We start from the raw sequence: 57,671 nt of genomic DNA, 5'->3' as shown, positions 1-57,671 counted from the left end.
CAATACCGCCACCGCCCGGATCGGATCGCCCGTGAACCACCAGGCGGCGGTTGCCAGCGCGACCGTGACGCCGAGGAACAGCAGCGAGTAGCGGTCAGCCAGCCGCGCCATCGGCGCCTTGGATTTCTGCGCCGCCTCGACCAGCCGGACGATCCCGGCATAGGTGCTGTCCGCCGCCGCCCGCGTGACCCGCAGATCGAAGGCCTCGCCCGCGTTGGTCGCGCCGCTCATCACCTCGTGGCCCTGCACCAGCCGGACAGGCATCGACTCGCCGGTCAGCGCGGAAAGGTCGAGCATCGCGCCCGCGCTCGCGACCGTTCCATCCACGGGGGCCACATCGCCCTGCCGGATCAGCAGCAGGTCGCCCGGCGCGATGGCGTCGAGCGGGACTTCATCCAGAGCGCCATTGCGATGCCGCGTCGCGGTCCGGGGCACGCGAGACAGAAGATCGCTCATCTCGAGCCGGGCGCGACCCTGCGCGAAACTCTCGAGGAAGGTACCACCCGAATACATGAGCGCGTCCACCGCCGCAGCCAGCGTCTCGCCGAACAGAAGTGCTGCCGACATCGACAGCGCCGCCACGATGTCGAGCCCGACTTCGCCCTTCCAAACGCTGCGAACGATTTCGACGCAAAGGGCCGCGAGGACAGGAACGACCCCTGCCGTTCACGCGATCGTGGCAAAATCCGGCTGCCCCACCAGCCAAAATACAAGGCCGGACACCAGACCAAGCAATGCCAGGCCCAAAAGGACGACGTTCAGGCGATCATGAAACAGAGCGGTCATCTGGTGCTTATCCCGGCGTCAACCACGCGCTCGGGGCCTGGACGGGTCTCGAACAGCCGTCCAACTCGCGTTTCGCGAAGCAGAGCGCCCTCACGATCAATGAAGAGAACGCTCAGATTGCTTCTACGCGCCAATTGACCGCCCTCCAAGCTTCCTTTCACCATGCACGCTGTAGCCCAGGCGTCAGCCTCGGCACATGTCCTTGCTACGACCGTGACCGAGGCGGTCGAGGCGAGTATGGGTGCGCCGCGGTTCGGGTCCATGGTGTGCGACAGGCGCCGGCCCTGAACCTCGACCCAGTGGCGATAGTCCCCTGAGGTGGCCACGGCGGCGCCCTGAAGCGCCAAGATGGAATGGGGAGCACGGCGATCCGCGTCCGGGGCCTCGACGGCGATTGTCCATGCTTGCCCATCTGGTCGAAGCCCGAGCGCACGCATTTCGCCGTCAATGCCAACAAGAGCATCGTCGATGCCGTGCGCCACCAGCGTCTCGGCCAGCCTGTCGACGCCATACCCCTTCGCGATGCCGTTCAGGTCCAGTGCAACCGGGGACGTCTTTCGGACAAGGCCGTTGCCCGCGTTGATCTCCAACGCCTCATGCGCGGGCACCCGGTCGGTCCTCATCGCGGTGCGGATGCGGTCGGGTGTCGCCGCAAGCGGCCCGAAACCCCAGGCGGTCACCACATCGCCCATGCCGATATCGAAGGCTCCGTCCGAGGCGCGCCCGATCTCGAGCCCGAGCCGCAGAACCTGTCCGAGCCGATCCGGCACCGCCACCCACGCGCCCACCGGCGCCGCGTTCAGGCGCATGAGATCGCTGTCGGGTTTCCAGGTGGACATCTGCGCGTCCACTTCATCGACGGCGGCCTGCAGCGCTGCGCGGACCGGCTCGGGGTCGAAACCCGCTTGCGCGAAGAACAGCGCGGACCAGCGCGTGCCCATGGTCGGACCGTTCAGCGCATGGCGCATCGGTTCAGTACACATCTTCGACATAGCGTCCCTCGGCTTTCAGTGCTGCGGGCGAGAGCCCGGTGGGAGCAAGGATGTCAGCGAGCGCGTCGGCGACGCCCGCGGCCATGTCGCGCCCGCCGCAGACCAACACCCGCGCACCATCCTTGATCAGCCGGGCCACCTCGGCAGCCTCATTGCGGAGCGCGTCCTGGACGTAATGCGGCCGCGCCCCGCGCGAGACGGCGGTTACAAGCTGGACCAGATGGCCCTCGTCCTGCCAGACGGGCATCTCCTCACCGTAGAGGAAGTCGCTGTCCGGGTGACGCATCCCGAAGAAAAGGTGGATGGGCCGCCGCCTGGAGTTGCCGCGCACGAAACCCGCCAATGGGCCGATGCCGGTTCCGGCGCCGATCAGGATCAGCGGCGCTTTGCCTCGGCCCGGTTGGAACCCCGGATTGCGGCGCAGGAATGCGGTGACGGTTTGCCCGGGTTCCAGCGCGGTCAGTTGGCCGGAACACAGTCCGCCAGGCTGCTTCTTCACCACGATCTCGACGAACCCGTCGCGGCGCGCGGAGGCGAGCGAGTAGAGGCGCGGTACGGGTGATCCCTCGGGCAGGATGCCGATCAGGTCGCCTGCGGTGAAGCGTGCGAAGGCCGCTCCAGTCAGACGCTGCCACAGAGTCGCCTTCGGCAGAGCGAAGCGCAGGATCGCGGTCGGGGCCTGAACCTCGTTTCCGTAGTCGCGGCGCGAGATCAGCGTGAGCGTCTCGGTGGCAGGCAGAACCGGCTGATGGGCGAGTTCAAGGTCGATCCCCAGCACTTTCCCGAGGCCGCGGCCCCAGCGTGCGAAGTCCTGCGGTGACTGGCGGTCGATTGTGTCCAGCGGCAGAAGTTCGGACCAGCCTTTCGCACGGGCAGCCTCGGACACGGCCTTCGCGAAGGCGCAATAGGCCGGGAAGCTTCGATCGCCGAAGCCGAGAACAGCCACGGGGGCCCCGGGGGCGTGGTCGAGGGTCGCAAGGCGGCTCAGGAAACCCTTGGCCGAGGCCGGTGAATCGCCGTCACCATAGGTCGCCGCGAGGACAATGATCCGCCTCGCGCTGGTGTAGCGGTCCGGCGAGAAGGCCGACATGGGTGCTGCGTGCACGCTCTGCCCGGCGCGGCTCAGCGCGGCATGAAGCGTCGCGGCGAAACCCCAGGTGCTGCCGCCCTCGCTGCCGACGAGCAGGATCGTCTCGGCCCGACCGGCGGGCTGATTGCCCCGGATGCGCGGCCGCCCCCCCCGTCCTGCGAGCCAGACGACAACGCCAGTAACGCCCATCGCCGGAACGCCGAGCGCCATCAGCCCCAGAACTAGGCCGAGCGTGGGCGCTCCCTGTCCGGTGTGCAGCATGTAAATGGTCTCTGATACGCGTTCCCAGCCGGTAAGGTCGGTCCAGGCGAGCAGTGCACCGGTGCCCTGATCGAGATACCCAGTCCCCTGGTCGGTCTTCAGCGTGAAGACGTCCGTCGCATCGGCGGGATAGGGAAAGCTCAACTCCCGCAGTTCGTCGACGGGCGTCTCCACTAGAAGGGGCATCTGACCAGGTGCGAACGCCGCCTCACCGCTCACCTCAACCGGCATGGCTGGCACGCCGCCACCGGGAAGCAGATCGAATGTGGACGCCGTCATCCACAGGGCGGTGGTAGACGACAGGACAAGGCCGACCACCGCGATGCGGGCGATCTCGATATGCAGTCGGCCAGCAAGGGGTCCGCGCAGCCGCGTGAACCAGTTCCGCCAACCGCCCACACGCCGGGTGACCAGCAGGACACCGGAGAACGACAGACCCAACATCGCCGCGGCACCCACGGCCATGGCGATGCGCCCGCCATCGCCGAGGAACAGCGAGCGGTGCAGATTGGTAAGCCAGCGTTGCGTCTGGTTAGGGTCGGCGGAGGCCGCACCCTGACCAGTGGCGGGGTCGATCACTGCGGCGCCGGGCGTGCCCTGATCGAACCAGTAGGCCGTGATCCGGCCCGAGGGCGCACGGCGGATTTGATCGACGCCCGGATAGGCGCCCTGAATGCGATCCGCGAGGGTGGCCACCGTCATGCCCGCCTCGGCCTGCGGCGCGGCAATGCGCTCGGCCGCAGGGAAGACCGACAGCGCCGCGCCGCTCAGGGATAGGACGGTGACGAGAGCCAGAGCCAGAAGACCCGGCCAGCGATGGAGTGCACGGATCATGGCCATCACCCCTCACATGTCGTAGGCGAAGCTGGCGATGTAGCGCCTGCCGGTCACCGGCGTGCCGGCGCCAGCGGTCGTCAGCGGGACGGCCACCTCGTTCGGGCTGTCGCGCATGTCCTCGACGGCGGCATCGATGTGCAGCGTGTAGCCGGCATCGAACAGCGCATCGGCGAGATCGAGCGTTATCTCGAGCGTCCGCCCCGCGCCCACGCTGGCGCCGGTGATGCCGTTCACCTGCGCGGTGTCGCCGCCGGTCGCGCGGTACCAGTCGGTCAGGTGCTCGTAGTATTTCGACTTGGTCCCGGCCATCCAGAGGCTGCCCATGTAGGCGCCGGAGGCATCGGTGACGTAGAGCGCGAGATAGGCTCCATCGCCACCGTAGCTGTTGAGAGTCGTGGTCAGCGTCACCGGGCGCGCCATGGCGAGGCCGGGAAGGGTCAGCGCCGTGGTCAGCGCGAGTGTCGCAAGAAGCGATTTCATCGGGTTGGTCCTTGTGTACGAGGTGCGGGGTTCGCGTGCGTCGGGGAGGCTCAGTTCACCTGGACCTGCGGTGGGGCGCCGTTCCCGAAAAGCCCGTTCTGCGGTGGGGCGACGGTGCCGGCGGGCGCGGGATTGGGAGCGCCGCTGCCGCAGTCGTCGTCATCGTCATCGTCATCGTCGTCGCAGTCTTCGTCGTCATCATCGTCGTCGTGATCACGCCGCGAGCCGTGGCTTTCATCATCGTCGTCATCGTCGTCACTGGCGAGGATGAGGGGCAAGGACTGCGTCGCGTCCTGCCAGATCGCCGCGAAGGGCCGAGGGCTCCCATCGGGGGCGGCGTTCATCGCACTCCAGGCCGTGGTGCCGATCACGGCGGTCAGCGCGGTGGAGGCAACAAGAAGGGTGAGGATCTTTCGCATCGGAGGGTCTCCTTTTCGTTTGATGAGACCGATATGCAGACCCGACCTGAGGCCTTCCTGACGGCGCTGCGATTCTCGCTTCAGCTTGCCGTCAGGAAGAAAAATGCCCCGCCGGTCTGGCGGGGCGGGAAGCTGGGGCGCGAGCGGAGCCTGGTAAGTGTGCCAAACCGATGTTCAGCTCGTCAGGCGAACTCGAAATGCTCGAAGCGGACGCGTCGCGGCGTCTGGTCCAGCGCCTTCAGACCCTTCAGGATCCCGTCTTTCAGGCCCGTCGGGCCACAAAACCACAGATCGGCATCCCGGACGGCTCTGTTGCATAAATCACGTGAGGGATTCATCTCGTGAATCCAAAGTGGTAGCTGGGCTGCATGAGCAGACCCGCACTCCCAACCTACAAGACCAGGAACTGGCCGGCCTACAATGAAGCGCTCAAGCGCCGTGGCTCGCTGCCGACCGCGGCGCCCATGCTGTCATCCCGCCACGAAAGAACGCAAAGCCATGGAAGGCTGTCACCGCCGGCGCCGCCGCGCGAAATGAAATTCTGCGGGCCTCCAAATACCTCGGCCGAGCCTTGTGGCGACGATGGAGCGGATACCACCGCCGGAGCCGCGTTGAGACGAAGATGCATTGTTTGAAACTGCTGGGGCAGCGCCTGATGGCACGGGACTTCGACCGCCAGGTCGCCGAGCTTCAGGTCCGTATCGCCGTCCTAAACGGCTACACCGCGCTCGGCATACCCGTCACAGAGCCCGTGGGATAAGTCCGTCCGGGTAAAGGGGAACCTCGGCCATCACCCGATTTGTGCAACAGAGCCACGCCGAAGAACCACCTGCACTTCTGCCGCGGATCCGTCTCGCACGGGTCTATTGGCCGCGAACCGTTCTCTGTCTTGATGCAAGCGCACCGGCCACAGAGGTCCAAGAAGCATATCGCAGCACTGAAATGGACGGTCGAGAAAGGCAGCTTCGGGAAAATGCCCTGCGGGAGGCTGGCTTCAGATCCACGAACATCAACTGGGCTGACTTCATCGACAACGCGACCGGGCGAGCCCGCCCCGGTGCTTCGTGGCGTGTGTTCTGGCAAGCCCGGTCCATCGACCTTCAGCTCACGGCGCAGGAGGAACCGGAGGCGCTGGCACTGGGAATATCGGCGCTCGAGCCGCACTGGACACATGCTCCCAAGGATCTTCTGAGACCGCAGGACGATACCGTGAACGGCGCTCAGATCGATAATTGCACCCTCTCCGACGAGGAAGGCGATCTGTTCGCGTGGTTTCCTGACGGCGACAGAATGCTGGTCTGCCGTGGCTTCACTGAAGAACGGCCTGTGCCGGGAACAGCAGAAGACCCATCCGGACCATCCTACCAGACGGTCCGATACGAACCGGACGAGTGTGAAATATCCGAAGGGCTCATGGAGATGCATTTCGGGCCGCTCGATGCAGGTCCAGCCTGGGAGTTGATGACGCTGCCGATGCAGGATTGGCAGAGCGTCTTCATGGCCAATCGGCCGTGGAGCACCCCGCCAGAGCTTCAGCCTGCATTCCGGCCCCTGTTCACAGCACCGACCGGGTGGACGCCGGCTCCCGACGACACTTTGGCATCAGCGATCCTTCGTAGTCTTGCCTACGGAGAGGGCGCGGAACGGCTTGACGAGAAGCTCATGGCTGCCGTGAACCGACGTGTGCGGTGCCTCGACGAAATGAGGAGCAAGCTCGAGCGCCACTACGAGGATGCCCTCGCGAATAACGGATACAACTCGAGAGAGCAGTCATGAAAAACGGCTTCCGCCCGACATGCAAGCGGCGCGTGACCAGAAGGAACGCGGCCGGAGAGACTCCGCAGGAGGAACGCCGGCGCAAGCGGGCGTTCGACGAGTGGCTCAGGAAGCAGTCTCTGCCGTCCAGCCGGTATTTCGCAATGGCGGACTACGGTTCGATGAGCCGTCCGCTGACCTGGTGAAGGATAGGCCGCTGCAAGACGAGAAAGCGGAAGTCCAGGCCACTCTCGACGTAAGTGGTCGCACAGTGCGGCGCGTGCCGTCCGCGATTATCGACGCGGACGCCACGGCAAACTACCGCCACCGCTACGCGCCATTCGGCCATCGCACCCAACGGCTGCGCCTCTCGCTTGTTGCGGCTCTGGTCGCCTTGAAGGCGATGGAAACAAGGGCCAAAGTTTTGGCGGCGTTGAAACTCAGGCCATTGGAAAGCCGACGAAAAATCCGACCGAACCGAATTTGGCGAGGTTCGCCCGAACAGAGACGGAGCGCCGTTCAGAGCCCGGAACGGGCTTGGCGCGCGGTCTCAGAGGTTCGGATGGGGGAGGCAAAGCCCTTTGAAAACACGACTATTTCCGTGCCGTTTGGGGCGCCTGTCCGTGTTCGCAACAGGGATAGTGGCGGAGGGGATGGGCCTGGAATCCAACGTTCTCTACCCTCTAACCTATTGTTATTATTTAATCTCACGATGTTTTTGGCGGTCTCCCGATACTATCACGACTGGCAGCGAAACGGGTGAGCCGCTGGCGCGATAGCTTCTTCAGGATCAGCAAGATCCCGTCAGCCAACGTGGACGTGGTCTCACACGTTCGCCACAAATAGCACGGCATGTGCTCGGCCCATCTCGGAAACTGGGCAGGACAATCCCTTTTGCAGCGACCGCCGTGCACGCAATTCCCGCAGACAAAGAAAACAGATCCGAACCATTGGCCGAAATCAGACCAGTTCGTCCGCCGACGCTGTCACCTCGTTCACCCACGCCATCAGCGCTGCGGGTTCGGGCTGCAGCTGGATTGCCAGCCTCTCCGCGAAGTTCTCGAAGGCAGGTCGGTTGAGCGCATTGAGTCCGACCAGAACGGGGATCTCCATCGCAACCGCCTCAGCGATCACGTCGCGGAACCCCCGCCCCTCCGCCTCGTGCTTTCCGAACTTGTTGACGATCAGCAGGTCCGCGCCGGATGAAAGGCTCACCTTGACCAGCCCGACCGCCGTTTCCAGCGCGGCCGGGTCGAGGCGGCACCCCCGCGCCTGCGGGCCAAGGTCCTGGCTGATGCGCAGAACGGGACCATCGGGCAGCACCCGCACATCCATGTCGCAGGGGCCGGCATCGGCGCGCTCGCTGTTGATCTGGACGGTTCCGCAGCATCTGAGGCCCCGGGCTGCGAGGTTCGCTGCCAGCCGTTCAAGCACCAGATCCGTATCGCCGCGTCCTGGCGCCATCGTGTAAGCAAGTTTCATGTCCGGGGCTCCTTCAGGATTGGCAAAAAGGTTGAAATTCGACCAGCGCACCGGCTGGCAGGGATTCGACGTCGGCGGGCAGAAACATCAGCCCGTCCGCTGGAGAGAGCAGCCCGACACGGGCCGAATGTGTGGCATCCTCGAAGGAGACGATCTCGCGACCATGGCCATCGAAACCGGCCAGCGTGGCGGGTCGGAGTTCGCAGCGCCCGGGCTTGCGGCGGATTGGGCCTGCGGTCACGACATGCCGTCGGGTCGGGGCGGGTCCCGCGCCGCTCAGGGCACGGATCAGCGCCAGTCCGAAGACCTGCCATGTGACGAAGGCCGATACCGGGTTGCCGGGCAATCCAAGCCAGTGCGCCTTGCCGATGCGCCCGACCGACACCGGCTTGCCCGGTTTGATCGCGACGCCGCTGAACAGGGTTTCGCCGCCCAATGCCATGACGGCCGGCTTCACATGATCTTCTTCGCCCACCGAGATACCGCCCGTGGTGATGACAAGATCGGCTTGCGCCGCCATGTCGCCCAATTCACGGACAAGACCGGCAAGGTTGTCGGCACCATGAGCCGAGGCAACGACGTCCACATCCGCAGCTGCAAGGCCTGCCGTCAGCATCGGTGTGTTCACGTCCCAGATCTGGGCTTCCTCGCGCGCGCCCCCGGCGCGGCGTACCTCGTCGCCGGTGACAAGCAGTGCCACGCGCAGCCTGCGCCGAACACGCAGGATGCCCGCGCCGGCGGCGGCACAGGCGGCGATCTCCCTTGGTCCGAGCCTGCGGCCCTTGTCCAGAACGGTCGCACCCTTGGCCATGTCACTACCCGCGCGGCGGACGTTCAAACCCGGTTCAGGTCTGTGCGACAGATGAATAGCGTCCCCGTCACGCAGGACGTCCTCCTGCATGACGACCGAGTCCGCGCCCAACGGGACTGGCGCGCCAGTAAAGATTCGGGCCGCCACGGCCCCTGCGACCGGTGTCGTCACCGCCTGCCCGGCAGGCACGCGCGCAACGACTGGCAGCACCCAGGGTCCGGCGCCAGTGAGGGCCGATGTCGCGATCGCATAGCCATCCATCGCCGCATTATCGAAAGCCGGTGCCATGGCTCGGGACCGGACCGGCTGAGCGAGAATGCGGCCAAAGGCGTGGTCGAGCGACAGGGCCTCGGTCCGGCCGACCGGTGCTATATGCCCTGCAATCCGGGCCAGTGCCTCGTCGATGCTGATCAGCGAGTGAAGCATGTCCTGACTGTCACAGCCGCAGCCCGGTGACGCGATGGCTTGATGGATGGTCATTGTGCTGCCTCCTCGGCGGAATTGGTAGGCTGGAAATGCCCGGGCCCGATGCTGCAATCGAGGTCGCGCAGGCGCCCGTCCTTGAGCCCGTAAATCAGGCCGTGCACGCGGACATCGGCTCCACGGCGCCATGCCCTCTGAAGGATCGGCGTCTCGCAGACGCGCCGCACGCCCTCGACCACATTGAGTTCGGCCAGCCGGTCGCGTTGTGCTTCGAGGTCGGTTTCGCGCCCCAGATCGACCGCATATGCGCGGGCCAGGCGCCGGATCGGCTCGAGCCAGTGATCGGCCAGACCGTGTGGCAGATCCTCGGTCGCGGCCTTGACCCCCCCGCAGCCATAGTGGCCGCAAACGATGATCTCGCGCACATGCAACGCATCGACCGCGAATTCCAGCGCCGAGAGCAAGTTCATGTCCGAGGAATGAACGATGTTGGCAACGTTGCGATGGACGAACACCTCGCCCGGATCGAGCCCCGCCACCACGTTGGCCGGTACCCGGCTGTCCGAACAGCCGATCCAGAAGAACTCGGGCGCCTGAAGGGCGGCAAGGCGGGTGAAATAGTCAGGCTCCTCGTCGTGGCGTTGTTTCGACCACGCCACGTTACGCTCCAGAAGGTCATTCAGCATCGGTCGTCTCCGGGAAATCTGGCAGCCCGCGTCTGGATCGCATGTGTTTCGACAGGATCCGCAGATCGGCCCGAGTCAGCCGGGCGCGGGCAATCGGCAAGAGGATCGCGTTTTCGGCAACGAGGTGGCGCCGCACGTGCCCCGCAAACCTGGACAACACCCCGCGCTCCTTTGCGGACAGATCGGCCCCCCTATCAAGGCAACCGGCGAGCATCGCACGCACTTCGGGCAGCAGACGCATCGCCTCATCCTGATCGGCCCTGATCCGGTCGATCGCACCCTCAATCGCATCCTCTTCTGTGCAGCGCCGGGCAAGAAGCGGGAACAGGTCCTCAGCCTCGTCGCGCAGGTGGACGTTCAGTTCCTCGTTCACAAAGCGCAGTACCGTTGTCGCTTTTTGGCGATTGAAAGCGTCCGCCGTTGCCAGCGCGTCGATAACTGCGCAAATCTGTCGTTCACGCAGGTGGTCTTCGCTGATGAAGTCCAGAGGATTTGCGAGAAGGCTCGGACTCGTCGGTTTGTCGCCACTTCCGCGCGTCACTGTCTCTGACGGTTTCATCACACGTCCTTTCACGTGGTTCAGATCGGCGTCAGGCTTGCGCCGGAGATCTGCGCCCCTTGACCGAGGCTCTCCACGAAGGCGCGCGAGGCGCGCGCCCAGGCTGCCTTTTCCAACGCCTGCGCGATCTTCGGCCGAACGGTGCCGTAGGGCAGCACCTGCCCCGGCGCCGTGGCATTCAGTCGGATGATATGCCAGCCGTGGCGCGACAACACGGGCGCCGGGGTCACGGCCCCTTCGGTCAGGGAGCGCAGGGCTGCCTCGAACTCCGGCACGGTGTCGCCGGGGCCAAGCTGACCCAGATGGCCGCCAGAAGCCTTCGAACCGCAATCGCTTTCGCGCGCGGCAGCGGCAAATCCCTTGGCATCACCGTCGAGTCGCGCCAGCAGGGCAACGGCCCGTGCCTTGGCCGCGGCGCACTCGGCTTCGTCGCGCGGATCGCAGGCGCACAGGATGTGCGAGACATCCCAGAGCGGTGCCGAACGATATCGGGCGGGGTCTTTCTCCCATTCCGCGCGCACGGCCCCTTCGCTGACGGGCGCGATCACCAGCGCCTCGTCCAGCAGGGCGCGGATCAGGGCTTCGTCGTCCGTCTCGAACCGCCCCGGCGCCAACTCGAGTGGGTCGGGCGTCAACCCGCGCCGCTTCGCCTCCTGCAAGAGCAGTGCACGGATCGCCAGCGCCTGCGCCGCCTTGCGCCAGGCGATCCCCGGCTTGTCCTTGGGGGCGCTGTGGTTCTGGGCCTCGGCGGCGATTGCCGCCGAGGGGATGGTTTCGCCGTTCACGACGACATCGGGAAACAGGGCCACGTTCATCTGGCTCACTCCGCGGGCGTCGTGGCGGTAGGACCGCGCTTGGCTTGCACCTTGTCATAGGCGCGGCGGCGTTCTTCCAGAGGACGGTGCCGGCGCGACCGCACGATCTGGTAGCCGGGCCGCGTCAGCAGGTAGCGGAACGGCGCGGCGAAACCGGACCAGATGTGGACGAGCCGCGTGAACGGAAACAGCGCCGTGATGATCAGCCCGAGGAAGATGTGCAGCTTGTAGAGCCAGTGCACGTCGACGACGGTGACCCAGGCGTTGATGTTCCAGCTGACCACGCTCTGCGACCAGGTCATGAAGCGGACCATTTCCGACCCGTCCATGTGCTGCAGCGTCTGGGTGATCGTCAGCAGGCCGATGGCCAGCTGCAGCCAGATCAGGACCATGATCAGGATGTCGGGGAAGGTCGATGTCACGCGGATGCGTGGATCGACCAGGCGGCGATGGATCAGCATGGTCGATCCGATCAGGGCGGCGATGCCAGCCGGGCCGCCGATCAGAACTGCCATCCATTGCTTGAGCGCATAGGGAATACCGATGGCATCCAGCACCCAGACCGGCGTGAAGAGGCCGACGAGGTGACCGAAGAACACGGTCAGGATGCCGACATGGAACAGGATCGACCCCCAGATCAGCTGCTTTCGGCGCAGAAGTTGGCTCGAGGAACTCTTCCAGGTGAAGGGGTCCCGCTCGTAACGCACGATCGATCCCACGAGGAAGATCGTCAGCGCGACATAGGGCATGACCCCGAAGATGACGAAGTTGATGTCGAAGTCGCCAAACATGTCATGCGCTCCTGTTCAATGGTTGCGGGGCGGGGGTAGGATTGAACCCAGGTTTGTCCATCGCCGCGAGCATGTCGCGGACTTGCGGGCAACCTGCGTTCGGATCGGGGCCGAACGTAACCTCGGTTTCCTCCCAAACGGCATCGAGCGCCGCGAGGTCGGTCGGGTCATCATCGGGCTGAGACAGCATGTCGGCCACGGCTTCGGCGTCGGCCTGCATGTCGGCGAGCTGGGAAAGAGCGGCGAACGCGGCAGCATACCCGCTGTCGCGCCGGACAAGCCGGGCCGCGAGAGCATCAAGGATATGCGCCGCGTCCGCCAGAGTTTCCTGCACTTCTGCGAAGGGACGCGTCGACAGGAATTCCAGCAACACCGGCAGGTGGTCCGGCAGTTCCGAGGTGGCGGGTTCGAACCCGCCCGCCCGATAGGTCTCGATCAGGCTGACCATGGCGCCGCCCCTGTCACGGCTTTCGCCGTGAACATGCTCGAAGAGATTGAGCGACAGCGTCCGCGACCGGTCGAAGAGCATCACATAGCTTTCCTGCAGGTCGTATAGGTCGGCCTTTGCGAAGCCGTCGGCCAACCTGCGCAGCGCAGCTCGTGTGTCGGCGGCGATGCGGGGTTCGGCTGCGATGACGCCCCCGATTTCGGGCATGGCCTCCTGAAGCTCCCGCGAGGGATAGCTCAGGATCAGCGACAGGGCCTTGAGTGTGCGGTCCATCATCAGAAGGTCTCCTGCGGAAGGGCGAATTTCTTTTTCTTGCCGCCGAACAAAGTGGTCTTGCCGGCCTCACCGGTGGAACAGCCGTTGCCGTCGGTAAAGCCGCAGCCGCCCCGTATGTCGGCTCCATGTTCGTTCTGTTCGCGGTGCGCCGTGGGGATCGCGAAACGATCCTCGTAGTCGGCGATGGCCATGATCTTGTACATGTCCTCGATCACCCGGCCGGACATGCCGACCCGGGCGGCGATCGCCTCGTCCCGCACGCCGTCCACGCTGAGCGCCCGCATGTAGAGCCTCATCGCGGACATGCGTTCGAGGGCGTGAACGATGGGTTCCTCGTCACCCGCCGTCAGCATGTTGGCGAGGTACTTCACGGGGATCCGCAGCGACCGCACGTCGGGCATCTGGTCGCTCATCGCGATCTGTCCCGCCTGAGCGGCGTTCTGGATCGGGCTGAGCGGCGGGATGTACCACACCATCGGCAGCGTCCGGTATTCCGGGTGCAGCGGGAAGGCGACCTTCCAATCCATCGCCATCTTCCAGACCGGGCTGACCTTGGCGGCCTCGATCCAGTCCTCGGGCACACCGTCACGGCGAGCCGCGGCGATCACCTCGGGGTCGTTGGGGTCGAGGAACACGTCGAGCTGCGCGCCATAGAGGTCGGTTTCGCGCTCGGCGCTCGCCGCCGCCTCGATCTTGTCAGCGTCATAAAGTATCACGCCAAGATAGCGGATGCGCCCGACGCAGGTTTCTGAACAGACCGTCGGCTGGCCGGATTCGATACGCGGATAGCAGAAGGTGCACTTCTCGGATTTGCCGGTATCCCAGTTGTAGTAGACCTTCTTGTAGGGACAGCCCGAGATGCACATCCGCCAGCCGCGGCACTTCTCCTGGTCGATCAGGACGATGCCGTCCTCCTCGCGCTTGTAGATCGCGCCCGAGGGGCACGAGGCCGAGCATGTTGGGTTGAGGCAATGCTCGCACAGTCGCGGCAGATACATCATGAAGGTATTTTCGTACTCTCCATAGATCTCCTTCTGCACGTCCTCGAAGTTGTAGTCGGCGGAGCGCTTCGAGAATTCGCCGCCCAGGATCTCCTCCCAGTTCGGACCTTTCTCGATCTTCTCCATACGCTCTCCGGTGATTTTCGACCGGGGGCGCGCGGTGGGGAACGCCGTCATGTCGGGTGCCGATTTCAGGTGGTCGTAGTCGAAATCGAACGGCTCGTAGTAATCGTCGATCTCGGGCATCGAGGGGTTAGCGAAGATGTTCGCCAGGATCCGCCATTTGCTGCCCTGCTTGGGGTGCAGCTTGCCCGACGCGGATCGCGTCCAGCCGCCGTTCCAGCGCTTCTGGTTTTCCCAGTCGGTCGGATAGCCAGTGCCGGGCTTGGTCTCGACGTTGTTGAACCACGCGTATTCGACGCCTTCGCGGGTAGTCCACACGTTCTTGCAGGTGACCGAGCAGGTATGACACCCGATGCACTTATCGAGGTTCAGGACCTTGCCAATTTGCGCACGAACTCTCATTCCGCTGCCTCCACGTTCTGGGTTGCGGACCGGCTTGCGGGTTTGTCGAGCCAGTCGATCTTCTTCATTTTCCGCACGATAACGAATTCGTCGCGGTTGCTGCCCACTGTGCCGTAGTAGTTGAAGCCGTAGGACAGCTGCGCGTAGCCGCCGATCATGTGCGTGGGTTTCAGCGTCGCGCGGGTGACCGAGTTGTGGATGCCGCCGCGGTTGCCGGTCTTCTCGGACCCAGGCGTATTCACGATCTTTTCCTGCGCATGATACATGAACAGCGTGCCCTGCTTGATGCGTTGGGACACCACAACCCGAGCCGTTAGCGCGCCGTTGATGTTGTAAGCCTCGACCCAGTCGTTATCGACAAGGCCCGCCTTTGCCGCGTCCACCTCGGACATCCAGACCACCGGTCCTCCCCTGTTCAGCGTCAGCATCAGCAGGTTGTCGGTATAAGTGGAGTGGATGCCCCATTTCTGGTGGGGCGTGATGAAGTTCAGCACCACGTGCGGGCTACCCTCGGCCGCGTCGTTGTTGACGGCGGCCGTGATGGTCTTGAGGTCCACCGGCGGGCGATAGCTGACAAAGCCTTCGCCAAAGGCACGCATCCATTCGTGATCCTGGTAGAGCTGCTGGCGGCCCGTCAGGGTGCGCCACGGGATCAGCTCGTGCACGTTGGTGTAGCCCGCGTTGTAGCAGACCTCCTCGCTTTCGATGCCCGACCATGTGGGGCTGGAGATGATCTTGCGCGGTTGCGCGGCGATGTCGCGGAAGCGGATCTTGGTGTGATGCGCGCCTTCCGCGAGGTGGGCGTGATGCCGGCCGGTGGGCTTCTCCAGTTCTTCCCAGGCCTTCACGGCCACCTCGCCGTTGGTTTCGGGGGCCAGCATCAGGATCATCTCGGCCGCGTCGATGGCGGTTTCGAGCTTCGCCTGGCCTTTCGAGACGCCCTCATCCTGGACCACGCCATTCAGATCGCGCAGGTGCTTGACCTCGGTCCTGGTGTCCCAGGTGATCCCCTTGCCACCGTTGCCAAGCTTTTCAAGGAGCGGACCGACCGAGGTGAACTTCTTGTAGAGGTTCGGATAGTCCCGCTCGACGGCGATGTAGTTCGGCGCTGTCTTACCGGGGATCAGGTCGCATTCGCCCTTCTTCCAGTCCTTCACATGCGCCTGCGCCAGTTCGGCGGCGGTATCGTGCAGGAGAGGAAGCTGGACGATGTCGGTCTCGACACCCAGAACCTCGGGCGCGACTTCGGAGAATTTCCGGGCGATGGACTTGAAGATCTCCCAGTCGGACTTGCTCTCGTAGGCCGGGTCCACCGCCGCCTGCAGCGGATGGATGAAGGGGTGCATGTCCGAGGTGTTGAGGTCGTCCTTCTCGTACCAGCTGGCCGTGGGCAGGACGATGTCGGAATAGACCGCCGTCGTAGACATGCGGAAGTCGATGCACACCAGCAGGTCGAGCTTGCCCTTCGGCGCTTCGTCGTGCCAGCGGGCCTCCTTCGGCATCACGCCGCCTTCCTCGCCCAGGTCCTTGCCCATCACCCCATGGTCGGTGCCCAGGAGGTGCTTGAGGAAGTACTCGTGTCCCTTGCCAGACGACCCCAGCAGGTTCGAACGCCAGACGAACAGATTGCGCGGCCAGTTCTCGGGGGCGTCCGGGTCTTGACAGGACATCTCCAGATCACCGGCTTTCAGCTGTTCGGCGACGTAGTCCTTGATCTCCTTCCCGGCCTTCTTTGCGGCTTTCGAGACTTCCAGCGGATTGGTCTTGAGCTGCGGGGCGGACGGCAGCCAGCCCATGCGCTCGGCCCGGATGTTATAGTCGATCAGGCTGATGTCCCAATCGCCCTCGGGTGCGGTTGGCGACAGGATCTCGCCCGCGCGCAGTGTCTCGTAGCGCCACTGGTCGGTATGGGCGTACCAGCAAGACGTCGAGTTCATGTGTCGCGGCGGGCGGTTCCAGTCGAGCGCGAAGGCCAAAGGCTGCCAGCCCGTCTGCGGGCGCAGCTTCTCCTGACCCACGTAATGCGACCAGCCGCCGCCTTCCTGCCCGATGCAGCCGCACATCACCAGCATGTTGATGATGCCGCGGTAGTTCATGTCCATGTGGTACCAGTGGTTCAGACCAGCGCCGAGGATGACCATGGACTTGCCATGGGTCTTTTCGGCGTTGCCTGCGAATTCCCTCGCCACGGCGATGATCTTCTCGCGCTCGACGCCGGTGATCTTTTCGGCCCAGGCGGGGGTGTAGGGGTTGTCGTCGTTGAAATCCTTGGACACCCAGTCACCGCCAAGACCCCGGTCGAGACCGTAGTTGGCGCAGAAGAGGTCGAAAACGGTGGCAACCAGCGCCTCGGACCCGTCGGCAAGTTTCACACGGCGCGCTGGAATGTTCCGGGTCAACACTTCGGGGTGATCGCATTTCACGAAGTCGCCCGTGGCAGCACCGCCGAAATAAGGGAAGTCGACGCCTACGACCTCATCGTGATCACCATCCATGATCTGGCTGAGGCGCAGCTTGCTTTCAGCGCCCTTCGCTTTCTCTTCGAGGTTCCATCTTCCCTCTTCGCCCCAGCGGAACCCGATGGACCCGTTGGGCGCCACGATCTGACCCGACGCCTCGTCATAAGCGACGGTCTTCCAGTCGGGGTTGTTGGCCTCGCCAAGCTTGCCGTCGAAGTCGTCGGCGCGCAGCATCCGGCCAGGGACATGATGCCCGTCCTTTTCATCGAGCCGAACGAGCATCGGCATGTCCGTGTACTTGCGGGCATACTCCTCGAAATACTCGGCCTGCCGGTCGAGGTGGAATTCGCGCAGGATCACGTGACCCATCGCCATTGCCAGCGCCGCGTCGGTGCCCGCCTGCGGGTTCAGCCAGATGTCGCCGAACTTGGCGGCTTCCGAATAGTCCGGGCTGACCACGGCCGACTTGGTGCCGCGATAGCGGACCTCGGTGTAGAAATGCGCGTCCGGCGTGCGCGTCTGCGGCACGTTCGAGCCCCAGAGCATCAGGAAGCCCGCGTTGTACCAGTCGGCCGATTCCGGCACGTCGGTCTGTTCGCCCCAGGTCTGGGGGGAAGCTGGCGGCAAGTCGCAGTACCAGTCGTAGAACGACATGCAGGTGCCGCCGAGAAGCGACAGGTAGCGCGAGCCGGCGGCATAGCTCACCATCGACATCGCCGGGATGGGCGAGAAGCCGAACACCCGGTCGGGCCCGTAGGTTTTCGCGGTATAGGCGTTGGCAGCGGCGACGATCTCGGTCGCCTCGTCCCAGCTTGCCCGCACGAACCCGCCCTTGCCACGGGTCTTGGTATAGGAGGCACGCAGGATCGGATCGTTCTGGATCGCGGCCCAGGCGGCCACTGGCGTCATGGTCTCGCGCATCTTCCGCCAGGCACGCATCAGGCTGCCGCGGATGAGGGGGTTCTTCACCCGGTTCGCGGAATAGAGATACCAGCTGTAGGAGGCACCCCGCGCACATCCGCGCGGTTCATGGTTGGGCAGTCCCGCGCGGGTGCGCGGATAGTCTGTCTGCTGCGTCTCCCAGGTGACGATGCCGGATTTGACGTAGATCTTCCACGAACACGATCCGGTGCAGTTCACCCCGTGGGTCGAGCGCACGACCTTGTCGTGCCGCCAGCGGTTTCTGTAGGTGTCTTCCCAGCTGCGATCCTCGCGGGTGGTCTGGCCCCAACCGTCCGAGAATTGCTCCAACTCCTTGCTCTGGAAGAAGTTCAGTCTGTCGAGCAGATGGCTCATTGTGCTGTCCTTTCGGGTGTCTTGATCCGGGCGGCGACACGCGCCGCCCGCGAAGTCGGTTGGGTCATTGTGCAGGCTGCGCGGCGGCGTCGCCGGCGATGCGGCCATGTTCGATGTCGTGCAGCAGGCCGCCGGGGCGCGTGTAGACGAGCCAGGTGATCGCCACACAGATCACGTAGAAGAACAGGAAGCCCCAGAGCGCGCCAACGGCCGATCCCGTCATCGCGATCGAGGTGCCGTACGCCTTGGGGATGAAGAAGGCGCCGTAGGCCGCGATGGCCGAGGTGAAGGCCACGATGGCGCCAGACTCCATGGCGATCTGGCGCTTGCGTTCCTCGACCCCGAGGTGCGGCATCAGGCGCGGCACTTCGCGGCCCATGATCACCGGGATCATCTGGAAGGTCGACGCATTGCCGACACCGGTCAGGAAGAACAGCGCCATGAAGCAGGCGAAGAAGCCGATGAAGGACCCCAGCCCAAGGAAGGAGATCACGCCGAAGGTGGCCGCGATCATCGCCGCGAAGGTCCAGAAGGTCACGCGCCCCCCGCCGAAGCGGTCACTGATCCAGCCAGTTCCGGCCCGGCTGAGCGCGCCTACCAGCGGCCCGAGGAACACGTAGTTGAGTGCGTTCACCTCCGGAAAGGCCAGGCGCGTCAGCAGGGGGAAGCCAGCCGAATAGCCGATGAAGCTGCCGAATGTGCCGGTATAGAGGATGCACATCAGCCAGTTGTGCTTGCGACTGAAGATCACCGCCTGATCGGCGAAGCTGGCGCGGGCATCGGCAATGTCGTTCATGCCGAGCCACGCCGCGACGGTGGCTGCGAGGATGAAGGGCACCCAGACAAAGCCTGCGTTCTGCATCCAGAGCTGGCCGCCGTCGGACATGGTTTGCGGTTGCCCGCCGAGCGCCCCGAACACGCCCGCCGTGATGACGATGGGCACGAGGAACTGCATGACGGACACGCCGAGATTGCCGAGGCCTGCGTTCAGCGCCAGCGCGTTGCCCTTTTCGGCCTTCGGGAAGAAGTAGCCGATATTGGCCATGGAAGAGGCGAAGTTGCCGCCGCCGAAGCCGCACAGCAGCGCCAGCACGAGGAAGATCAGGTACGGCGTGTCGGGGTTCTGGACTGCGTAGCCGATACCCATCGCAGGCAGCAGAAGCGAGGCGGTCGACAGCGTGGTCCATAGCCGCCCACCGAAGATCGGCACCATGAAGCTATAGAAGATCCGCAGCGTCGCGCCCGACAGGCCCGGCAGGGCCGCCAGCCAGAACAGCTGGCCCGGGGTGAAGTCGAACCCGATGGCGGGCAGACGGGCGACGACGACCGACCAGACCATCCAGACCGAGAAGGCCAGAAGCAGCGCCGGGATCGAGATCCAGAGGTTGCGACGCGCAACGGCCCGACCCTTGTCCGCCCAGAACGTGGCGTCTTCAGGATGCCAGTCCGCGAGGACGCGCGGCATGACCGTCTTCCCCGGCACGTGGATTTCCTGCATCTCCGGCAGGCTTGGCAGCTCGTCGAGCGCCGGGCCATGTGCCGCGCGCTCCATGGCCCGGATCGACAGATGCATCCAAGTCAGCGCGATGCCGACAAGACCGAAGAGCAGTGCGAAGCATGAGGTGTAGATGCCGGTGAGGTCCAGGAGTGCGCCGAAGGCTATGGGCAGGACGAAGCCGCCAAGGCCGCCGATCATGCCCACCAGACCACCGACCGCGCCGACATGCTTGGGGTAGTAGACCGGGATGTGCTTGAAGACCGCCGCCTTGCCGAGGCTCATGAAGAAGCCGAGCGTGAACAGGACGGCGATGAAGGGCCAGAACCCCATCGAGGTCGAGAAGGCGATCGGCCCGTCCTTGCCCTGGATGACGTAATCCGTCGGCGGGTAGGACAGCATGAACAGAAGGACCAGCGCGAAACCGAAGGTCCAGTACATGACCTGGCGCGCGCCAAACTTGTCGCTCAGGTGACCACCATAGGCGCGAAACAGCGAGGCAGACAGGCTGAATGACGCCGCCGCCATGCCAGCGGTTTTCACGTCAACGCCGTAAACGTCGATCAGGTAGTGGGGCATCCAGAGCGCAAGTGCCACGAAGGCGCCGAACACGAAGAAGTAGTAGAGCGAGAAGCGCCAGACCTGCAGATTCTTCAGCGGTGCGAATTGCTGCGCCAGCGACGGTGCCTTCGCCCCTGTCTTGCGCCGCTCGACCAGCTCGGGGTCGTCCTTTGCCAGCAGGAAGAACAGTACGCCGATGATGGCGAGCCCCGCGGCCCAGACATAGGCCACACCGTGCCAGCCATAGGCGACCATGACGAAGGGAGCGACGAACTTGGTGACCGCGGCGCCGACGTTGCCCGCACCGAAGATACCCAGCGCGGTCCCCTGGTGGCCAGCGTCATACCAGCGGCTGACATAGGCCACGCCGATGATGAACGATCCGCCAGCGAGGCCGATGCCGAGCGCCGCAATCAAGTACATGATGTAGCTGTCCGCCAGCGTCAGCGCCCATGTGGCCAGCGCCGTCAGGATCATCTGGCTCGAGAACACCAGCCGCCCGCCGTATTTCTCGGTCCAAACGCCGAGAAACAGGCGGGTGACCGATCCGGTCAGGATCGGGGTGGCGACCAGCAGGCCGAACTGGGTGTCATTCAGGCCAAGCTCGGCCTTGATGGCGACACCGATGATGGAAAAGATCGTCCAGACCGCGAAACAGGCGGTAAAGGCGATCGTGCTCAGGCTCAGGGCGCGTGTCTGATCGGCGCGTGAGGCTGTGGCTACGGTCTGCATGGCGGGTCTCCGGCAAAATATGTCTTTCACCCCTGTGAGGGGATCAGTGCCAGACCTGACGCTGCTGAGCCGCCGGTGACTTGATCTAGATCACAAAACCCGGAAAAGGATAACGAAATAAATGGCTTACAGAAATTTGTCATCCGGTGCGCGGTCGCAGATCAAGGCTGCGGTCGCGAAGGTCAACCGACGGGTTGACATATATCAATTGATTTGGTGACAATTGTTAAGTGCGCAAAGTCGAAGGGGGACCGACATGCCCGATTCCGAATACCGAGATATTCGAAAACTCGATCTCTTTGCGCAGATGGCGGATGATAACTTCACATCCTTGATGCGTGGCGCCTATGTGCAGAATTTCCCTGCACAGATCGAATTGATCACTGAAGGAGAACCGAGCGATTTTCTTCACATCGTCATTTCGGGTTCTGTGGATCTGTTTTCGACCTGGAATGGCCGAGAGACCAGCATGGCGACGGTCCGCCCCATCTCGACCTTCATTCTCGCCGCGACGATCAAGGATGCGCCCTATCTGATGTCGGCGCGCACGCTGGAAAAAAGCCGGATCGCGCTGATCCCCAGTCAGGATGTGCGCGCGATCTTCGACGCTGACAGCAACTTTGCCCGCGCCATCGTCACGGAACTGGCGCAGTGCTATCGCTCGGTCATCAAGGCGCAGAAGGACCTGAAACTCAGAACGTCGCTCGAGCGGCTCGCGAATTACCTGCTCAGGCAACAAAGGCACGCCGGCGGTGGGGCTGCGTTCGAGTTGGACTTCGAGAAGCGGCGCCTGGCCTCTGTGCTGGGCATGACCCCTGAAAATCTCAGCCGCGCCTTCAAGGGCCTGCAGCCCTATGGCGTTTCCGTGACCGGCACGCGCATCACCATCGACAGTCAGGCGGATCTTGAGCGCTTTGCGAGACCAAATCCACTGATTGATGACTTTTCAACTTGAGGGACTGACAGATGACCAAATCCATGCCCGGCGCCGCCGGAGATCTCGCCGAGGAACACCCCGATGTCTGGAAGGCCTATGCTGCCTTGGGCAAGGCTACAGCCGAATGCGGCCCGCTGAAGGACCGCGAGAAGCGCCTCGTCAAGCTCGCCCTCGCGATTGGCGCGGGCTCCGAAGGCGCGGTCCATTCCCACACCCGGCGCGCCAGATCGGAGGGGATTGAGGCTGAGGCGATCATGCAGGTTGCGATGCTGGCCATCGGCCCGCTTGGCCTCCCCCGTGCCGTCGCCGCAAAGACCTGGATCGAAGACATCAAGGATTGACGTTCAGGGAAGAGGACTGACCCCAAAAAGAAATGGATGAGCCCAGAGCAGCGCCCCGTACAGCGCAATGCCTGCCGCAACCCGCAGGAGAGTGCCTCCCGACTGGGACGCCGAGAGGAGCGGTGCGTCCGCCACGCGATCACGCCTCCGTTGCCACTCTGGCCCCATTTCGCGGCGCTTGCGCCGGTCGATCAGTCGGCCTCCCAGAAGCGCGAAGGCAGCGAAGGTGCCGAACAGGATCACATGTGCCAGATCTCCGTTTGGCACGACATGGGCCGCCGCCCAAAGCGCCAACGCCAGAAGCAGCGGATGACGCGACAAGCGAATGATGCCGGGCAGTGCAGGGTCGAACTGGTCGTTGCGTGCACCCCCGAACGAGAAAGGGTTGGGCCGGCCGATGGAGAGCGCAAGTATCAGGCAGACAGGCCCCATGACCGTCAGTGGGACATGGACCTGCCATGGCGCCCAGTCCCAGACGGCCAAATGCGGCGCGCGGCCTGCCGCACCGATCAACCAAGCCAGAACGACGAGCGACAGAGCGGAATAGGCCAATGTGAATCCGGACGACCCAAGCCGTGCCTCAAGCCAGGGCCGAACAGAGGGGCGCACCGGAAGGGAATGCGACGCGAAAAACACGGCATAGGCGGCGACGAACTCCAGCCATCCCATGAGCGCGCGCCTCAGGCCCGTCTGGCCGCGGGCAGGCGCAGCAAGAGCGTGCCGTAGACGATGGCAAAACCGCCGTAGGCCACGATCCACAACAGACCTGCCGCCGTGGTCAGCGGGCCGGAGACTTCGGGCCAGACGCCGCCAGCGACCCGCGCGAAGACGGACAGGATCAGGGCTAGGTAGATTATAACCGTCCCCGCGCCGGCGGTGAGGTTCTGCCCTGTATGACCCAGCGTGGCGCGTGTCATCACGGCAAGCGTCATCAGCCCGATTGCGCCAGCCATCCAGAAATGTTGCGCGCCTGCCATTCCGAACGACCCCGGAGCAAGAATTTCCACAGCCAATGCCAGAGCCCCCAGTGGGACGAAGGCGTAGCCGGCATGCAGCACCGTCACCAGCGGTTCAGCAAAGGTCCGGTGTCCGGCCCAGCGGGCCAGGCGCAGGGCATGCAACACGCCTGCCAGCACAAGGGCCAGCCCGGTCGGCGTCCCGAGAGGCAGCACGACCCACAGCCCAAGCGCCACCAGAAGAGCCGCCAGCGCCACCTTGTCGAAGGGCTGCATCGGCGGGACGGGCAAGGCTGTGCTGCGCCGTTTGACAAGCCAGTTGCGGGTGAAGGAGGGCACGATCCGCCCGCCGATCACGGCGATCATCATGATGCCCGCGCCAAGACCCAGCCGCAGGCCGTAGCCCTGGGCCGCGTAGTCGCCCTTTGCCGCCTCCCAGTGGAACAGCGCGTTGCCGAGGATGAAGACCCCCAGCATCGCCAGCACGATCAGGTTGCGCCAGTTCTTGCCCGCCGCGATCTCGCGCGCGATCAGAAGCGCAAAGACAGCCTGAAAGGCAAGGTCTGCCAAGGCAACCAGCACGGCAGGGACGCTTCCCGAGATCGCGACCGCCACGCGGCCCATCAGCCACAAGCCCGCGAGCATCCCGAGCCGCCAGCCGACGATCGGCAAGCGCCCGGTCCAGTTGGGGACCGCGGTCAGCAGAAACCCCGCGATTACAGCACCGAGATACCCGAAGAGAAACTCATGGGCGTGCCAGGACACGGGATCGAAAGCGGTGGGCACCATCAGGTGCCCCGACAGCATCGGCACCCAGAGTGCCATCGCCAGCGCGGCCCAGACCGTCGCGGTGAAGAAGAACGGGCGGAACCCGAAGGTGAGGATCGCGGGTCCGGTCCAGGCGCGCATCTGTTCGGTTGTTGTGGTCATCATTGTGTCCTTGAGTCCCGCCTTCTTGCCGCGACGCCGTCCTCGGTTAGGATCAGGTCGAGCGGAATGTCATGGGGCTGCGGATAAATCGTCGGCAGTCGGGCGGCACTCAGCGCGATACCGATGGTGATGGGGCGTGGCGTCAGCGCAGCCAGCGTCCGGTCGAAATAGCCGCCACCCCAGCCCAGCCGATAGCAATCGTCGGTCCAACCGAGGCAGGGGGCAAGCGCGATATCGGGCAGTAGCAAATCGGCCTCGGGCGGGGGAACGGGGATACTCCAATCACCCCGCGCCAGTTTCGTCTCTGACGTCCAGCGGCGAAAGATCAGTGGTGCTGCAGGCGTTTCAACCACCGGAAGCGCGATGGTCACGCCCGCGCGGTGCAAGTCAGCCAAGACCGGGCGCAGGTCGGGTTCCCCCTTGATCGGCCAGTAGCCGGACAGGACGCATCCGCGCCCCACGCCGCCTTCGGTCAGCACCCTCCCCAGATGCCCCGCGACCCTGTCCGAGACCTGCGCCCGCCCGGCCTGGCCCAGGCCCTCCCTAAGCCCGGCCAGCCGTGCCCGTTCGGCCCTGCGCCAGCGTGCAACATCGTGCGCCTGCTCGGGATCAACGCCAAGCGGGTCGAAATACGCGGGATCAACCTCTGCCGCCATGCAGGGCGGCGAAGCATATGTCCCGTCCTTGGTCATCTTGCGGGCTCGAAGCGGGGGAAAAGTACGTCATTCTCCAGCGCGATGTGAGCAGCCAGTTCCTCAAGCAGCGTCGCCGTGCCGCCATAAAGCGACCGCCAAGACCCGCAGGCATGCTCTGGCGGCGTCAGATCGGCTGTCAGCTTGCGGATCAGCAAGATGGATTCGGCGTGATCGTCATGGTCTGCGCGCATGACCGCAATAGGGTGTTCGGTGCCCGCCCCGCCGCCTGCGCGCATCGCCGGAAACAGGATCATTTCTTCCTTGGTCATGTGATCCTCCATCTCACGCGCCAGCGTGGTCAGAGCATGGGCAAGACCCTTGGGGGCGTCAGGATCATCGGCGTGAACCTGTTCGACAAGGCTCGCGAGAGGGATCAGCGATGCGAGGTCGGCCCTGTGCATTTCGTGATAGTTGGTCAGGATGTGATCGATGAGGGCGCCGGTTTCCTGCGGCACTGCGGTGGTGGCATCGCCATGCATGGCACGTCCATTCTGTGGTGAGTCGTCGGAACTGGACGAATTGGTATTTGATTTGCCGATTACACTTCTGTAATGCGTATTGCAAATACCAAATCAGGAGCGCGACCTTGCGTCTCACATCCTTCACCGATTTCGGGCTGCGCGTGCTAATGCGCATGGCGGGCGATCCCGGCCAGGCATTCACCGCCGCCGATCTCGCTTCGGAGTTCGGCGTGTCGCGCAATCATCTGGCCAAGGTGATCTCAGCCCTGTCCGCCGCGGGCCTGCTGGAAACCAGGCGCGGCGGTGGCGGCGGCGCGATGCTAGCGCAGCCTCCCGAGGATATCAGGCTGGGCGACGTTGTGGCGCTGCTCGAGGCCGGCCAGTCGTTGGTTGAATGCTTCGCAGACACCGGCAATACCTGCACGCTCACGCCGCGATGCCGGTTGAAGGCACGTCTGGGCCACGCCGAGGCCGCCTTCGTCGCGGACCTCAACCGCAGCACACTGGCCGATTGCGTCTACCGTCCCGAAAGCGTCTGACGCGCCACCAGCGCGATGTCACCCAAGATCGCGCCTCGCAACGCCATGGCTAACACCGCCCGCATCTCGATCCCGCCGCCCTGCGCCACGTGAAAGCCTAGCCGCGCGAAAACGAGCAGCGTGGCCGGGCGGAAGTTCGGTCAGCACCATGCGTCCTCGGTTGCATCGCGCGCGAGGATCGCCTCGAACTCGTGCTCGGGGATGCGAATGAATCCGTCCTCTGGGCGTTGTGGCGCCATGGCGCGCCTCCCTCAGCCGATCTTGCAACCCCAGAAGGACGTGTGGTCGGCGGCGAAGTAACCGTCCGCGACCCGGAAATATCCCTGCAGCTCCACGGTATCGCCCGCGGTGAGCGGCACCATGGTCTGCAGCCAGATCGCGGTGGCCTCGGAGACATGCGAACTGGTAACTTCGCCGCGTGAGCCGCGGATCTCCGTCGTGCCATTGAAAAGGAGCCGCCCGCTCATGCGCGCGGATGTGCTGGTATTCACCTTGAAGAGCAGTGTGGCGCCGAAGAGGTAGGTGCCGTCTGCTGCTGCCACGAAGCGGTTGTTCGCGGCGTCGAACGCGCCCTGATCGTTGTAGTCGGTGTTGTTGAGGCCGATCTTCGTCCAGGTCCCGACGCCGACATAGTTGTCGAATTTCGTATAGGCTTTGAACCGCGGCAGCCGGGGTGGGTCGACGATGCCGGTGGCGTTGTCGACGATCAGCCCGTCGAAGAGCGTGCTGCCGTCGATTGCGTCAGGATATGAACTCCTCGATCCCGTCGAAGCCGGAAGCTTGCGACGTGTCCACGATGAGCCTTGTTCTTGCCGACGGTGTCATGCCGAACTCGGCAGCGTAGCGGACCATGTCAGCCATCGCTTTGTTCGCGGTTCCGACCAAAGGGTTCTGAATCAGGCTGCCGCCTTTCGTCCGAACAACAAGCCCATTCGTAGTGGCGTCCCGAGACGCCATGCGCGACAAGGCGTCCTCTGCGGCGCGCCAGCGGCCATAAGCCTGACAATAGGCGGCGAGCGCCCCGCGGTCGAGGCGGCTCAGAATTCCTAGAGCGGCGAGTTCGGCGGCGACACGGTCCCACTCGATGCGAGCGGCCTCGGTGAGGTGATCAGGAGCATCCGGGATCGCGACGTCCGGATGCGGCTCACCGGGGTTCATGCGATGCGGTCGCGCAGTTCCTGTCACGAGCTTCATATTGGTAGGGAGAGTTCTGGGGCCGCGCGGTGGCATCTATGGCGTTCTCCGTTACCCCCGGTCCGAATATTGGCTGCGTGGAAGACTGGCTGCCTCCGCCGGTTCCCGGGGCCAACCCTCCAGAGATTGGACCCGCCCCCGCCCGGTGCAAGGGCGTGCAAAGGATACCAAAGCCAGCAAGTCATTGCCATCCTGACAATTTCCGACATTGCATGACGACAACCGTCAAGCTGCTTGCCTGATGGACCGGTTTAGACCGCGGGAGCACTCAGTGATGTCCTCGATCGATCCGGCTCAGAAGATTGCCGACACTGGAAACATGCCACCGCCCGCCGCGACGTGTCCGGATGCCACGGGTGTTAAGTTCATCGGCCATGGCTCGGAGGGTAGTATGCCCCTCGACACGGATGGCATCGATGATCGGTGCGAGTTCACATGCAAAGTCATCCGCGTTCTGACTGACGGTCTTGCGCAGCGCGATGCCGCCCTTGCCCGCGCGCCTGAGCGCCTCTGCGCCATTCGGATTGCCCAGCTTCACACCGCGGGCCTTGGCCGCCGCCAGCGCCTCCCTGGTGCGGCGGGAGATGGCCTCGCGTTCGGCCTGGGCGACGAGGGCCATGATGCCGACGGTCAGATCGTTGGCCTCGGGCATGTCACAGGCGAGGAAGCGGACGCCGCTGGATTGCAGGGTGAGAAGAAAGGCCGCGTTTCGGGAGAGCCGGTCGAGCTTGGCGATGACCAGAGTGGCGCCGGTGAGGCGGGCGAGGCTCAGGGCCTTGTCCAGTTCCGGGCGGTCGTTCCGGCGCCCGCTTTCCACCTCGGTGAACCGGGCGAGAACCTCGGCGGACCGGGATGCGGCGAAGCTGTCGATGGCGGAGCGTTGCGCCTCCAGCCCCAGGCCGGATCGACCCTGCCGGGCGGTCGAGACGCGCTCGTAGGCGACGAGTTTCCGAAGCGGGTCCGCGTTGCTGACCATGTACAAACCTGCGCAACCTTCGTTTGGCAGGTCTGTACATCGCTCGACGGGCCGGCTTAGTGAAGTTCTGTCGGGTCAGAGGTTCTCGTTCAGGGTGATCGTGACCGGTTCTTCGTGTGCCTTTTCGAGCCTCGGTGGAGGCCCCCCGCCCATGGGCCGTTCGAACCGGTTTCCGTCCTCGTCGACGCCAACGATGACGATCTCGATCTTGTCGACCGGCTCGTGCTGCGCACCGACCGGCATGTCGATGCGTGTCCGCGCAACCGGGGTCAGCCCCAGTTCGGTCATGTAGCGGCCCATCAGTTCCAGCTGCTTGTTCGCAACGGTAAGCCAGGGCGATTGTTGGACGTAGCCGCTTGGGGTCTTCAGCAGGGCCGGTGTTTCGGCCAGCTTCTCCTCGGCCTCGACCCAGCGGGCCCAAGCCTGGCAATAGGCGGCCAGCGCCGCGCGATCCGCGACGGTCAGCAACCCCGCCCGGTGCAGCGGGGTCGCGAGGCGGCGCCATTCCTTCTTCGCCACGGCGGACAGGTGATCGGGACAGCGCGGCGCGGCATCGAGCGGGGTCTGCGCGAGGGTGCCGGTCTTCGGGCTCGGTTTGCGGCCGCGTGGCATCAGCCCGGCTCCTCGCCTGCCTGGGTCACCTCCAATGCCACCGCATCGGTGAAACGGGGATCGACGCCGATCCGGGCCGTTCGTTCCGCGATCTGGTCGAGGACGCGCATCAGCGCATCCCGGCCGCCGGTCGTCTCGACCCTGCCGCTGTGATCCATGCCGACCGTCTCGCGCCAGCCGGCCTGCGTCTTGAGGTAGAAGATGGCGGAGGTCGTGTCGCCCGCCCGGGCCTTTTGCAGCAACCCGTTGGCGACGTGGGCAATGGCCTTCGCCTTGCCCCTTTTATAGCGCGCCGCAATCTCCTCGTCCCGGTCGCAGATCGCCTGGAAGGTGCGTCGCCCGATCCCGAAGTAATCCGCGATCTGCTGCTGGTTCAGAAGAGCGGCCAGGGTCTCGACCTCGCGGACCTGGTCCTCGGTCAGGGTGGTGGTCGGCCGGGCCATCACGCCAGTCTCTCGAAGGCACGTCGCAGGGCAAAGCTGCGCAGGAAGGACAGGATCGTGAAGCCGGCACTGATGACGAGGTGCTGCCGGAGGTCGGCCTGGAGACCGACGGCCGGGAAGATCACCAGCTGCAGCGCAAAGGCCGTGAACCAGCCCACGACGACATTGGCCGTGGCCTCGATCGCGGACATGGCGCGGGTCTGGCTCATGCGGCCTTCTCCTGCCGCTCGGCGGATATCTCGGCAAAGCTGCGCCCGCTGACGTCCAGGACAGCCTGTTTCCCGGTGAAGGCCTGCCAGCGCAGGACGCAGACATCGACATAGGCCGGGTCGAGTTCCATCGCGAGGCAGGCGCGTTTCGTGGTCTCGGCCGCGATGATCGTGGTGCCGGAGCCCGCGAAGGGTTCGTAGATCGCCTGCCCGGGCGAGGAGTTGTTCAGGATCGGGCGGCGCATGCACTCGACGGGTTTCTGCGTGCCATGCACCGTGGTCGCGTCCTGGTCGCGGTTCGGGATGGTCCAGAGCGTCGACTGCTTGCGGTCTCCCGACCAGTGACCCTTGCCGCGGACGGCATACCAGGCCGGTTCATGCTGCCAGTGATAATGCCCGCGGCTCAGCACCAACCGCTCCTTGGCCCAGATGATCTGGCTGCGGATGTCGAACCCGCAAGCGACCAGGCTTTCAGCCACCGTCGTCGCGTTCAGCGCGCCGTGCCAGACATAGGCCACGTCGCCGGGGAACAGCGCCCAGGCCTCCCGCCAGTCGGCCCGGTGATCGTTCATCACCTTGCCGGTGCGCTTCGTCTTCGCGGCACCGGCCTCGTTACGCCAGGCGGGATCGTAGTCCACGCCGTAGGGCGGATCGGTCACCAAGAGATGCGGGGTGACACCGTTCAGCAGACGGGTCACGGCCGCCTTGTCCGTGGCATCGCCGCAGAGCAGACGGTGCGGACCAAGCATCCAGAGATCACCCGGCTGCGAGACCGGAATGGCGGGCGGTTCCGGCGTCTCTTCCTCGCGAGGATCGTTGTCGCCATGGGACAGCAGCGCATCGAGTTCCGCCCCGTCGAAGCCGAGGCTGCCAAGGTCGACGTCGAGGTCGGCCAGGTCCCCCAGTTCGAGGGCCAGCAGCTCCCGGTCCCACCCGGCCTGTTCGGCCAGCCGGTTGTCGGCGAGGATGTAGGCCCGCTTCTTCGCCTCGGTCAGGTGCGTGAGTTCGATCACCGGCACGGTTGCGAGCCCCAGCTCTTGCGCCGCCAGCACCCTGCCATGCCCCGCGATGATGCCGTTTTCCCCGTCCACCAGCACCGGGTTGTTGAACCCGAACGCCCGGATCGACCCCGCGATCAGCGCCACCTGGGCCTCGCTATGCGTCCGGGCATTGCGGGCGTAGGGGACCAGGTCCGAGACCGGCCGCTGCATGATCGACCGGGCGCCGAAATGCTGCTCCAGCGTGTCGAATTCCTCTGCCGCCCGCTTCGCCATGACCCCCGCCTCGTATTTGGATGCGCCGATGGAGGCAGGATAACATTCTCCTAGTGAATTGTAATTATGACATTAATTCCGATATCATGACAACTGGCGACATCGAACGACATTTACTCGGAACCACATTTGCTCCGCCCGGGCCTGTTACCGCGACGACGCGACAGATTAGGACGGATTGGACGGATGAAAGTCATACTCGCTTCACGCGCGCGCGTACCAAGATATGGAATTCTAGTGTCCCATCTGTCCCACCCCTCCTGCCAATTGACAGATCGATCCGAGGCCGGGTCAAATCAATGGCAGTAAGAGGGAGCCTAAGCGTCAATGGGGCATGTTCATCTCGGGGTCATTCCCCGGTCCAAACCTTGGCGTCGGGTCGTGGAACTGCTTGAGAGTCCGCAGGCATCAGACGAAACCATCGTTTCGGCAAGTGCTGCTGCTGCCGAGAAGTCGCTGGCCGAGGCGGCCCGCGATCCGGTTTACGTCGAGGCGGTGCGGCTGCTGCTGGTCATTCCCTACTGTGCGCGTTCCCACGATTTCCCGGCAGCCTTGCGTGATAACGGCGTGGCGGTCAGACAGAGTCCTGAACTCATCGAATTGCTCGCCGCGGCCACGTCGCGACTGGACGAGATAGCACGGCAAACGAGGAATCGCACCGATATAGGTGAACTTGCCGCACATGCATTGACCGGAACCCTGTCCCTTCTGGTCGGGGAAAACTTGCCGGGCCTGTTCGATGCCACCCCGGAAGACGTACAGTCCGTAGTTCGGAAGCTTTCCTGGAGCAACGGGATCTCCCAACTTGCCCGTCTCTTCTATGCTCGCCTCGTCTCGGATTGCCTGTCCTATTGGCTTGATCGCACACTGGCGGAGCAAATCGGCCCAGATCGCCGCTTTGCCAATCTCACCGACCGCACAGCCTTCGACGCCGCCGTGTTTCATTATTCACAGGAGGCGACCCGGATTATTCAGGAGTTTTCCGGCGGCTGGTACGGCAAGACCATTCACGTCAACGGCGGGATCAACAGTCACGATGCCAACATCTTCGGCTCCGTGGCGCTGAAGAAGATCGTGGCGGAACTCAGGGAGAGGCGCGAGCGCGATGCCTGAGAACCTCGTCCGCATCGCAGGTCGCGCCGATCCGCTTCCGATCCGGATAAACGGAACTCGACCAACATTTCACCTTGGCAGCGCAAGGCTGGAAGCGCAGTGCCTTCAACCCCTCGATCCCAGATCGAAAGACTTCATGGAGATCGCAGCGACGGTTTTCGCGGCCGACGGCACGGTCAGGCGCGGCGGGGACTCGCGCAGCGGGATGGGTGAGGCATGGCGTCGAGGGTTCGAGTTCGACATTGCCGTCCGCGACGTCGAATTCTGGAACGATACCTCCGTTAAGGACCTGCTTGCTCAGATATGCAACTTCCTAACGGACGATGACTTTAGCTTCCGGTTTCGTCACTGTCAGGACGAGGGTCTCCAAGAACCCTTCCTCGAGCTCGATCCGTCTGGCACGACGTTCAGGGCTGACAACGTGATCCTTTTCTCAGGCGGGCTCGACTCCTTCGCGGGGGCGCTTGAGACGCTGGCCAGCAAAGACGGGAACGTCCTCCTGGTCTCTCATAGATCCGCCCAGAAGGTCATTCCGCGGCAGGAAACTCTAGGGGCCTATCTCGCCGAGCGCTTCCGGGGACGGGTCAGGCATCTGCATGTCAAGGCGCATCGCAAGGGCGCAGAGGGCAAGGACACCACGCAGCGGTCCCGCACGCTGCTCTTTGCGGCTATCGGGTCCGCCGTCGCGAGAGCATTTGGTGCGGGCAAGGTCGATTTCTTCGAGAACGGGATCGTCAGCCACAACCTGCCAATTTCGCCGCAGGTCGTCGGCACTATGGCTACAAGGACAACCCATCCTCTGTCGCTCGAACTGCTCGCCCAGCTTCTGGACCGGCTTGCCCCTGGCGAGTTGGCGCTTGCGAACGGGTTCGAATGGCTGACAAAGACCGAGGTGGTTTCCCGCATTCCTGATCATGACGATGCAGAAGGCAAAGCATCACGCCTGATCGGCGTGGCCGTCAGCTGCACCGGCGTGCGAGAACAAAACACGCTGCATACCCATTGCGGCGCTTGTTCCCAATGCCTTGATCGCCGGTTTGCGCTTCTGGCTGCCGGGCTTGGGCACATTGATCCGTCGGAAAGTTACGCGTTCGACGTATTGCGTGGTGCCCGAACCACACAGCGGGCCCAGGTGATGGGCGTGGAGTGGACACGACAGATGCTCCGGATTGGCGATCTCGACGAGCGCAGGCTCTTCGTCCAGCACGGCACCGAGGTCAGCCGTATCCTCTTGGGGCATCCGATGCAGCCGGTGCGAGACGTGATCGGCAAGACTCTCGATATGTATCACCGTCAGTCGCGCGCGGTACGAACAGTGCTGGAACGAGGTGCCGCCGAGCAAATCGGTTCAGACCAGCCTCTTCCGTCGACCTCTCTTATCGCGATGATGCTGAATGTCTCGTCCGACGGAGAAACTATGCGGTTTGAAGATTCCCGGTTGGCAGCCGCGCAGTCGCCGGCGCTTGCGTCAATTGAGGAGATCGACGAGGTGCTTCGGCCCGACGATCCGTTGCAGGTCGCTTTCTTTTGCGATGGGGACGTCAAGATCGTCGCTGCGCGCGGCTTGTGCCGGGTGCGGGGGAAGCCAGCTGTTCCGGCCCATGCCCTCAAGCCTCATTTCGACGAGGACCGCGCAAATGGCAAATGGCCTAGTCAACATCGTTACATCAAACATCGCGCGCTTAGAGGTGAAACGACGATGGAAGCGACGGCCTTGCGTCAGAACATCAGGCGATGCCGCAGGGAGTTCGCGGACGCTTTCAAGGCATTGCACGGCATCGACCCCGAGGCGCCGCTTCTCATTCAGAAAAATCCCGAGGGCGAGGGATACCGCCTCGACCCGGAGATCAAAGTGATCGCGAAGGACATGATCGACAAAGAATGAGTCGCGCCATTGGTGACTTGTCTCGATGGGGGCGCCGAACCGTTGTCACGCCTTTCGGGCGGTCTGTCACGCATCGGACAGATTTTTTCAATGTTTTCAGGGATCCTCCTGCGCGGTTTGTCACGCCAGACTTTCGGCATGTCACGCCCTGATTGGTGCGTAAATAGCTGATTTGCAATACAATTCTGCAAAACCTCACTCAGGCATCGAGGATGAGCAGAATGTCAGCTTGTCACGACCATTTCTCGGCGCGCGATCCTATGGATCTCGTTCTTGAACGCGATCTTGCGAAACGCTGGGACAAGTCACTGCGGACGCTGCAGCGATGGCGCGCGGAAGGCTATGGGCCCCCACACGTCCGCGTGGGGGGAACAATCCACTACCGTGTCAAGGATGTACTGGCGTTCGAGGAGCACCAGACACAGGGCGGGAGCAGCCTGTGATGAACCAGCCCGCTCAGAAACCAGTTCACGATCCCGCTGCCATGAAGACGTTCATCGATATTGTCTTCGGCTACCTTGAAGGCTTTGTGCCAATCCGGATGTTTGCCGAGACCGGGACAGCGGATCAGCAGCCTGTCATTGAGTTCTGCGGTATCGATGAGGCAGCAGCAAGACTCGAACGTCTGGCCCCACTCGCCGCACACCGACAACTTGGTCTGTATGTGATCCCCGGAACAACGACTCAAAGAGCCTCGGCGCAGGCGTCCGACGTCGTCCAGACCGGTGTTCTCGTTGTTGATTTGGACAAGAGTGAAATCAGCGAAAATCGAGATCTTCTGGTCAAGCATATCGGCCCCCCCACGCTCGAAGTCGCATCTGGTGGACGCACAGAGCAGCGAAAGCGAAAGCTCCATCTATATTGGCGCCTGACCGAAGCCGCGACAGGCGAAGACCTGGAACGTGTCCGGTTGATGCGGCAGAAACTCGCGAGACGCGGCGGAGGTGATCCTTCTTTCGGCAGTATGCATCAGCCGATCCGGGTGCCCGGCTCGATCCACGGCAAATATGGCAGGCTCACGCCCGTAGAGATCCTGTCCGTGAACGACCGAGAATACGATCTGGTTGAACTTGAAACTGCCATTGACGAGTTGCCAGAACTGCTACCGGTACAATCGGTCGGTGGCACAGCCACATGCAGTACGCGTCTAACGACCCGGGGCTTGGCGACAACACGTATTCGGGCTGGCGGAGTCGACGGGATAACGCGCTTCGGCGCCCTCTCCAGCTTCATCGGCCACTGGGTCAGGAACGTCCGGATCGGTCATGCGACGCCCGACGAGGCCTGGCATGCTGTTCACGACTACAACGCCGCGCAGATCAGTCCTCCCTGGGAGGAGCAGCGCTTGCGCCGTGAATTCGCAGCGATCATGAAGAAAGATGCGGAGAACCATGGTTCGCTCAGGGCCGGCGTTGGCGCCAAGATCCACACAGTCTCGGCCCCTGACTCGAGCGACGATGCGGTTGCTGCGGCCTTCGTTGCCAATGAGGGCGCTGACTGGCGCTACGTTCCCGCATGGAACAAATGGCTCCGATGGCAAGGCACGCACTGGGCTCTCGACGAAACGAACCAGATCCGGGAGCAAGTTCGTCAAGCCTGTCGCGGTGCCACCCAGCTTCTTCGTGATAAACCCGGCGAAGCACGGCGCATTGCAAGTAACAAGACAATATCGGCCGTTGTCGCAATCACCGGTGCCGATCCGCTCGTGGCGCGGGCGCCGGCAGATTGGGACCAGCACCCGATGCTGCTCAATACACCGGCGGGTACAATCGACCTCGAGACCGGGGAATGCCTCAATAACGATCGACATCACGCAATCACGCAAATAACTGGCGCATCTCTGGGGAGCACGTGTCCGCGATGGCGCGAATTCCTTGTCCAGATAACGGACGGGGATGATGAGTTGCAGAAATATCTTCAGCGATTGGCAGGCTATTGTCTCACTGGAAGGACAGACGAACAGATATTCGCCTTCTTTCACGGGTCAGGCGCAAACGGTAAATCCGTTTTCCTCAACGCGATCGGTAATGCCCTTGGTAGCTATGCGGCAACGGCGGCGCTCGGCACCTTCACCGTCTCCAAATCGGATCGGCACCTGACCGAACTCGCCGGGCTGCGGGCAGCGAGACTTGTTTTGGTCTCTGAAACAGAAGCAGGACGTGCCTGGGACGAGGCACGTATCAAGTCGATTTCCGGTGGCGAGCGCATTCGTGCGAATTTCATGCGTCAGGACCACTTCGAGTTCACTCCGCAGTTCAAGCTACTCGTTGCCGGGAACCATCGGCCCACGCTGCAGGGTGTCGGCGAAGCCATGCGCCGCCGTATGCACGTCGTGCCGTTCGACGTTACGATTCCTCCGGAACATCGCGACAAGCGCCTCCCCGACACCCTTCGCGACGAGGCGGGAGGTATACTGGCCTGGATGGTCGAGGGCTGCGCTAGCTGGCAGGTCGATGGCTTGAAACCGCCCGCACGGGTGCTGGCCGCGTCCGAGCGATATTTCGAGGCCGAAGATGTTGTCGGACAATGGATTGAGGATTGCTGCGCGAAAGCCCCGGCCGCGTCTGCGACTTCCAGGCAATTGTTCGACAATTGGTCGGCGTGGGCGAATGCCTCGGGCCACCCTCCTGGAAGCACGAAGTCTTTCGGGGAAGCTCTTCGCGCCCACGGTTTCGACGACGCGAAGGTCAACGGCGTGCGGGGCTGGAAGGGTATCAAAATAGGCCCCCACGCTCACCGGGTGGGAGATGCAGGATGAATCCCCTCCATCCTCGCCACCTTCGCCCCCTTGAACGCCGCGCCGAACTCTGCCGCCTGCTGGCCCTCGGCCTGATCCGCCTGAGGATGCGCGAGCGCGGTCAAATATCTGACGAACATGGAGACTTTCCGCTACACAATTCGGCCGACCAGAGCGGTCATGCAACCACCGCAAAAAGGAGAACGGCATGACCGACACGATCCCCGCGCGCCTCGCCGCTCTGAAATCCACCCCGACGCCGGAGCTGAAATCCCAATGGCGCGACCTGTTCGACAGCGAGCCGCCGCCCTTCAACCGCCGCTACCTGGAAAGCCGCCTGGCCTACCGCATCCAGGAACTCGCCTATGGCGGGTTGAAGCCCGAGACCGTCCGGCGGCTGGAGCGGCTGGGCGAGGAACTGGATGGCGGCGACCGGAAGAAGAGCCGCATCCGCGCCGACGCCATGCCGATCACCGGCACGCGGCTGATGCGGGAATGGCAGGGTGTCGAGCATGTCGTCACCGTCCTGTCCGACGGCTTCGAATGGCAGGGTCGGCCCTACAAGTCGCTCTCTGCCATCGCTCGCGCGATCACCGGCACGCGTTGGAACGGGCTCGTCTTCTTTGGGCTCAAGCGACAGGGAGGCCGGGCATGACCAAGGTGGCTGACAAATCCAAGGTCGTTCGAAAACTCCGCTGCGCGGTCTACACCCGGAAATCCTCAGAAGAAGGGCTGGAGCAGGAGTTCAACTCGCTGCATGCCCAGCGCGAGGCTTGTGAGGCCTTCATCGCCAGCCAGCGCTCCGAAGGCTGGGTGCTCGTCCGCGATCAGTATGACGACGGCGGGATCTCGGGCGGCACGCTGGAGCGCCCCGGCCTACAGCGGCTGCTGGAAGACATCGACGACGGGCTGGTCGACGTGGTCGTGGTCTACAAGATCGACCGCCTCAGCCGCTCCTTGGCCGACTTCGCCAAGCTGGTCGAGGTGTTCGACCGCAACGGCGTGACCTTCGTCTCGGTCACGCAGTCCTTCAACACGACCACGTCGATGGGGCGGCTGACGCTGAACATCCTGCTCTCCTTCGCCCAGTTCGAGCGCGAGGTCACGGCCGAGCGCATCCGAGACAAGGTTGCGGCCAGCCGCAGGAAAGGCATGTGGATGGGCGGCGTGCCGCCCTATGGTTATCGCGTCGAGAACCGGAAGCTGGTGGTCGACGAAGACATCGCCGCGCGTGTGCGCTGGATCTTCGCCCTCTTCCTCGAGATCGGCTCCTGCACCGAACTGGCGCGTGAGGTCGATACCCGCGGCATCCGCACGCCGCGCGGCAACCGGATCGACAAGAAGTACATCTACCGGATGCTCAGTAACCGCGCGTACATCGGCGAGGCGGTGCACAAGGGCGACAGCTATCCCGGCGAGCACGACGCCATCATCGACCGCGAGGCTTGGAACCGCGTCCACGCCATCCTGCAGGAAAGCCCGCGCAAGCGCGCCGCGCGCACACGCGCCGACACGCCCGCGCTGCTGAAGGGGCTGCTGTTCGGTCCCGATGGCGCCGCCTTCTCGCCGACGCACACCCGCAAGGGCGGGCGGCTGTACCGTTACTACGTCAGCCAGACCGTGCTGAAGCATGGTGCTGGTGCGTGTCCGGTCGGCCGCGTGCCCGCGGGCGCGATCGAGGCCGCAGTCATCGACCAGTTGCGGGCTGTGTTTCGTCAGCCCGAGATCATTGCGGGGACATGGAAAGCGGCCCGCACCCATGCCGCCGACATAACGGAAGCCGACGCGCGTGCCGCCCTGCAGCAACTCGACCCGCTGTGGGACGAACTCTTCCCCGCCGAACAGGCCCGCATCGTGGCGCTGTTGGTCGACCGTGTCGACATAGGCACGGACGGGCTCAACGTCGGGCTCCGCGTCGACGGACTCAGTAGCCTCGCTCGCGAGATGCTGGCCGGGGGCATCGGAGAAGCGGCGTGACCCGCGTGTCGCCGATCCCCGAGATAGTGACGCTCCACGTCCCGTTCCGCGTCGTGAAGCGCGGTGGGCGTAAGGAAATGCACCTGCCCGATGGTTTCCGGCCAGACCGCAAGGCGGACAACACGCTGGTCAAGGCGCTGGCCCGCGCCTTCCGCTGGAAGCGGATGCTCGAGTCGGGTGAGTTCGCCACCATCGCTGAACTGGCCGAGCGCGAGGGGATCGCGACGTCCTATATGACGCGTATCCTGCGCCTGACGCAGCTTGAGCCTAACATCATTGAGGCGGTTCTCGACGGACGGCAGAACGATGCCGTTACGCTTGCGCGACTTATGGACCCGTTCCCGATCAGCTGGATCGAGCAGAAGAACATCTTCTTCGGCACCTGAACACCTCGCTGCACAATCTCACGCCATTGCTTCATTGGGCCAAATTGGCCAAAAGTGGTGAAGGCATAGGCGGGGAGTCGAATGCAGACCCTGAGCGCGAAAGACGCGAAGTACGGCTTCGGACGGTTGATCGATCTCGCCCGAGCCGAGCCGGTGGCGGTGGCCAAGCACGGGCGGACTGTCGTCGTCGTGTTGGCCGTCGAGGAGTATGAACGGCTGAAGGCGGTCGAGGCCGGCGTAGCCCCCAAAGCCCCCGGTGGCGCTCAGAGTGAAGAATGAACGATTCGTTGAACAATGGTCTGCAATTGAAATCTGCGATGTGGGACGCCGCGAATACTCTTCGCGGCTCCGCTGTCGATCGCACCGACTGGAAGGGCTACATCCTTCCCCTGCTTTTCTTCAAGCGCATCTCCGACGTCTGGGACGAAGAGACGGCTGAGGCTCGGGAGATCTATGGCGAAGCGGACCCCTCCCTGTTTCCGGAGGTGCACCGTTTCGTGCTGCCTGAAGGCTGTCACTGGAACGACATCAGAGAAGTTCCGGCCAACGTCGGCGCGGCCCTCCAGAAGGCCATGCAGGAGATAGAGCGAGCCAATCCGGACACGCTGTTCCGCGTATTCGGTTCGGCGGACTGGGGCAACAAGGAGAAGTTCTGCGACGAGTTGCTGAAGGATCTGATCGAGGGGTTCTCCGAGATCGGGCTCGGCAACACCACCGTCAGCACCGACGTGCTGGGCGACGCCTACGAATATCTGGTGGGCAAGTTTGCCGACGTCACCCGCCGCAACAAGGCGGGCGAGTTCTACACGCCACGCAGCGTCGTGCGCATGATGGTCGAAATCCTCGACCCTCAGGAGAGCGAAAGCATCTACGACCCCGCCTGCGGCACGGGCGGTATGCTGCTCGGGGCTATCGAGCATGTGATGCGCAAGGGCGGCGATCCGCGCACCTTCTACGGGAAGATCTACGGCCAGGAGAAAAACCTGACCACCGCCGCGATCGCCCGGATGAACCTTGTCCTGCACGGGATCGAGGACTTCCAGGTGGCCCGTGAGGACACGTTGCGGAACCCGGCCTTCACGGATTCCAGCACCGGCGGCCTTGCCACCTTCGACTGCGTCATCGCGAACCCGCCGTTCTCGCTGAAGGAATGGGGGCGTGACTTGTGGGAGGCCGATCCTTGGGGTCGGGCTCAGTACGGCATCCCACCCGAAAGCTACGGCGACTATGCCTTCGTCCAGCACATGATCGCGTCGATGGCGGCGACGGCGAAAAGCCGCATGGCGGTGGTTCTTCCGCAGGGCGCGCTGTTCCGGAAATCGGCCGAAGGCTCGATCCGGCAGGCCCTGCTGGAAAAGGACATGGTCGAGGCGGTCATCGGCCTTGCGCCTAACCTGTTCTACGGGACGCAGCTGGCTGGGTGTGTCGTCATCCTGCGCCGCAAGAAGCCTGAGGCCCGAAAGAACAAAGTCCTTATCATCGACGCCTCCAGCCTGTTCCGCAAAGGCCGGGCGCAGAACTTCCTCGATCAGGAGCACAGCGACGAGATCGTCGCCTGGTACCGCGCCTTCGAGGATGTCGAGGATCGTGCCAAGGTGGCGACGCTGGACGAGATCAAGAAGGAAGGCTGGACGCTGAACATCTCGCGTTACGTCCTGCCGCCCATCGGCCAGGACATTCCGCCGCTGCCCGAAGCCGTCGAGGCGTTCAAGACTGCGCTGGCCGACGCTCGGGCGGCCGAGGATCACCTGCGCAAGGTGCTGGTCGAAGGGGGGTGGCTACAATGAGCGGGCTGACCCAACGTGAACTCGAAAGCTATCTCTGGGGCGCCGCCACCCTGCTGCGCGGTCTCATCGATGCCAGCGACTACAAGCAATACATCTTCCCACTGCTGTTCTTCAAACGCCTGTCCGACGTCTGGGACGGGGACTACCAGGAAGCCCTCGATGAAACCGGCGACGAGGGTTATGCCACCGCCACCGCCAACGACCGCTTCGTGATCCCTGAAGGCGCGCATTGGAATGACGTGCGCGCTGCACCGCGCGATGTCGGGCGGGCGCTGCTGTCGGCGTTCCTTGCGATCGAGGCCGCGAACCCGGAGCGCCTGCAGGGCGTCTTTGGCAACGCCAACTGGACCGACAAGGCCCAGATGCCCGACAGCACGCTGAAGAACCTGATCGAGCATTTCTCGAAGCACGACCTCACCCTTGCCGCCGTGCCGGAGGATGAGCTTGGCAACGGCTACGAATACCTGATCAAGAAATTCGCCGACGACAGCGGCCACACGGCGCAGGAGTTCTACACCAACCGCACCCTTGTTCACCTGATGGGTCAGATGCTGGAGCCCCAGCCCGGCGAGAGCATCTATGACCCGACCTGCGGCACCGGCGGCATGCTGATCTCGTGCCTCGCCGAGGTGAAGCGGCGCGGGGGCGACATCCGCACTACCGGCCTTTACGGGCAGGAGCTGATCACCATCACCGCCGCCATCGCGCGGATGAACCTGGTCATCCATGGCGTGGATGATTTCCACATCGCCAGCGGCAACACGCTGGCCACTCCAGCCTTCGTGCAGGGCGACCGGCTGCGCACCTTCGACGTGGTCCTGGCCAACCCGCCCTATTCCATCAAGAAATGGAACCGCGGCGCGTGGGAGCAGGATGCCTGGGGGCGCAACTTCCTTGGCACCCCGCCGCAGGGGCGGGCGGATTACGCCTTCTTCCAGCACATCCTGTCGTCGATGCACCCGAAGACCGGGCGCTGCGCGATCCTGTTTCCGCATGGCGTGCTGTTCCGCAATGAAGAGGCCGAGATGCGGCGCAGGCTGGTGGAATCCGACCGAGTCGAATGCGTTCTGGGGCTTGGGCCGGGGCTGTTCTACAACTCGCCGATGGAGGCCTGCGTGGTGATCTGCCGGTCGCAGAAACCCGAGGCGCGCAAGGGGCGCATCCTGTTCATCGACGCGGTGGCCGAGATTGCGCGCGAACGGGCGCAGAGCTTTCTGCGGCCCGAACATCAGGCGCGCATCCTGTCGGCCTATCACGCCTTCGGTGATGATCCCGGCTTTGCCACGGTGGCAGAGGTGGCCGATGTGCTGGCGACCGACGGCAACCTGTCGATTGCCCGCTATGTGAAGCGGCCCAAGGCGGCGGTGGCGGGTGGTGCTACGCTGGCGGCGACCTGGGCGGCGTTCGACGAGGACGGGCGCGAGTTCTGGTCGGGCATGGACGCGTTGGTGGACATGCTCGATGGCCTGACGCCTGCGGAGGACGCCGATGCTTGAGCGGCCGATTTCCAAGGCGGGGTGGACGCGCGTGGCCTTTGGCGATGTGGTACGCAAGGTAAACGACAAGGTCGATCCGTGGAACTCCGGGCTGGAACGCTATGTCGCCGGGGAACACATGGACACCGACGATCTTCGCATCCGGCGCTGGGGCCTGATCGGGGATGACTACCTCGGCCCTGCCTTCCACATGCGGTTCAAGCCGGGGCATGTGCTTTACGGGTCGCGCCGGACCTATCTGCGCAAGGTGGCGCTGGCGGATTTCGAGGGGGTTACGGCGAACACGACCTTCGTGCTCGAAACGAAAGACCCCGCCCGGCTGATGCCCGACTTACTGCCCTTCCTGATGCAGACCGAGGCGTTCCACAGCTATTCGATCAAGCATTCGAAAGGATCGGTGAACCCTTATATCAACTTCTCGGACCTTGAAGTGTTCGAGTTCCTGCTGCCGCCGATCCAAGAGCAGGCGCGGTTGGTTGATATGTTCTCGGCCTTGTGGTCTTCAATCGAACACTACGCAAATTGCCTTGTTGCTGCGGACAGCTTGCGGGACGCTCTCATTTCTCAAACGGTTCACTTTGGTGATGGCGCTTCTGTGAGGCGATCAACTGAGGTCGGGGATTTTCCGGCTCACTGGGATGTGCTGCCACTTGGCGATCGCTATAGTGTCCAGCTCGGTAAGATGATGTCACCGTCCGCAATCGAGGGTGATATGCAGATCCCCTACATGCGCAATGCAAACGTTCAGTGGAATCGACTGGACCTTTCCGACGTCGCAACAATGTCGTTTAACGAAAGGGAAAGAGAGAAGTTTAGTCTCAAGAGTGGCGATATCCTCGCTTGCGAGGGCCGACACGTCGGAAAGTCTGTAATCTGGCGAAATGAGATACCCGGCGCTTGCTACCAGAAAGCCCTTCATCGCCTTCGACCGAAGGATCCAAAGAAAGATCAACCTGAATGGATGCTCAACTGCCTGCGCTACTACTCCGTTGCCGGAAAACTCGTGGGCCGCACTGCTGAAACGACAATTCCGCACCTGCCTGCGGAACGTTTGCGTGAGATTGTCTTTCCATTTCCGCCGCGCGAGGAGCAGGAGCGTCTAATCGGAAGTGTCAGCCGCTTGGATCAACAGAGGACTCAAATCGAGCGCCGCCTGCATGAACTGCGCGAAAGCCTTAAAGAGCAAACCAGCGCAGTGATTGGAGGCATTGTTTGACCTTCACCGAAGCCAACACCGTCGAAGCCCATCTGCGCGACCTTCTCGCGGGCGCGGCCTCGGCCCGCCCGGCGCAGTTCTCCGTCGGCTTCGCCCGCACGGGCGGCAGGGTCGCGGGTCTCGGCTGGCATTACGTCGCCCCTGCTGACCTTCCCCGCCAGCCGCAAGAGGTGCTGGTGGAACCCCACCTCCGTGACGCCCTGATCCGCCTGAACCCCGACATTGCCGCCAACCCCGGTCGGGCCGATGACGTGCTCTACCGCCTGCGCGCCATCGTCATGGGCGCGCGGTCGGACGGGCTGGTGAAGGCGAACGAGGAATTTGCCGCCTGGGCACTGGGCGAACGCTCCATGCCCTTCGGCGCGAATGGCGAACACGTCACCATCCGCCTGATCGACTTTGACGAGATCGAAAAGAACAGCTTTGTCGTCACCCAGCAGTTCACCATCCGGGCGGGCAAGACCGAAAAGCGCGCCGATCTGGTGCTGCTGGTCAACGGCATTCCGCTGGTGCTGATCGAGGCCAAGACGCCGGTGCGGTCCAGCCAAAGCTGGCTCGACGCCGCCATCCAGGTTCATGACGATTACGAGAAGAACGTGCCTGAGCTGTTCGTGCCCAACGTCTTTTCGGTGGCGACCGAGGGCAAGGAGTTCCGCTATGGCTCCGTCCGGATGCCGGTCGATATGTGGGGCCCCTGGCGCGACGGTGACGGCAAGCAGTCGCTGGGCGAGGTGGAAAAGGCCGCCACCTCGATGCTGCGCCCGGCGATGGTGCTCGACATGCTCGACAGCTTTACGGCCTTCGCCACGCAGAAGGGCAAGCACCGCATCAAGATCATCGCCCGCTATCAGCAGGTGGACGGCGTCAACAAGATCGTCGCGCGGGTCGTGGCGGGCCAGCCGCGCAAGGGGCTGATCTGGCATTTCCAGGGGTCGGGCAAATCGCTGCTGATGCTGTTCGCCGCGCGCAAGCTGCGGCTTCACCCGGCGCTGAGGAACCCCACGGTGCTGATCGTGGTGGACCGGATCGACCTCGACAGCCAGATCTCAGGCACCTTCTATGCCGCCGACATGGCCAACATGGTGCGCACGGAAAGCCGCAAGGAACTCGCCGATCTCTTGGGCAAGGACGCGCGGAAGGTGGTGATCACCACGATCCACAAATTCGCCGAGGCGGACGGCGTGCTGAACGACCGCGACAACATCATCGTGCTGGTGGACGAGGCGCACCGCACGCAGGAAGGCGATCTGGGCCGCAAGATGCGCGACGCGCTGCCGAACGCGTTCCTGTTCGGCCTGACCGGCACGCCGATCAACCGCGCCGACAAGAACACCTTCTACGCCTTCGGCGCCGATACGGACGATGGCGGCTACATGAGCCGCTACGGCCTGAACGACTCGATCCGAGACGGGGCGACAAAGGAGCTGCATTTCGAGCCGCGGCTGGTGGACCTGCACATCGACCAGAAGGCCATCGAGGAGGCCTATGCCGAGCTGACGCAGGGCCTGACCGACGAAGACCGGGATCGGCTGGGAAAGGCGGCGGCCAAGATGTCGATTTTGGTGAAGTCACCAAAGCGGATCGCCGCAATCTGCGCCGACATCGCCAAGCATTTCCAGGAGAAGGTCGCCCCGAACGGCTTTGGCGCGCAGGTGGTGACCTTCGACCGCGAGAGCTGTCTGCTCTACAAGCAGGAACTCGACCGCCACCTGCCGCCCGAGGTTTCCGACGTGGTGATCTCGGTCAACAGCGGCGAGCCCGAATATGCGGCCTTCAAGCGCGACCGCGATGCCGAGGAGAAGCTGCTCGACCGGTTCCGCGACCCGAAGGACCCGCTGAAGATCATCATCGTGACGTCAAAGCTGCTGACCGGGTTCGATGCGCCGATCCTGCAGACGATGTATCTGGACAAGCCGCTGCGAGACCACACGCTCTTGCAGGCGATCTGCCGGACGAACCGTCCCTATGGCGAGCAGAAGACGCACGGCCTGATCGTCGACTACCTCGGCATCTTCGACGACGTGGCGCAGGCGCTGAAATTCGACGAGGAGGGCGTGCAAAAGGCGGTGTCGAACATCGCCGAGCTGATCAACGCCCTGCCGACCGCCCTGCAAAAGTGCCTCGCCTATTTCGCGGGCGTGGATCGCAGCCTGACCGGCTACGAGGGCCTGATCGCCGCGCAGGAGTGCATCCCCAACAACGATCTGCGGGACGCTTTTGCCGCCGATTTCAGCGTGCTGGCTCGGATTTGGGAGGCTCTGTCGCCCGATCCGGTGCTGACGCAGTACGAGACCGACTATCGCTGGCTGGCGCAGGTCTACGAGTCGCTGAAGCCCTCCAGCGGCACAGGGCGGCTGCTTTGGCATCGGCTGGGCGCCAAGACCATCGAGCTGATCCACGAGAACGTCCATGTCGACGCGGTGCGGGATGATCTCGATACGCTGGTTCTGGATGCCGAACTGCTCGAAGCGGTCCTGGGCAACCCTGACCCGGAAAAGAAGGCCAAGGAAATCTCGGTCAAGCTGGCGGGCCGCCTGCGGAAGCATGCGGGGAATCCGAAGTTCAAGGCTCTGGGCGAGCGCCTGGAGGACCTGAAGAACCGGCATCAGCAGGGTCTCCTGCTGTCGATCGACTTCCTGAAGGAACTTCTGGCGCTGGCGAAAGACGTGGTGAAGACCGAACGCGAGACGCCGGAAGAAGAGGACATCGACCGTGGCAAGGCGGCGTTGACCGAGTTGTTCGAGGAAGCCCGGAACGGCGACACACCCGTGATGGTCAAGCGGGTCGTGGACGATATCGACGAGATCGTGCGTGCGGTCCGTTTCGATGGCTGGCAAGCCACGCACGCGGGTGAACGCGAGGTCAAGAAGGCGCTTCGCCAGACGCTCTTTCGCTACAAGCTGCACCAGGACGCAGAGCTGTTCGAGAAGGCATACGGCTACATTCGCGAGTATTACTGAACATGAAGGAGTTGCTCGACAACGCGGTGCTTTCGATCGAGCTCGGAGTTGAGGACTACCAGACAGGCGACGAGCGTCGTGTGCTGTCCGCCATCCGAAACCTTTACGCCGGCGTCCTGCTGCTATGCAAACAGGTGCTTTGGAACGAGTCGCCGCCAGGAACAGACGGCTCACTGATCTACAAGGATCTCGTCCCGCGAAAGATCGATGGCAGCGTTCTCATGGTGCCTAAGAAGCCACACCGGAACACGGTTGACCGACAACAGATCGAGGAGCGTTTCAAGGAGCTGGGGCTCAATCTCGACTGGTCAAAGCTCCAGGAGCTTGCTCGGATCAGAAATGATGTCGAGCATCTGTTCATGACGGTGAAACCTGCGATTGCGAAAGAAGCTCTTGCTTCGGCGATGCCAGTCATTGAGCAGCTGTTGGTGGGGCACCTTCAGGAAGAGCCCGCACATCTCTTCAGAGATGGTGTCTGGAAGTCACTTCTTGAGAACAAGGATGTTTTTGATCAGCAGCAGGCGAGATGCACTGAATCATTTCGGAACATGAACTGGGAATTTGAGACCCTCGTTGAAGCGGTCACAGAACTCAGGTGCTCCAATTGTGGATCCTCTCTGGTTCGGCAAATTGATTCCGACAACCAGAGCTTCGAGGCAATGGAGATCGATTGCGCGGAGTGCGGCGAGGCATTGGATCGTGAGGATGTTTTTGAGGCTGCAATCGGCGAGTCTGTGGCAAGCGACGCATACATCGCCATGACGGACGGCGGAGAACCGCCAGTCACAACCTGTCCCGAATGCCTTCGTGAAAGCTGGGTAAACGGAGAAGGCTGCGTCCTCTGCCCGGGCGCTGATCTGACATGTTCAATGTGCGGAGAGGAGTTCAATCCAGACGACTTCAACTATGATGCCGGCATGTGTTCATACTGCGCATGGCGAATGGACATGGTCATGCGCGAGTAGCCCATCCGGGTTCTTCACTGTCGCCACCCGGCAAAGTTCGATTTCTGTTCCACGCGGCAAATGCCCCTGAAATCGAAGTGTTTAGCGGGACTCCCGATAAAACGTTGTTTTATCAGGTGCTTGTAAAAACTTCACCGAAATGACGCAGGCAACAGGTCCGGAGAATATCGACCCCGAGAGACCACTTCCGGGCTTCTTGGCGCGTAGCCCGGTCAACAGCCCCTCCCGCATAACCCTCGAAGACAACGACAAAATCCGGCTGGAGCCGGATCGGGAGAACGCTTTCGCGAGGGCAAGTGGCGGAGACGAAGGGATTCGAACCCTCGAGACGGTTTCCCGCCTACTCCCTTAGCAGGGGAGCGCCTTCGACCACTCGGCCACGTCTCCGTCGACGGGTATAGCCGCGCCCTTGGCGGAGTTACAAGGCGAAAACAGTGCTCACGGGGCGGAAGTTCCGCGGATTTCGGATGGCGCGGGAGGGCGTCGTGATGTGTAGAGCCGGCGCGGCACGTTATCCGATCTCGATCTCGACCATGTCGCCGGCGATGCGGGTCGGGTAGGTGCGCAGGTTCACGCAGGCCGGCGCGCGCAGCGCTTCGCCGGTGCGATAGTCGAAGGTTGCGCTGTGCTTGGGGCATTCGATCTCGTGATCCGTCACCATGCCGTCGGCCAGGTGCACCTTTTCATGCGTGCAGAGCCCGTCGGTGCAATGGACCGTGCCCTCGGGCGCGCGGATGATGACAAAGGTTCGTCCATCGTGGTCGAAGCGGACCATGTCCTCGGGTTCGATCTGGTCCAGGCGACAGGCGGCGATCCAGCGGGTCATGCGGTCTTCTCGCTCTTGCCGTTCATCCGGGCCTTCTTTGCCTGGTAGCGGGCGTTCATCCGCGCCTCGGCTTCCTTGCTGCCGTCGTGGAAGGTGCCGAACCAGCGGTCGATCGGGATCAGCCCGTCGCCGTAATTCACCTCGAAATGCTTGTGGTGCAGGTAGTGGATATGGGCGTGGCTGTCGATCGCGGTGCCCTCTGTCAGTTCGACCTTGTCGAAGCCCACATGCCCGGGCACGGCCCCGAACCCCGCCACGTGCAACTGATACAGGGCGATCATCGGGTGGGAGGGGATCACCAGGTGATAGAGGATGGTCGAGAAATACAGCAGGTGCTCGACCGGGTGCATCGCCAGCGAGGACCAGGGCGACGGGTTGACCGAGTTGTGGTGCACCGAATGCACCCATTTATACAGGGTCGGCGTGTGGATCAGCCGGTGGATGCAGAAGAAGTGGAATTCGTGGATCACCGGCACCGCGATGCAAAGCGCCGCAAGGTAGACCGGATGCGATGTCCACTCCAGCCAGGGCGCGTATCCGTTGGCGAAGGCCCAGAGAACGCCGACTTGCAGGCCGGTCCAGATCGGCACGGCAGACAGGAAGGCGCGCATCATGCCGTCCCGCGTCTGGCTCTTGAACCAGAACGCCTCGGATGGGTGATCGGCTGGGAACCTGGCGTTGTACTTGAACCGGTTGCCCTGTGCGCGCTGGACGTAGAGGCGCAGTTCGAACAGGCCATACCAGAGAAAGACCGCGACCGCGTTCACGGCGAACAGGCGCAGTACCCAGACCCAGGACACGGTCTGCATGATTTCGACGGGCGGCACGACCCAGTGCCACCACGCCAGCGCCGAGAGAAAGAACAGCACATTGTAGGGCAGGAAGTAGTGCGGCAGCCATTTCAGGAGCGCGCCTGGCCTCGGCGGCCAGACGAACAGCGGCGCGGTCCCGGGCGGCTCGTTCGGCGCCCAGTCGCCACGCTTGTTGCGGGTACCGTATGTCAGGTCGTCCATGTCGGGCCTCGTTAAAGATCGGCGGTCACGGTTCAAGGCATAGCGCGGCGGCACCGGATTCGCGCGGGCGGTCTTGATGTGATCGGATCAAAGCGACTCGGCGGTAAGGGTGGTGAAGCGGATCGGCGGGTTGTCCATCGGCTCGGCGATCAGGCCCAGCCGGACCAGCATCAGGTCGGTGGCGCGGCGGGCCTGCGCCTCGGGCCGTTGGTCGAGGATCACGCCCGCCGTCCCGTCCGTCAGTGCCTCTGCCATCGTCTCTGTCAGTTCATGGCCGACGAAGAAGACCGGGCGCCTGGCCCGGCGCAGCGTCTCGGTCACGCCGGCATTGCCGCCGCCAGCGTTGTAGACCCCGGCAAGGTCGGGCCAGAGCGCCAGCGCCTCGGTCACGCGGCGGGCGGCCTCGGTCCGGCTGTCGCGGGTAAAGCCGACGTGGACAAGGTGCGCACCCGGCTCTGCCGCCAGCCGATCCGAAAAGCCGCGCAGTCGGTCGCGGTGCACCCGGTAGACCGGGCTGTGGCACAGCGCCAGAACCGGACCCCGCACCGCGCCCAGCCGCGCCAGCATCAGCGCCGCCGTGCGGCCGGCCGCGAGATTGTCGATCCCGACGAAATCGGCGTTGGGCAGCGTCGGCGTGACGATCTGCACCAAAGGCGCGCCGGTCTGGCGCAGTCGCAACAGCGCATCGCGGATGGCGGGCGCGTCGGGGCTGGCGATGACAAGGCCGGACCGCCGCGCGCCCGGCGCGTCGATGCGGGCGGCGATGGCCTCGGGGCGGCTTTCGTCGAGGAAGGTCACGTGCAGCTGGATCGTCGGGTCCAGCGTGGCGGCGATGCGGCGAAAGGCAGAGGCCAGTCGCGAAAAGAACGAGGTCTCGGGCCGGACCAGGATCACCTCGACCCGGACGATGCCGCGATGGCGGTCGGGCAGGCGGCCGGGCCAGTCCAGCGCCCGCGCCGCGCGCACCACCTGTTCCACCAGCGCCGGTCGCACGCCGCCGCGCCCGTTCAGCACGCGTTCGACCGTGGCGGTGCCGACGCCGGCGACCTGGGCGATCTGCGCATAGGTGGGTTTGCTCATCCGGGCCTCTCCGGTGGCGAATGCGACCTGTCTAGCAAGCGCAGGGCCGGGCGGGAAGCCGGGCCTTGACGCGCGGGGCGGCGATGGTCTCACATCAACCGGCAGGCCAGCGGAGGAAAGCCCATGCCCAAGAAACCCGAAGACCTGCGGTCCGCCCGCTGGTTCGCCCCCGACGACCTGCGCAGCATGGGACACCGCTCGCGCGTCATGCAGATCGGCATGGACGGGCAGGACTGGACCGGCAAGCCGGTGATCGCCATCATCAACACCTGGTCCGACTTGTCGCCCTGCCATCACCACCTGCGCGACCGGGCCGAGTTCGTGAAGAAGGGTGTGTGGCAGGCGGGCGGGACGCCGGTGGAAATGCCGGTGCACTCCTTTGCCGAACAATTGCTGAAACCGACCTCGATGCTCTACCGCAACATGGGCGCGATCGAGGTGGAGGAGACGCTCCGCTCGTTCCCGGTCGACGGCGCGGTTCTGATGGGCGGTTGCGACAAGTCCACGCCTGCGCTGGTCATGGGCGCGGTCAGCATGGGCCTGCCCTTCATCTTCCTGCCCGCGGGCGCGATGCTGCGCGGCAATTACGCCGGCGAAAAGCTGGGCTCTGGCACCGATGTCTGGAAATACTGGGACGAACGCCGCGCGGGGAATATCACGAAGGACCAATGGGAGGGCGTGCAGGGCGGTATCGCGCGCAGCTATGGCACCTGCATGACCATGGGCACCGCCAGCACGATGATGAGCATCGTGGACGCCTGGGGCCTGACCCTGCCTGGCGCCTCGACCATCCCGGCCCCGGACTCGGCCCATAAGCGCATGTCGACCGCCTGCGGACGGCGCATCGTCGACATGGTCTGGGAGGATCTGACGCCCGATCGGATCATGACCCCGGCCAGCACGCGAAACGCGGTCACGGTGGCGATGGCGACGGGCTGTTCGACGAACGCCATCATCCACCTGATCGCCATGGCGCGGCGGGCGGACGTGCCGCTGACGCTGGACGATCTCGACGCCATCGGGCGCACCACCCCGGTGATCGCCAACATCCGGCCCTCGGGCAAGGACTACCTGATGGAGGATTTCTTTTACGCGGGCGGCCTGAATGCACTGATGAAGGAGCTTGGCGACAAGCTCGACCTGTCGGCGATGACGGTGAACGGCCGCACGCTGGGCGAGAACATCGCCGATGCGGTGAATTACAATGACGACGTGATCCGCCCGCTCTCGAACCCGGTCTACCACGAAGGGTCTCTCGCCGTGCTGCGGGGAAACCTGGCCCCGGATGGCGCGGTCATGAAGCCCGCCGCGATGGACCCGAAATTCCAGGTCCATTCCGGCCCGGCCATCGTCGCCGACAGTTATGCGCAGTTGAAGGAGATCATCAACGACGAGGATCACCCGATGACGCCCGACAGCGTGCTGGTGCTGCGCAATGCCGGGCCGCAGGGCGGGCCGGGGATGCCGGAATGGGGCATGATCCCGATGCCCAAGGCGCTGCTGAAGAAGGGGCACCGCGACATGGTGCGCCTGTCGGACGCGCGGATGAGCGGCACCAGCTATGGCGCCTGCGTGCTGCATGTCGCGCCCGAGGCCTTCATCGGCGGGCCACTGGCGCTGATCCGCACCGGCGATGTCATCGAGATCGACGTGCCGAACCGCAGGCTGTCCGTCCGGCTGACGGAGGCCGAACTGGAGACACGCCGCGCCGCCTGGGTGCCGCCGCCGCCGCGCTACGAACGCGGCTGGGGCTGGATGTTCTCGCGCCATATCGAACAGGCGGACAAGGGCTGCGACTTCGACTTCCTGCGCACGGAATTCGGCGCCCCGGTGCCAGAGCCCGAGATCAACTGACCCCGCTCAAGCCAGCACGATGTCCTGCCAAAGGCTGTCCGTTTCGGTGACGCCTTGCAGGGTGAGACTGTGCCCGCCACCGAAATCCAGCACCAGGTTGCCGCCCACCACGGTCGAGATCGCCTCGAGCCGTGCTTCGGTCAGCGGCCCACCCCAGAGCCCGGTGTCGATCCGCAACTGGTCGATGCCCACCTGGAAATCGGTGATCACGTCGCGATCGATCTGCGCGGCAAAGACAAACGTGTCGGCCCCGGCGCCGCCGGTCAGCCGGTCGTCGCCGCGCCGGCTGTAGAACACGTCCTCGCCAGCGCCGCCAAACACGGTGTCGTTGCCGAACTCGAGCTGATCGTTGTCAAGCCAGACGTCGTCGCCGTCCTCCATGAAAACAAGGTCGCGCCCATTGCCGCCGACCACCGTGTCATGGCCCGTGCCGCCCTCGAGCCGGTCGTCCTGGTCGCCGCCGAACAGCATGTCGTCGCCCGCACCGCCCAGCAGCGTGTCGGAACCGCGATGGCCATAGATCAGATCATTGCCGCCACCGGTTGCGATCCGGTCGTTGCCGCCATTGCCATAGACCGTGTCGCGCCCGTCCACGCCGTCCTGATCCGTGTCGGTATACAGGTCGTTGCCACCGCCCAGCCAGACGAGGTCACGCCCGTCGCCGCCCTCGATCGTGTCGGTCCCGGCGCCGCCGCGCAGCGTGTCGCCGCCCGCGCCGCCCTGGATCCAGTCGTCGCCGCCCGCTCCGACGATGGAGTCGAGCCCGTCCAGTCCGCGCAGAACGTCGTTGTGGCGGCCGCCATACACATGGTCGTTGCCCGCGCCGCCCTCGATCGTGTCGGACCCGTCGCCGCCAAACAGCCGGTCGGCCCCGGCGCCGCCGGTCAACCGGTCGTTGCCCCATTCGCCGTAATAGACGTCGTTCCCGCCAAGGCCGCGCATCACGTCGTCGCCGTGACCACCGAACACGGTGTCGTTGTCCGACGTGAATGAAGTGGCGGCTTCCTCGAACAGGTCATTGCCTTGCCGCAGGTGGACAAGGTCGTTGCCCGCCATCGCGCGGATCGTATCGTTGCCGGTTCCGCCGGTCAGCCTGTCGGCGCCATCCGTACCGGTCACGAGGCGGTTGGTTCCCGTCGGGGGCGGAGTCGGGTCGTCCGGAGGGGGCGGTTCCGACAGGGGCGGCACGTTGACCAGGTCGGAGAGCGCCACCACCCCGTTCTGAAAGCGCACCGTCTCGATCCCTTCGATGCGGATCACGTGGCTCGCGCCCCGTGCCACCAGAACACCACCCTCGTGGACAAAGGTCATCTCTGCGCGGTTCGCCGCGATTTCCAGCAGGTCGGTGCCGGCCCCGCCATCCACCCGCGATTGCCCAGACCCGGTGCGGATCGTGTCGTTTCCGTCATGGCCAAGGAGCGTGTCCGTGCCGCCGCCGCCATCCAGCAGATCGTCGCCCGACCCGCCCAGCAGCAGGTCGTCGCCGGTGCCGCCCAGCAGGGTGTCGTCACGCTCTCCGCCGCGCAGCGTGTCGTTGCCGCCGAGCCCCGACAGCACGTCCAGCCCGCTCCCGCCCAGCAGCGAATCGTTGCCGTTGCCGCCGGTCTGCTGCCAGGCGCGGTCGATGGTGACCTCGACCACCTCGTAGGGCCGCATCTGAAGGACTGCCCGGCCGTCGCCGCCCAGCCGCCCGGTGATGTCGCGCAATTGCGCGCGCACGTCGGCCTCGCCGGCGAAATAGTAATCTTCGATCTGCCGCGGGTTGGCGACCAGTGGAAAGATCGTGTCGGGATCGGGCAGGTAGGTGCGGATCGCCCCGTTGCGGTAGTCGACATGGTTCGGATTGTTCGGGTCGAAGAAGGCCAGGCGCGACAGTTCGTTCAGCTCTGCCTGGTCGATATAGCGTTTCGAGATCCGGTTCAGCCCGTTGTCATGCGCAAAGTCGCTGAACCCGTCCGAGGAGCCGGGCGCAATGCCAAGCTGCCGCAATTCCGCGTCTGCCGCGCCGGTCAGCAGCCGCGACAGGTCCAGCGTGACGCTGCCCGGCGCGTCGTCGCGCAAGGAAATGTAAAGGACATCCCCGTAGACACTGGCGTAATGGTTGATCTCGACCGCCGCTGCGGCGCCCGACCACCGCGAGTCCATGCTTTCGAAGCGCACAGTACGCCCGGTCTCGCTCTGCTCGGGATACAGCCGGTCGGCCATCATCTTGAGCGCGGTGCCGGTGATCGACAGGTCGGCCTCGCCGTCCATCCGGTCGCCCGCCATCGTGTTGCCGGTGCGGTGTTGCAGGGGCCAGACATGGGCGTCCTTGACCCCCATCCGCACCATGCTTTCGAACATTTCCAGGATGACCGAGGCGCCGACCAGCCCCAACTGGTCATAGTTGCTGGTCAGCACGTTCCATTCGGTGATGTAGAGATCGACCTGCTTGCCGAGGTGCTCGTTGAAATTGGCCAGGCGTTCGTCCAGACGGCGGATTTCCGTCCAGTCATGGGCAAAGGCGGGGTCGTCCTCATGGCCCTTGTTGTAATAGTAATGTGCCACCGTACCGTCGATCGCCGCGATGGCGCGCGCGCTCAGCATCGACACGATGGCCTCGTTGGCGAGGTCGTAGTTGCCGCTGCCCTTGTAGGAACTGGCCTTGCCCGAGGGTTCGGACATCTGCACCAGGATCGCCGGATCCCAGCCTTCGGCGCGATGCGTCACTGCCAGCCGGTCCAGCGCATCCTGCACGCCCAGGATGGTGCGGTTAGCGGCGATGCCGTATTCGGCCTCGTTCATGGCGGCGATATGGTCGCTGCCGGGGATGTATTCGGGGTGGATGCTGCGGTTGGCGTTGGTTTCCTTGTCGCCGATGGAATACTCGTTGCCGATCTCGAAGGCCGAGATCACGTCGCCGTATTCCGACATCAGCAGATGGACGAAGTCGGCGATCTGCTTTTGCGTATAGTTCACCTTGGTCGGCAGGACGAAAGTGACCTGGAATTCATGGCCTGGGCTGCTGTTGGCCACGCACCAGTCGAGGAAATCGCGTATTTCCGCGCGCAGTCGCCCGTTTTCCAGCCGCGTGACGTCGATCGTGTTCTCGACATGCCCGCCGGGAAAGCGCAGGTGGCGCACGCCCACCGCCTCGACCGCCGCAGCGAAATCATCGGTCGGAGCAAAGGAGGCACCGCTTTGGAAGTTCACGCCATGCAGCGCGTTGGCTGCGAATTGCTCGGCATTGACCCGCCAGCCGGTTCCGGCAGAGCCAGTATGGGACAGGGAAAAGTTCGCCACGGCACCCTCCGTTTTGGAAGGTGAATCACCCTTTCTCCGGGCGGCGGCGGGATCGGATTTGCGGTAGAATTGGGGATATTCCGTGCAATCCTAAATGCTTCAAGGCAAAGAAAATTATAGAGAAAATAGAGGAGAAAGCCGGCTATTCCGCTGTGTGCGCAAGCCTGTTTGCGAACCTGGAAACGGAATTTCCTAACGAAGCGTTTACCGTTAGGCGAATATAGAATTTGATTGCGGGGCCCGACTTCGGGTTGACTGTCTGTGCCGCCCGCGACCGCTGCGCAGCCGCGCGGCCACATGCAGAAAGGAACCGGACGCTGCTGTATCTTGCCGGCATAATCGGGATGCTCGCCCTGGGCTCGCTGGTGATCGGCACCGACGAGGTAGAGGACGAGTCGGATGACGGGCAGGCCGCCCCGGAGAACGGCGGCGATGAGCCTCCCATGCACGAGGGCGGCGGTTCCCTGCTCGACAATCTCGAGATGATGGACCCGCCTGAGGTGATCGAGACCGGCAGCGATGGCGACGACGTCCTGTCCGGCTCGCCCGGACCGGATGCCATCGACGCGCTGGCGGGCCATGACCTGGTCGAGGGCGGCGCGGGGGATGACACGCTCGGCGGGGGAGAGGGCGACGATACGCTCGACGGGCAGGAGGGCGCCGACGCGCTGGCCGGCGATGCCGGTGACGACCTGCTTTACGGCGGCAACGGGAATGACGAGTTGCTGGGCGGCGACGGGGCCGACATCCTGTATGGCGGCGCCGGCGACGACGCGCTGCACGGGCGCGACGGCGATGACCTGCTGCGGGGCGACGCTGGGGCCGACCTGCTCTATGGCGGCGCGGGCAACGACACGCTCGACGGCGATGACGATGCGACGGACCATCTTGTCGGCGGGACGGGTGACGACGACATCCTGATGGGGGTGGGCGACGTGGCGCTGGGCGGCGCGGGCGCCGACCTGTTCACGCTGGCCGCCACCGCCGACGCGGCGCAGATCCTCGACTTCGACGCCGACGAGGACAGCCTGGTGATCCTTTACGAGCCGACCTCGGACGGCGCCGAACCGGAGGTCGAGCTGCGCACCAATCCCGATGACCCCACGCTGACCGACATCCTGCTGGATGGCGAACCGGTGCTGACCCTGCCGACCGAGGCGGCGCCGCATGCCGCCGATATCGTCCTCTTGGCCGAGACGGGCGGGCCAACGGCCGCCACCTGATCCCCTGCGCCGCGGCCGATCCGGGGTGTCGGTCGCTTGCATGCGCGCCCGGGTCGGAGTAGGCACGGACGACGTTCCGCTGCTCCCGGGGGTATCCATGTCCGACGATCCCAAGACGCTTGTCTCGACAGACTGGCTTGCCGCCCATCTGAAGGACCCGGACCTGCGCATTCTCGATGCCAGCCTCTATCTGCCCGGGTCCGACCGCGATGGCCGGGCCGAGTATGAGGCGGGGCACATTCCCGGTGCGCGCTTTTTCGACATCGACGAGATTTCCGACGCCCGCAGCGAACTGCCGCACATGGCCCCGCCGGTCGAGAAGTTCATGTCGCGTATGCGCGCCATGGGGGTCGGCGACGGACACCAGGTGGTGGTCTATGACGGCGCCGGGCTGTTCTCGGCCGCGCGGGTCTGGTGGCTGTTCCGCCTGATGGGCAAGGAAGACGTGGCCGTGCTCGACGGCGGCCTGCCGAAATGGCAGGCCGAAGGCCACCCGATGGAAGACCTGCCGCCCTTCGTGCGCGACCGCCACATGACGGTTCGCCGCCAGGCACACCTGGTCCGGGATGTGACCCAGGTTTCGTCCGCATCCAAGCTGCGCGACCATGAGATCATCGATGCCCGCAGCCCCGGCCGCTTTCGCGGCGAGGCGCCCGAACCGCGCCCCGGCCTGCGCTCGGGCCACATCCCCGGTTCGAAGAACGTTCATTATGCCGCGCTGCTGAACGATGACGGTACGATGAAGGATCCCGCCGCCCTGCGCGCCGCGTTCGAGGCCGCCGGAGTCGACCTGTCGAAACCGGCGATCACGACCTGCGGCTCGGGCGTGACCGCCGCCATTCTCAGCCTTGCCATGGAACGTTTCGGCAAGACCGACCATTCCCTCTACGACGGGTCCTGGAGCGAGTGGGGGCAGTTCCCCACGCTGCCCGTCGCCACCGGAGACGACTGATGTTCGAACTGCTCAAGGAACAACCCGCCGACAAGATCCTGATGCTGATGCAGGCCTTTCGCGAGGACCCGCGCGAGACCAAGATCGACCTTGGCGTCGGCGTCTACAAGGACGCCAACGGCAACACCCCCGTCATGCGCGCGGTCAAGGCCGCTGAAAAGCTGTGGTGGGAACAGGAAACCACCAAGGCCTATACCGGGCTTGCCGGCGACCCCGCCTATGCCGAGGCGATGATCGACCTCGTTCTGGGCGATGCGGTGCCGCGCGCCGCCGTGTCCGCGGCGGCAACGCCGGGCGGCACGGGCGCCTGCCGGCAGGGTTTCGACCTGGTTCGCATGGCGAACCCCGCCGCGCGCGTCTGGGTCAGCGATC

At 64.1% G+C, this 57,671-nt stretch carries 50 protein-coding genes, 1 tRNA gene and 2 pseudogenes (2 of these 53 running past the window's edge); 22 read left to right on the top strand and 31 right to left on the bottom strand.

The features are described from left to right. The 5 genes and pseudogenes from KB874_RS20585 to KB874_RS20565 all read right to left on the bottom strand — a co-directional run. Positions 1–786, bottom strand: a pseudogene (locus KB874_RS20585) (HAD-IC family P-type ATPase); it reaches 111 nt to the left of the window's first position. Beyond that, positions 783–1,778, bottom strand: a complete 996-nt coding sequence (locus KB874_RS20580; RefSeq protein ID WP_212538441.1) for an FAD:protein FMN transferase — start codon at positions 1,776–1,778, stop codon at positions 783–785. The pseudogene KB874_RS20585 and the gene KB874_RS20580 overlap by 4 nt, the downstream one beginning before the upstream one ends. Beyond that, positions 1,759–3,963, bottom strand: a complete 2,205-nt coding sequence (locus KB874_RS20575; protein ID WP_212538440.1) for a PepSY domain-containing protein — start codon at positions 3,961–3,963, stop codon at positions 1,759–1,761. Before KB874_RS20575 ends, KB874_RS20580 begins: the two co-directional genes overlap by 20 nt. A gap of 12 nt (positions 3,964–3,975) precedes the next feature. Further along, positions 3,976–4,446 (bottom strand): DUF2271 domain-containing protein, encoded by a 471-nt coding sequence (locus KB874_RS20570; RefSeq protein ID WP_153749738.1) that lies wholly within the window; start codon positions 4,444–4,446, stop codon positions 3,976–3,978. Positions 4,447–4,496: 50 nt separating this feature from the next. Continuing rightward, complete coding sequence (locus KB874_RS20565; RefSeq protein ID WP_212538439.1) at positions 4,497–4,865, bottom strand: hypothetical protein; 369 nt, start codon at positions 4,863–4,865, stop codon at positions 4,497–4,499. 448 nt (positions 4,866–5,313) lie between these two features. Between KB874_RS20565 and KB874_RS20560 the strand changes: the two are divergent. The 3 genes and pseudogenes from KB874_RS20560 to KB874_RS20550 all read left to right on the top strand — a co-directional run. After that, positions 5,314–5,625, top strand: a pseudogene (locus KB874_RS20560) (transposase); the annotation flags it as partial. Positions 5,626–5,807: 182 nt separating this feature from the next. After that, positions 5,808–6,641 (top strand): hypothetical protein, encoded by an 834-nt coding sequence (locus KB874_RS20555; protein ID WP_212538438.1) that lies wholly within the window; start codon positions 5,808–5,810, stop codon positions 6,639–6,641. After that, entirely contained in the window at positions 6,638–6,826 is a 189-nt protein-coding gene (locus KB874_RS20550; RefSeq protein ID WP_212538437.1) for a hypothetical protein, read from the top strand. Before KB874_RS20555 ends, KB874_RS20550 begins: the two co-directional genes overlap by 4 nt. A gap of 754 nt (positions 6,827–7,580) precedes the next feature. Here KB874_RS20550 and KB874_RS20545 read toward each other — a convergent pair. The 10 genes from KB874_RS20545 to KB874_RS23240 form a co-directional block, all read right to left on the bottom strand. Continuing rightward, entirely contained in the window at positions 7,581–8,102 is a 522-nt protein-coding gene (locus KB874_RS20545) for a DUF2478 domain-containing protein (RefSeq protein WP_109565327.1), read from the bottom strand. A 13-nt stretch (positions 8,103–8,115) separates the two neighbouring features. Further along, the gene (locus tag KB874_RS20540; protein ID WP_249200685.1) at positions 8,116–9,450 is read right to left on the bottom strand and encodes a molybdopterin molybdotransferase MoeA; all 1,335 of its coding nucleotides are present in this window, start codon (positions 9,448–9,450) and stop codon (positions 8,116–8,118) included. Then, a complete protein-coding gene (locus tag KB874_RS20535; RefSeq protein WP_109565325.1) occupies positions 9,390–10,022 on the bottom strand; it encodes a carbonic anhydrase in 633 nt (210 codons plus the stop codon). Before KB874_RS20535 ends, KB874_RS20540 begins: the two co-directional genes overlap by 61 nt. Beyond that, positions 10,012–10,581, bottom strand: coding sequence for a hemerythrin domain-containing protein (locus KB874_RS20530; protein ID WP_123644117.1), 570 nt, complete (start codon positions 10,579–10,581; stop codon positions 10,012–10,014). Before KB874_RS20530 ends, KB874_RS20535 begins: the two co-directional genes overlap by 11 nt. Positions 10,582–10,601: 20 nt before the next feature. Further along, on the bottom strand, positions 10,602–11,396 hold the full coding sequence (locus KB874_RS20525) for a peptidylprolyl isomerase (RefSeq protein WP_212538436.1): 795 nt from the start codon (positions 11,394–11,396) through the stop codon (positions 10,602–10,604). A gap of 5 nt (positions 11,397–11,401) precedes the next feature. After that, positions 11,402–12,187, bottom strand: a complete 786-nt coding sequence (gene narI, locus KB874_RS20520) for a respiratory nitrate reductase subunit gamma (protein ID WP_212538435.1) — start codon at positions 12,185–12,187, stop codon at positions 11,402–11,404. Position 12,188: 1 nt separating this feature from the next. Continuing rightward, positions 12,189–12,908 (bottom strand): nitrate reductase molybdenum cofactor assembly chaperone, encoded by a 720-nt coding sequence (narJ, locus tag KB874_RS20515; RefSeq protein WP_212538434.1) that lies wholly within the window; start codon positions 12,906–12,908, stop codon positions 12,189–12,191. 2 nt (positions 12,909–12,910) lie between these two features. After that, on the bottom strand, positions 12,911–14,437 hold the full coding sequence (narH, locus tag KB874_RS20510; RefSeq protein WP_212538433.1) for a nitrate reductase subunit beta: 1,527 nt from the start codon (positions 14,435–14,437) through the stop codon (positions 12,911–12,913). Beyond that, positions 14,434–18,192, bottom strand: coding sequence for a nitrate reductase subunit alpha (locus KB874_RS20505; protein ID WP_212538432.1), 3,759 nt, complete (start codon positions 18,190–18,192; stop codon positions 14,434–14,436). Before KB874_RS20505 ends, narH begins: the two co-directional genes overlap by 4 nt. Before the next feature lie 64 nt (positions 18,193–18,256). Further along, positions 18,257–20,980 carry a nitrate/nitrite transporter gene (locus KB874_RS23240; protein WP_212538431.1) on the bottom strand — a complete coding sequence of 908 codons (2,724 nt, stop codon included), beginning with the start codon at positions 20,978–20,980 and terminating at the stop codon, positions 18,257–18,259. 256 nt (positions 20,981–21,236) lie between these two features. Between KB874_RS23240 and KB874_RS20495 the strand changes: the two genes are divergently transcribed. Beyond that, a complete protein-coding gene (locus KB874_RS20495; RefSeq protein WP_212538430.1) occupies positions 21,237–21,935 on the top strand; it encodes a cyclic nucleotide-binding domain-containing protein in 699 nt (232 codons plus the stop codon). An 11-nt stretch (positions 21,936–21,946) separates the two neighbouring features. Next, complete coding sequence (locus KB874_RS20490) at positions 21,947–22,258, top strand: carboxymuconolactone decarboxylase family protein (RefSeq protein WP_123644112.1); 312 nt, start codon at positions 21,947–21,949, stop codon at positions 22,256–22,258. 3 nt (positions 22,259–22,261) lie between these two features. Here KB874_RS20490 and KB874_RS20485 read toward each other — a convergent pair whose 3' ends face one another. The 4 genes from KB874_RS20485 to KB874_RS20470 are packed head-to-tail and all read right to left on the bottom strand — an operon-like array spanning position 22,262 to position 25,318. Further along, complete coding sequence (locus tag KB874_RS20485) at positions 22,262–22,927, bottom strand: NnrU family protein (protein WP_212538429.1); 666 nt, start codon at positions 22,925–22,927, stop codon at positions 22,262–22,264. Between the two features lie 11 nt (positions 22,928–22,938). Further along, positions 22,939–24,144, bottom strand: coding sequence for an NnrS family protein (locus KB874_RS20480; protein ID WP_212538428.1), 1,206 nt, complete (start codon positions 24,142–24,144; stop codon positions 22,939–22,941). Next, positions 24,144–24,836 carry a 5-formyltetrahydrofolate cyclo-ligase gene (locus KB874_RS20475; protein WP_249200684.1) on the bottom strand — a complete coding sequence of 231 codons (693 nt, stop codon included), beginning with the start codon at positions 24,834–24,836 and terminating at the stop codon, positions 24,144–24,146. Before KB874_RS20475 ends, KB874_RS20480 begins: the two co-directional genes overlap by 1 nt. After that, positions 24,833–25,318 (bottom strand): hemerythrin domain-containing protein, encoded by a 486-nt coding sequence (locus KB874_RS20470; protein ID WP_212538427.1) that lies wholly within the window; start codon positions 25,316–25,318, stop codon positions 24,833–24,835. The genes KB874_RS20475 and KB874_RS20470 overlap by 4 nt, the downstream gene beginning before the upstream one ends. Positions 25,319–25,425: 107 nt before the next feature. On the opposite strand from KB874_RS20470, the gene KB874_RS20465 reads away from it, so the two are divergent. Continuing rightward, positions 25,426–25,839, top strand: coding sequence for an RrF2 family transcriptional regulator (locus KB874_RS20465; RefSeq protein ID WP_212538426.1), 414 nt, complete (start codon positions 25,426–25,428; stop codon positions 25,837–25,839). 251 nt (positions 25,840–26,090) lie between these two features. Here the strand turns inward: KB874_RS20465 and KB874_RS23030 are convergent, their stop codons facing one another. From KB874_RS23030 to KB874_RS20430, 7 genes are all read right to left on the bottom strand, one after another. Continuing rightward, the gene (locus KB874_RS23030; RefSeq protein ID WP_249200682.1) at positions 26,091–26,381 is read right to left on the bottom strand and encodes a hypothetical protein; all 291 of its coding nucleotides are present in this window, start codon (positions 26,379–26,381) and stop codon (positions 26,091–26,093) included. Between the two features lie 199 nt (positions 26,382–26,580). Continuing rightward, entirely contained in the window at positions 26,581–27,033 is a 453-nt protein-coding gene (locus KB874_RS20455) for a phage terminase small subunit P27 family (protein WP_249200681.1), read from the bottom strand. 268 nt (positions 27,034–27,301) lie between these two features. Further along, positions 27,302–28,009 (bottom strand): recombinase family protein, encoded by a 708-nt coding sequence (locus KB874_RS20450; RefSeq protein WP_212538424.1) that lies wholly within the window; start codon positions 28,007–28,009, stop codon positions 27,302–27,304. Positions 28,010–28,084: 75 nt separating this feature from the next. Continuing rightward, positions 28,085–28,621, bottom strand: a complete 537-nt coding sequence (locus KB874_RS20445) for a phage terminase small subunit P27 family (protein ID WP_212538423.1) — start codon at positions 28,619–28,621, stop codon at positions 28,085–28,087. After that, positions 28,621–29,064 (bottom strand): hypothetical protein, encoded by a 444-nt coding sequence (locus KB874_RS20440; RefSeq protein WP_212538422.1) that lies wholly within the window; start codon positions 29,062–29,064, stop codon positions 28,621–28,623. Before KB874_RS20440 ends, KB874_RS20445 begins: the two co-directional genes overlap by 1 nt. Next, positions 29,064–29,273 carry a DUF7220 family protein gene (locus tag KB874_RS20435; protein ID WP_212538421.1) on the bottom strand — a complete coding sequence of 70 codons (210 nt, stop codon included), beginning with the start codon at positions 29,271–29,273 and terminating at the stop codon, positions 29,064–29,066. The genes KB874_RS20440 and KB874_RS20435 overlap by 1 nt, the downstream gene beginning before the upstream one ends. Next, positions 29,270–30,547, bottom strand: coding sequence for a site-specific DNA-methyltransferase (locus KB874_RS20430; RefSeq protein WP_212538420.1), 1,278 nt, complete (start codon positions 30,545–30,547; stop codon positions 29,270–29,272). The genes KB874_RS20435 and KB874_RS20430 overlap by 4 nt, the downstream gene beginning before the upstream one ends. Before the next feature lie 381 nt (positions 30,548–30,928). On the opposite strand from KB874_RS20430, the gene KB874_RS20425 reads away from it, so the two are divergent. The 12 genes from KB874_RS20425 to KB874_RS20370 all read left to right on the top strand — a co-directional run bounded on the left by KB874_RS20425 (position 30,929) and on the right by KB874_RS20370 (position 47,069). Then, positions 30,929–31,660 carry a DUF1016 N-terminal domain-containing protein gene (locus tag KB874_RS20425; protein ID WP_212538419.1) on the top strand — a complete coding sequence of 244 codons (732 nt, stop codon included), beginning with the start codon at positions 30,929–30,931 and terminating at the stop codon, positions 31,658–31,660. Then, positions 31,653–33,545, top strand: a complete 1,893-nt coding sequence (locus tag KB874_RS20420) for a hypothetical protein (protein ID WP_212538418.1) — start codon at positions 31,653–31,655, stop codon at positions 33,543–33,545. The genes KB874_RS20425 and KB874_RS20420 overlap by 8 nt, the downstream gene beginning before the upstream one ends. Positions 33,546–33,987: 442 nt before the next feature. After that, the gene (locus KB874_RS20415) at positions 33,988–36,303 is read left to right on the top strand and encodes a phage/plasmid primase, P4 family (RefSeq protein WP_212538417.1); all 2,316 of its coding nucleotides are present in this window, start codon (positions 33,988–33,990) and stop codon (positions 36,301–36,303) included. Positions 36,304–36,490: 187 nt separating this feature from the next. Beyond that, entirely contained in the window at positions 36,491–36,937 is a 447-nt protein-coding gene (locus tag KB874_RS20410; protein ID WP_212538416.1) for a DUF2924 domain-containing protein, read from the top strand. Beyond that, complete coding sequence (locus KB874_RS20405; RefSeq protein ID WP_212538415.1) at positions 36,934–38,259, top strand: recombinase family protein; 1,326 nt, start codon at positions 36,934–36,936, stop codon at positions 38,257–38,259. Before KB874_RS20410 ends, KB874_RS20405 begins: the two co-directional genes overlap by 4 nt. Then, positions 38,256–38,645 carry a hypothetical protein gene (locus KB874_RS20400; protein ID WP_212538414.1) on the top strand — a complete coding sequence of 130 codons (390 nt, stop codon included), beginning with the start codon at positions 38,256–38,258 and terminating at the stop codon, positions 38,643–38,645. The genes KB874_RS20405 and KB874_RS20400 overlap by 4 nt, the downstream gene beginning before the upstream one ends. Before the next feature lie 81 nt (positions 38,646–38,726). Next, positions 38,727–38,924, top strand: a complete 198-nt coding sequence (locus KB874_RS20395) for a type II toxin-antitoxin system Phd/YefM family antitoxin (RefSeq protein ID WP_154449422.1) — start codon at positions 38,727–38,729, stop codon at positions 38,922–38,924. Beyond that, positions 38,921–40,432, top strand: a complete 1,512-nt coding sequence (locus tag KB874_RS20390) for a type I restriction-modification system subunit M (RefSeq protein WP_212538413.1) — start codon at positions 38,921–38,923, stop codon at positions 40,430–40,432. The genes KB874_RS20395 and KB874_RS20390 overlap by 4 nt, the downstream gene beginning before the upstream one ends. Further along, on the top strand, positions 40,429–41,928 hold the full coding sequence (locus KB874_RS20385) for a type I restriction-modification system subunit M (protein ID WP_212538412.1): 1,500 nt from the start codon (positions 40,429–40,431) through the stop codon (positions 41,926–41,928). The genes KB874_RS20390 and KB874_RS20385 overlap by 4 nt, the downstream gene beginning before the upstream one ends. Next, on the top strand, positions 41,921–43,144 hold the full coding sequence (locus tag KB874_RS20380; protein ID WP_212538411.1) for a restriction endonuclease subunit S: 1,224 nt from the start codon (positions 41,921–41,923) through the stop codon (positions 43,142–43,144). The genes KB874_RS20385 and KB874_RS20380 overlap by 8 nt, the downstream gene beginning before the upstream one ends. After that, complete coding sequence (locus KB874_RS20375; protein WP_212538410.1) at positions 43,141–46,104, top strand: type I restriction endonuclease subunit R; 2,964 nt, start codon at positions 43,141–43,143, stop codon at positions 46,102–46,104. The genes KB874_RS20380 and KB874_RS20375 overlap by 4 nt, the downstream gene beginning before the upstream one ends. A gap of 2 nt (positions 46,105–46,106) precedes the next feature. Continuing rightward, complete coding sequence (locus KB874_RS20370) at positions 46,107–47,069, top strand: hypothetical protein (RefSeq protein WP_212538409.1); 963 nt, start codon at positions 46,107–46,109, stop codon at positions 47,067–47,069. Positions 47,070–47,366: 297 nt separating this feature from the next. Here the strand turns inward: KB874_RS20370 and KB874_RS20365 are convergent. The 4 genes from KB874_RS20365 to KB874_RS20350 form a co-directional block, all read right to left on the bottom strand. Beyond that, positions 47,367–47,456, bottom strand: a tRNA-Ser gene (locus tag KB874_RS20365). Positions 47,457–47,580: 124 nt separating this feature from the next. Continuing rightward, positions 47,581–47,895 carry a MocE family 2Fe-2S type ferredoxin gene (locus KB874_RS20360; RefSeq protein WP_212538408.1) on the bottom strand — a complete coding sequence of 105 codons (315 nt, stop codon included), beginning with the start codon at positions 47,893–47,895 and terminating at the stop codon, positions 47,581–47,583. Continuing rightward, positions 47,892–48,908 (bottom strand): sterol desaturase family protein, encoded by a 1,017-nt coding sequence (locus KB874_RS20355; RefSeq protein WP_212538407.1) that lies wholly within the window; start codon positions 48,906–48,908, stop codon positions 47,892–47,894. The genes KB874_RS20360 and KB874_RS20355 overlap by 4 nt, the downstream gene beginning before the upstream one ends. Positions 48,909–48,995: 87 nt before the next feature. Then, positions 48,996–49,988 carry a LacI family DNA-binding transcriptional regulator gene (locus KB874_RS20350; protein WP_212538406.1) on the bottom strand — a complete coding sequence of 331 codons (993 nt, stop codon included), beginning with the start codon at positions 49,986–49,988 and terminating at the stop codon, positions 48,996–48,998. A 123-nt stretch (positions 49,989–50,111) separates the two neighbouring features. On the opposite strand from KB874_RS20350, the gene araD reads away from it, so the two are divergent. Then, positions 50,112–51,842, top strand: a complete 1,731-nt coding sequence (araD, locus tag KB874_RS20345; protein ID WP_212538405.1) for an L-arabinonate dehydratase — start codon at positions 50,112–50,114, stop codon at positions 51,840–51,842. Positions 51,843–51,848: 6 nt separating this feature from the next. On the opposite strand, the gene KB874_RS23325 is transcribed toward araD, so the two are convergent. Further along, positions 51,849–55,124: a calcium-binding protein gene (locus KB874_RS23325; RefSeq protein ID WP_212538404.1), complete on the bottom strand. Its 3,276-nt coding sequence runs from the start codon at positions 55,122–55,124 to the stop codon at positions 51,849–51,851. A 344-nt stretch (positions 55,125–55,468) separates the two neighbouring features. Between KB874_RS23325 and KB874_RS20335 the strand changes: the two genes are divergently transcribed. The 3 genes from KB874_RS20335 to KB874_RS20325 form a co-directional block, all read left to right on the top strand. Next, entirely contained in the window at positions 55,469–56,347 is an 879-nt protein-coding gene (locus tag KB874_RS20335; protein WP_212538403.1) for a calcium-binding protein, read from the top strand. 97 nt (positions 56,348–56,444) lie between these two features. After that, a complete protein-coding gene (sseA, locus tag KB874_RS20330) occupies positions 56,445–57,299 on the top strand; it encodes a 3-mercaptopyruvate sulfurtransferase (protein WP_212538402.1) in 855 nt (284 codons plus the stop codon). Beyond that, positions 57,299–57,671, top strand: the 5' portion of a protein-coding gene (locus tag KB874_RS20325; protein ID WP_212538401.1) for an amino acid aminotransferase. It continues 812 nt past the right edge of the window; only the first 373 of its 1,185 coding nucleotides appear in the window; the start codon lies at positions 57,299–57,301; its stop codon lies beyond the right edge, outside the window. Before sseA ends, KB874_RS20325 begins: the two co-directional genes overlap by 1 nt.

The sequence above is a fragment of the Thetidibacter halocola genome, assembly GCF_018224955.1.
Classification (GTDB): domain Bacteria; phylum Pseudomonadota; class Alphaproteobacteria; order Rhodobacterales; family Rhodobacteraceae; genus Thetidibacter; species Thetidibacter halocola.
This window is presented reverse-complemented; position numbering and strand designations above follow the sequence as displayed.

Bases quoted from the DNA above. Each gene is read 5' to 3' on its own strand.
- KB874_RS20430 (WP_212538420.1), bottom strand. From the start codon at position 30,547: ATGGCGAAGCGGGCGGCAGAGGAATTCGACACGCTGGAGCAGCATTTC.
- KB874_RS20385 (WP_212538412.1), top strand. From the start codon at position 40,429: ATGAGCGGGCTGACCCAACGTGAACTCGAAAGCTATCTCTGGGGCGCC.
- KB874_RS20395 (WP_154449422.1), top strand. From the start codon at position 38,727: ATGCAGACCCTGAGCGCGAAAGACGCGAAGTACGGCTTCGGACGGTTG.
- KB874_RS20420 (WP_212538418.1), top strand. From the start codon at position 31,653: ATGCCTGAGAACCTCGTCCGCATCGCAGGTCGCGCCGATCCGCTTCCG.
- KB874_RS20525 (WP_212538436.1), bottom strand. From the start codon at position 11,396: ATGAACGTGGCCCTGTTTCCCGATGTCGTCGTGAACGGCGAAACCATC.
- KB874_RS20545 (WP_109565327.1), bottom strand. From the start codon at position 8,102: ATGAAACTTGCTTACACGATGGCGCCAGGACGCGGCGATACGGATCTG.
- KB874_RS20490 (WP_123644112.1), top strand. From the start codon at position 21,947: ATGACCAAATCCATGCCCGGCGCCGCCGGAGATCTCGCCGAGGAACAC.
- sseA (WP_212538402.1), top strand. From the start codon at position 56,445: ATGTCCGACGATCCCAAGACGCTTGTCTCGACAGACTGGCTTGCCGCC.
- KB874_RS20335 (WP_212538403.1), top strand. From the start codon at position 55,469: ATGCTCGCCCTGGGCTCGCTGGTGATCGGCACCGACGAGGTAGAGGAC.
- KB874_RS23240 (WP_212538431.1), bottom strand. From the start codon at position 20,980: ATGCAGACCGTAGCCACAGCCTCACGCGCCGATCAGACACGCGCCCTG.
- KB874_RS20530 (WP_123644117.1), bottom strand. From the start codon at position 10,581: ATGAAACCGTCAGAGACAGTGACGCGCGGAAGTGGCGACAAACCGACG.
- KB874_RS20470 (WP_212538427.1), bottom strand. From the start codon at position 25,318: ATGCATGGCGATGCCACCACCGCAGTGCCGCAGGAAACCGGCGCCCTC.
- KB874_RS20360 (WP_212538408.1), bottom strand. From the start codon at position 47,895: ATGACCCGCTGGATCGCCGCCTGTCGCCTGGACCAGATCGAACCCGAG.
- KB874_RS20355 (WP_212538407.1), bottom strand. From the start codon at position 48,908: ATGGACGACCTGACATACGGTACCCGCAACAAGCGTGGCGACTGGGCG.
- KB874_RS20570 (WP_153749738.1), bottom strand. From the start codon at position 4,446: ATGAAATCGCTTCTTGCGACACTCGCGCTGACCACGGCGCTGACCCTT.
- KB874_RS20440 (WP_212538422.1), bottom strand. From the start codon at position 29,064: ATGGCCCGGCCGACCACCACCCTGACCGAGGACCAGGTCCGCGAGGTC.
- KB874_RS20555 (WP_212538438.1), top strand. From the start codon at position 5,808: ATGGACGGTCGAGAAAGGCAGCTTCGGGAAAATGCCCTGCGGGAGGCT.
- KB874_RS20475 (WP_249200684.1), bottom strand. From the start codon at position 24,836: ATGACCAAGGACGGGACATATGCTTCGCCGCCCTGCATGGCGGCAGAG.
- KB874_RS20380 (WP_212538411.1), top strand. From the start codon at position 41,921: ATGCTTGAGCGGCCGATTTCCAAGGCGGGGTGGACGCGCGTGGCCTTT.
- KB874_RS20415 (WP_212538417.1), top strand. From the start codon at position 33,988: ATGAACCAGCCCGCTCAGAAACCAGTTCACGATCCCGCTGCCATGAAG.
- araD (WP_212538405.1), top strand. From the start codon at position 50,112: ATGCCCAAGAAACCCGAAGACCTGCGGTCCGCCCGCTGGTTCGCCCCC.
- KB874_RS20565 (WP_212538439.1), bottom strand. From the start codon at position 4,865: ATGCGAAAGATCCTCACCCTTCTTGTTGCCTCCACCGCGCTGACCGCC.
- KB874_RS20580 (WP_212538441.1), bottom strand. From the start codon at position 1,778: ATGTCGAAGATGTGTACTGAACCGATGCGCCATGCGCTGAACGGTCCG.
- narJ (WP_212538434.1), bottom strand. From the start codon at position 12,908: ATGGACCGCACACTCAAGGCCCTGTCGCTGATCCTGAGCTATCCCTCG.
- KB874_RS20405 (WP_212538415.1), top strand. From the start codon at position 36,934: ATGACCAAGGTGGCTGACAAATCCAAGGTCGTTCGAAAACTCCGCTGC.
- KB874_RS20485 (WP_212538429.1), bottom strand. From the start codon at position 22,927: ATGGGATGGCTGGAGTTCGTCGCCGCCTATGCCGTGTTTTTCGCGTCG.
- KB874_RS20575 (WP_212538440.1), bottom strand. From the start codon at position 3,963: ATGATCCGTGCACTCCATCGCTGGCCGGGTCTTCTGGCTCTGGCTCTC.
- KB874_RS20410 (WP_212538416.1), top strand. From the start codon at position 36,491: ATGACCGACACGATCCCCGCGCGCCTCGCCGCTCTGAAATCCACCCCG.
- KB874_RS20550 (WP_212538437.1), top strand. From the start codon at position 6,638: ATGAAAAACGGCTTCCGCCCGACATGCAAGCGGCGCGTGACCAGAAGG.
- narH (WP_212538433.1), bottom strand. From the start codon at position 14,437: ATGAGAGTTCGTGCGCAAATTGGCAAGGTCCTGAACCTCGATAAGTGC.
- KB874_RS20435 (WP_212538421.1), bottom strand. From the start codon at position 29,273: ATGAGCCAGACCCGCGCCATGTCCGCGATCGAGGCCACGGCCAATGTC.
- KB874_RS20390 (WP_212538413.1), top strand. From the start codon at position 38,921: ATGAACGATTCGTTGAACAATGGTCTGCAATTGAAATCTGCGATGTGG.
- KB874_RS20445 (WP_212538423.1), bottom strand. From the start codon at position 28,621: ATGCCACGCGGCCGCAAACCGAGCCCGAAGACCGGCACCCTCGCGCAG.
- KB874_RS20450 (WP_212538424.1), bottom strand. From the start codon at position 28,009: ATGGTCAGCAACGCGGACCCGCTTCGGAAACTCGTCGCCTACGAGCGC.
- KB874_RS20480 (WP_212538428.1), bottom strand. From the start codon at position 24,144: ATGACCACAACAACCGAACAGATGCGCGCCTGGACCGGACCCGCGATC.
- narI (WP_212538435.1), bottom strand. From the start codon at position 12,187: ATGTTTGGCGACTTCGACATCAACTTCGTCATCTTCGGGGTCATGCCC.
- KB874_RS20505 (WP_212538432.1), bottom strand. From the start codon at position 18,192: ATGAGCCATCTGCTCGACAGACTGAACTTCTTCCAGAGCAAGGAGTTG.
- KB874_RS20495 (WP_212538430.1), top strand. From the start codon at position 21,237: ATGCCCGATTCCGAATACCGAGATATTCGAAAACTCGATCTCTTTGCG.
- KB874_RS20455 (WP_249200681.1), bottom strand. From the start codon at position 27,033: ATGAAGCTCGTGACAGGAACTGCGCGACCGCATCGCATGAACCCCGGT.
- KB874_RS20535 (WP_109565325.1), bottom strand. From the start codon at position 10,022: ATGCTGAATGACCTTCTGGAGCGTAACGTGGCGTGGTCGAAACAACGC.
- KB874_RS20370 (WP_212538409.1), top strand. From the start codon at position 46,107: ATGAAGGAGTTGCTCGACAACGCGGTGCTTTCGATCGAGCTCGGAGTT.
- KB874_RS20350 (WP_212538406.1), bottom strand. From the start codon at position 49,988: ATGAGCAAACCCACCTATGCGCAGATCGCCCAGGTCGCCGGCGTCGGC.